51 protein-coding genes, 1 pseudogene and 1 riboswitch (1 of these 53 running past the window's edge) are annotated in these 57671 nt (G+C 69.8%); of the genes and pseudogenes, 34 read left to right on the plus strand and 18 right to left on the minus strand.

The features are described 5' to 3' along the window. Positions 1-56: 56 nt before the first annotated feature. The 8 genes from ACIQD6_RS30010 to ACIQD6_RS30045 form a co-directional block, all read right to left on the minus strand. Complete coding sequence (locus ACIQD6_RS30010; RefSeq protein WP_401888425.1) at positions 57-1883, minus strand: tetratricopeptide repeat protein; 1827 nt, start codon at positions 1881-1883, stop codon at positions 57-59. 457 nt (positions 1884-2340) lie between these two features. After that, positions 2341-3240 carry a nucleotidyl transferase AbiEii/AbiGii toxin family protein gene (locus ACIQD6_RS30015; protein ID WP_401888428.1) on the minus strand — a complete coding sequence of 300 codons (900 nt, stop codon included), beginning with the start codon at positions 3238-3240 and terminating at the stop codon, positions 2341-2343. Then, a complete protein-coding gene (locus tag ACIQD6_RS30020; protein WP_401888431.1) occupies positions 3240-3854 on the minus strand; it encodes a type IV toxin-antitoxin system AbiEi family antitoxin domain-containing protein in 615 nt (204 codons plus the stop codon). The genes ACIQD6_RS30015 and ACIQD6_RS30020 overlap by 1 nt, the downstream gene beginning before the upstream one ends. A 242-nt stretch (positions 3855-4096) precedes the next feature. Further along, positions 4097-5479, minus strand: a complete 1383-nt coding sequence (locus ACIQD6_RS30025; RefSeq protein ID WP_401888433.1) for an L-serine ammonia-lyase — start codon at positions 5477-5479, stop codon at positions 4097-4099. Positions 5480-5636: 157 nt separating this feature from the next. Further along, positions 5637-6905, minus strand: a complete 1269-nt coding sequence (gene glyA / locus ACIQD6_RS30030) for a serine hydroxymethyltransferase (RefSeq protein ID WP_401888435.1) — start codon at positions 6903-6905, stop codon at positions 5637-5639. A gap of 49 nt (positions 6906-6954) precedes the next feature. Then, positions 6955-7332, minus strand: coding sequence for a glycine cleavage system protein GcvH (gene gcvH / locus ACIQD6_RS30035; RefSeq protein ID WP_401888438.1), 378 nt, complete (start codon positions 7330-7332; stop codon positions 6955-6957). A 166-nt stretch (positions 7333-7498) separates the two neighbouring features. Beyond that, positions 7499-8668: a glycine cleavage system aminomethyltransferase GcvT gene (gcvT, locus tag ACIQD6_RS30040; RefSeq protein ID WP_401888440.1), complete on the minus strand. Its 1170-nt coding sequence runs from the start codon at positions 8666-8668 to the stop codon at positions 7499-7501. 147 nt (positions 8669-8815) lie between these two features. Continuing rightward, positions 8816-8913, minus strand: a riboswitch (glycine riboswitch). Positions 8914-9047: 134 nt separating this feature from the next. Then, a complete protein-coding gene (locus ACIQD6_RS30045) occupies positions 9048-9221 on the minus strand; it encodes a hypothetical protein (RefSeq protein WP_401888442.1) in 174 nt (57 codons plus the stop codon). A gap of 22 nt (positions 9222-9243) precedes the next feature. On the opposite strand from ACIQD6_RS30045, the gene ACIQD6_RS30050 reads away from it, so the two are divergent. From ACIQD6_RS30050 to ACIQD6_RS30100, 11 genes are all read left to right on the plus strand, one after another. Continuing rightward, positions 9244-9891, plus strand: coding sequence for an AAA family ATPase (locus tag ACIQD6_RS30050; protein ID WP_401888444.1), 648 nt, complete (start codon positions 9244-9246; stop codon positions 9889-9891). A gap of 191 nt (positions 9892-10082) precedes the next feature. Then, complete coding sequence (locus ACIQD6_RS30055; protein WP_401888447.1) at positions 10083-10823, plus strand: enhanced serine sensitivity protein SseB; 741 nt, start codon at positions 10083-10085, stop codon at positions 10821-10823. Positions 10824-11184: 361 nt separating this feature from the next. Beyond that, positions 11185-11970, plus strand: a complete 786-nt coding sequence (locus ACIQD6_RS30060) for an enhanced serine sensitivity protein SseB C-terminal domain-containing protein (protein ID WP_401888449.1) — start codon at positions 11185-11187, stop codon at positions 11968-11970. A 582-nt stretch (positions 11971-12552) separates the two neighbouring features. Continuing rightward, complete coding sequence (locus tag ACIQD6_RS30065) at positions 12553-13551, plus strand: ABC transporter permease (RefSeq protein WP_401888451.1); 999 nt, start codon at positions 12553-12555, stop codon at positions 13549-13551. 47 nt (positions 13552-13598) lie between these two features. Then, positions 13599-15356, plus strand: a complete 1758-nt coding sequence (locus tag ACIQD6_RS30070; RefSeq protein ID WP_401888454.1) for an ABC transporter substrate-binding protein — start codon at positions 13599-13601, stop codon at positions 15354-15356. Between the two features lie 265 nt (positions 15357-15621). After that, positions 15622-16632, plus strand: coding sequence for an ABC transporter permease (locus ACIQD6_RS30075; protein WP_401888456.1), 1011 nt, complete (start codon positions 15622-15624; stop codon positions 16630-16632). Next, the gene (locus ACIQD6_RS30080; RefSeq protein WP_401888459.1) at positions 16629-17726 is read left to right on the plus strand and encodes an ABC transporter ATP-binding protein; all 1098 of its coding nucleotides are present in this window, start codon (positions 16629-16631) and stop codon (positions 17724-17726) included. The genes ACIQD6_RS30075 and ACIQD6_RS30080 overlap by 4 nt, the downstream gene beginning before the upstream one ends. Beyond that, the gene (locus ACIQD6_RS30085; protein WP_401888461.1) at positions 17723-18883 is read left to right on the plus strand and encodes an ABC transporter ATP-binding protein; all 1161 of its coding nucleotides are present in this window, start codon (positions 17723-17725) and stop codon (positions 18881-18883) included. The genes ACIQD6_RS30080 and ACIQD6_RS30085 overlap by 4 nt, the downstream gene beginning before the upstream one ends. 88 nt (positions 18884-18971) lie before the next feature. Then, positions 18972-19640 (plus strand): trimeric intracellular cation channel family protein, encoded by a 669-nt coding sequence (locus ACIQD6_RS30090; RefSeq protein WP_401888464.1) that lies wholly within the window; start codon positions 18972-18974, stop codon positions 19638-19640. A gap of 140 nt (positions 19641-19780) precedes the next feature. Beyond that, positions 19781-20659 carry a thioesterase family protein gene (locus ACIQD6_RS30095; RefSeq protein WP_401888466.1) on the plus strand — a complete coding sequence of 293 codons (879 nt, stop codon included), beginning with the start codon at positions 19781-19783 and terminating at the stop codon, positions 20657-20659. 123 nt (positions 20660-20782) lie between these two features. Beyond that, the gene (locus tag ACIQD6_RS30100; RefSeq protein ID WP_401888469.1) at positions 20783-21850 is read left to right on the plus strand and encodes a helix-turn-helix transcriptional regulator; all 1068 of its coding nucleotides are present in this window, start codon (positions 20783-20785) and stop codon (positions 21848-21850) included. Here ACIQD6_RS30100 and ACIQD6_RS30105 read toward each other — a convergent pair. After that, positions 21837-22703, minus strand: a pseudogene (locus ACIQD6_RS30105) (alpha/beta fold hydrolase); the annotation flags it as partial. The gene ACIQD6_RS30100 and the pseudogene ACIQD6_RS30105 overlap by 14 nt on opposite strands. A gap of 165 nt (positions 22704-22868) precedes the next feature. Here ACIQD6_RS30105 and ACIQD6_RS30110 point away from each other — a divergent pair. Then, complete coding sequence (locus ACIQD6_RS30110) at positions 22869-24032, plus strand: cysteine desulfurase family protein (protein WP_401888471.1); 1164 nt, start codon at positions 22869-22871, stop codon at positions 24030-24032. Between the two features lie 253 nt (positions 24033-24285). Then, positions 24286-24795: a hypothetical protein gene (locus ACIQD6_RS30115; protein ID WP_401888474.1), complete on the plus strand. Its 510-nt coding sequence runs from the start codon at positions 24286-24288 to the stop codon at positions 24793-24795. Positions 24796-24883: 88 nt separating this feature from the next. On the opposite strand, the gene ACIQD6_RS30120 is transcribed toward ACIQD6_RS30115, so the two are convergent. Beyond that, positions 24884-25543 (minus strand): N-acetylmuramoyl-L-alanine amidase, encoded by a 660-nt coding sequence (locus ACIQD6_RS30120; RefSeq protein ID WP_401888844.1) that lies wholly within the window; start codon positions 25541-25543, stop codon positions 24884-24886. 307 nt (positions 25544-25850) lie between these two features. On the opposite strand from ACIQD6_RS30120, the gene mnmA reads away from it, so the two are divergent. Then, positions 25851-26978, plus strand: a complete 1128-nt coding sequence (mnmA, locus tag ACIQD6_RS30125; protein WP_401888477.1) for a tRNA 2-thiouridine(34) synthase MnmA — start codon at positions 25851-25853, stop codon at positions 26976-26978. Between the two features lie 101 nt (positions 26979-27079). On the opposite strand, the gene ACIQD6_RS30130 is transcribed toward mnmA, so the two are convergent. The 3 genes from ACIQD6_RS30130 to ACIQD6_RS30140 form a co-directional block, all read right to left on the minus strand. Further along, positions 27080-28687 carry a M48 family metalloprotease gene (locus tag ACIQD6_RS30130; RefSeq protein ID WP_401888480.1) on the minus strand — a complete coding sequence of 536 codons (1608 nt, stop codon included), beginning with the start codon at positions 28685-28687 and terminating at the stop codon, positions 27080-27082. Then, positions 28684-29223 (minus strand): hypothetical protein, encoded by a 540-nt coding sequence (locus ACIQD6_RS30135; protein WP_401888483.1) that lies wholly within the window; start codon positions 29221-29223, stop codon positions 28684-28686. The genes ACIQD6_RS30130 and ACIQD6_RS30135 overlap by 4 nt, the downstream gene beginning before the upstream one ends. A gap of 262 nt (positions 29224-29485) precedes the next feature. Continuing rightward, on the minus strand, positions 29486-30211 hold the full coding sequence (locus ACIQD6_RS30140; RefSeq protein ID WP_401888484.1) for an alpha/beta fold hydrolase: 726 nt from the start codon (positions 30209-30211) through the stop codon (positions 29486-29488). Positions 30212-30377: 166 nt separating this feature from the next. Between ACIQD6_RS30140 and ACIQD6_RS30145 the strand changes: the two genes are divergently transcribed. After that, positions 30378-31322: a helix-turn-helix domain-containing protein gene (locus tag ACIQD6_RS30145; RefSeq protein WP_401888486.1), complete on the plus strand. Its 945-nt coding sequence runs from the start codon at positions 30378-30380 to the stop codon at positions 31320-31322. 32 nt (positions 31323-31354) lie between these two features. Here ACIQD6_RS30145 and ACIQD6_RS30150 read toward each other — a convergent pair whose 3' ends face one another. Beyond that, positions 31355-31561 carry a DUF397 domain-containing protein gene (locus tag ACIQD6_RS30150; RefSeq protein ID WP_401888489.1) on the minus strand — a complete coding sequence of 69 codons (207 nt, stop codon included), beginning with the start codon at positions 31559-31561 and terminating at the stop codon, positions 31355-31357. A gap of 6 nt (positions 31562-31567) precedes the next feature. Continuing rightward, on the minus strand, positions 31568-32422 hold the full coding sequence (locus ACIQD6_RS30155) for a helix-turn-helix domain-containing protein (protein WP_401888492.1): 855 nt from the start codon (positions 32420-32422) through the stop codon (positions 31568-31570). A gap of 297 nt (positions 32423-32719) precedes the next feature. Here ACIQD6_RS30155 and ACIQD6_RS30160 point away from each other — a divergent pair, with 297 nt between their 5' ends. Continuing rightward, entirely contained in the window at positions 32720-33262 is a 543-nt protein-coding gene (locus ACIQD6_RS30160) for an ATP-binding protein (RefSeq protein ID WP_401888494.1), read from the plus strand. A gap of 52 nt (positions 33263-33314) precedes the next feature. Here the strand turns inward: ACIQD6_RS30160 and ACIQD6_RS30165 are convergent, their stop codons facing one another. Together ACIQD6_RS30165 and ACIQD6_RS30170 are read right to left on the minus strand one after the other, a co-directional pair. Then, positions 33315-34091, minus strand: coding sequence for an alpha/beta fold hydrolase (locus ACIQD6_RS30165; RefSeq protein ID WP_401888497.1), 777 nt, complete (start codon positions 34089-34091; stop codon positions 33315-33317). Positions 34092-34156: 65 nt separating this feature from the next. Beyond that, positions 34157-34492, minus strand: a complete 336-nt coding sequence (locus ACIQD6_RS30170; protein WP_401888500.1) for a DUF427 domain-containing protein — start codon at positions 34490-34492, stop codon at positions 34157-34159. Between the two features lie 118 nt (positions 34493-34610). On the opposite strand from ACIQD6_RS30170, the gene ACIQD6_RS30175 reads away from it, so the two are divergent. The 13 genes from ACIQD6_RS30175 to ACIQD6_RS30235 all read left to right on the plus strand — a co-directional run bounded on the left by ACIQD6_RS30175 (position 34611) and on the right by ACIQD6_RS30235 (position 49280). After that, entirely contained in the window at positions 34611-35150 is a 540-nt protein-coding gene (locus ACIQD6_RS30175) for a TIGR00730 family Rossman fold protein (RefSeq protein ID WP_401888503.1), read from the plus strand. Positions 35151-35262: 112 nt separating this feature from the next. After that, a complete protein-coding gene (locus ACIQD6_RS30180) occupies positions 35263-35952 on the plus strand; it encodes an SDR family oxidoreductase (RefSeq protein WP_401888505.1) in 690 nt (229 codons plus the stop codon). A 65-nt stretch (positions 35953-36017) separates the two neighbouring features. Continuing rightward, positions 36018-37043, plus strand: coding sequence for a methionine synthase (locus tag ACIQD6_RS30185; protein WP_401888846.1), 1026 nt, complete (start codon positions 36018-36020; stop codon positions 37041-37043). Positions 37044-37096: 53 nt separating this feature from the next. After that, a complete protein-coding gene (gene ligA, locus ACIQD6_RS30190; protein ID WP_401888507.1) occupies positions 37097-39304 on the plus strand; it encodes an NAD-dependent DNA ligase LigA in 2208 nt (735 codons plus the stop codon). Positions 39305-39566: 262 nt separating this feature from the next. Then, positions 39567-41714 carry a putative bifunctional diguanylate cyclase/phosphodiesterase gene (locus ACIQD6_RS30195; protein ID WP_401888509.1) on the plus strand — a complete coding sequence of 716 codons (2148 nt, stop codon included), beginning with the start codon at positions 39567-39569 and terminating at the stop codon, positions 41712-41714. Between the two features lie 377 nt (positions 41715-42091). Next, positions 42092-42388: an Asp-tRNA(Asn)/Glu-tRNA(Gln) amidotransferase subunit GatC gene (gene gatC / locus ACIQD6_RS30200; RefSeq protein ID WP_010984178.1), complete on the plus strand. Its 297-nt coding sequence runs from the start codon at positions 42092-42094 to the stop codon at positions 42386-42388. Positions 42389-42394: 6 nt separating this feature from the next. Next, positions 42395-43906 (plus strand): Asp-tRNA(Asn)/Glu-tRNA(Gln) amidotransferase subunit GatA, encoded by a 1512-nt coding sequence (gene gatA, locus ACIQD6_RS30205; RefSeq protein WP_401888512.1) that lies wholly within the window; start codon positions 42395-42397, stop codon positions 43904-43906. Continuing rightward, the gene (locus tag ACIQD6_RS30210; RefSeq protein WP_401888515.1) at positions 43903-44145 is read left to right on the plus strand and encodes a hypothetical protein; all 243 of its coding nucleotides are present in this window, start codon (positions 43903-43905) and stop codon (positions 44143-44145) included. Before gatA ends, ACIQD6_RS30210 begins: the two co-directional genes overlap by 4 nt. Positions 44146-44232: 87 nt before the next feature. Then, the gene (locus ACIQD6_RS30215; protein WP_401888518.1) at positions 44233-45567 is read left to right on the plus strand and encodes an AAA family ATPase; all 1335 of its coding nucleotides are present in this window, start codon (positions 44233-44235) and stop codon (positions 45565-45567) included. Continuing rightward, a complete protein-coding gene (locus tag ACIQD6_RS30220) occupies positions 45564-45746 on the plus strand; it encodes a hypothetical protein (protein ID WP_401888521.1) in 183 nt (60 codons plus the stop codon). Before ACIQD6_RS30215 ends, ACIQD6_RS30220 begins: the two co-directional genes overlap by 4 nt. Further along, positions 45743-47251 carry an Asp-tRNA(Asn)/Glu-tRNA(Gln) amidotransferase subunit GatB gene (gene gatB, locus ACIQD6_RS30225; protein WP_401888524.1) on the plus strand — a complete coding sequence of 503 codons (1509 nt, stop codon included), beginning with the start codon at positions 45743-45745 and terminating at the stop codon, positions 47249-47251. The genes ACIQD6_RS30220 and gatB overlap by 4 nt, the downstream gene beginning before the upstream one ends. 209 nt (positions 47252-47460) lie before the next feature. Next, positions 47461-48717 carry an SLC13 family permease gene (locus tag ACIQD6_RS30230; protein ID WP_401888526.1) on the plus strand — a complete coding sequence of 419 codons (1257 nt, stop codon included), beginning with the start codon at positions 47461-47463 and terminating at the stop codon, positions 48715-48717. Positions 48718-48722: 5 nt separating this feature from the next. After that, the gene (locus ACIQD6_RS30235) at positions 48723-49280 is read left to right on the plus strand and encodes a universal stress protein (protein WP_401888529.1); all 558 of its coding nucleotides are present in this window, start codon (positions 48723-48725) and stop codon (positions 49278-49280) included. A gap of 76 nt (positions 49281-49356) precedes the next feature. Here ACIQD6_RS30235 and ACIQD6_RS30240 read toward each other — a convergent pair whose 3' ends face one another. Next, positions 49357-50202, minus strand: coding sequence for an oxidoreductase (locus ACIQD6_RS30240; protein ID WP_401888532.1), 846 nt, complete (start codon positions 50200-50202; stop codon positions 49357-49359). A gap of 174 nt (positions 50203-50376) precedes the next feature. On the opposite strand from ACIQD6_RS30240, the gene ACIQD6_RS30245 reads away from it, so the two are divergent. From ACIQD6_RS30245 to ACIQD6_RS30265, 5 genes are all read left to right on the plus strand, one after another. Next, on the plus strand, positions 50377-50949 hold the full coding sequence (locus tag ACIQD6_RS30245; protein ID WP_401888534.1) for a TetR family transcriptional regulator: 573 nt from the start codon (positions 50377-50379) through the stop codon (positions 50947-50949). Between the two features lie 147 nt (positions 50950-51096). Then, entirely contained in the window at positions 51097-53277 is a 2181-nt protein-coding gene (locus tag ACIQD6_RS30250) for a phosphocholine-specific phospholipase C (protein ID WP_401888537.1), read from the plus strand. 113 nt (positions 53278-53390) lie between these two features. Then, on the plus strand, positions 53391-53942 hold the full coding sequence (locus ACIQD6_RS30255; RefSeq protein ID WP_401888540.1) for a GNAT family N-acetyltransferase: 552 nt from the start codon (positions 53391-53393) through the stop codon (positions 53940-53942). A gap of 108 nt (positions 53943-54050) precedes the next feature. After that, entirely contained in the window at positions 54051-54671 is a 621-nt protein-coding gene (locus ACIQD6_RS30260) for a hypothetical protein (protein ID WP_401888543.1), read from the plus strand. Between the two features lie 457 nt (positions 54672-55128). After that, positions 55129-57671 carry the 5' portion of an AAA family ATPase gene (locus ACIQD6_RS30265; RefSeq protein WP_401888546.1) on the plus strand. Its footprint extends 556 nt past the window's final position, so the window shows 2543 of its 3099 coding nt (coding positions 1-2543); it begins with the start codon at positions 55129-55131; its stop codon lies beyond the right edge, outside the window.

The raw sequence follows: 57671 nt of genomic DNA on the forward strand, positions 1-57671 counted from the left end.
CCGCTACGACAAACGCGCTTACATCTACCTCGGAACGGTCACCGTCGCATCCCTGGTCATTTGGCTCCGCACATGATCCAGGAAACAGAACCTAGACCGTGCTGGCTGCTCAGCGTGGCAGGGTGAGTTGGTCCTAGGGATCGCTGGTGATGCGTGAGTGTGGCCTCATACAGAGAGATAGCACGACCCAAGTCGCCGGACGCATGGTAGGTGCGGGCCAGTTCCTCGCAGCTGACGAGAGTGTCGGGGTGATCGTTGCCAAGTGCGTGCCTACGCCGGGCCAACGTCTCCTCGTGGAGTGTGATGGCACGGGCCAGATCGCCGGAGTCACGGTACGAGTTGGCAAGGTTGGCGGCGACGGTGAGCGTCCCTAGATGCGAGTCGCCGAGTACCTGCGCGCACTGGTCGACCAACGGTTCGAGGATGGCGATGGACCGTTCGAAGTCCCCGGCTCCGTAGTAGGCGTCGCCCAGGTTCGAACGGACCTTCATGGTGATTTCGTGCTCGGCGCCAGCGAGCGCTTCGCAGCGGGCGAGGGCCGCCGTCAGTAGCGGAACGGCGCGGCCGTCATGGCCGAGGCCCTGGAGGTAGAGTGCAGCGCTCGCGTACCGGCCGGCGGGAAAGGTGTCAGCGTGTCCGTCAGGAGTGGTGGCCGCGAGTGCGACGAGGTGCGGAAGCAGCCGATCCCAGGTGGGGGACCGGCCAGAGTCGGGTGGTTCTCCCAGGGGGGCGACCGCAGCGCTCAGCAGCCGTTCGGCCTCCAACCTGCCGGTTGGCGCGCTGTCACCGATGGGCGACTGGTTCCGGAGTGTGGTCTGGACGAGGCGGTGGATGCTCACCGAGTCCGGAGTGAGGGAGACCATGCAGTAGACAGCAAGCACCCCTAGGGCTTCGTGAAGGTCGTCGCCGTCGTCGGCAATAGGGGTCAGCAGTCCAACTGGGATGTCATCGGGGGCTAGCCACGCCAGTGTGGACAGGACGCGGACCGCCAGGGGGTTGCGCTCCGTGAGGGTGCTAATCGTCTGGCGCCAGATCCGGGCGACCGTGCGCTCTGGGTCTACACCTTCGGGAGCCTTGTCCAACGCGCCTATCAGCCGTCGGCGGTAACGTTCAATGCTGATCGTCGGGTTCTGCGCGAGGTAGGCGCCGGCCTGCATCAGGGCGAGGGGAAGCAGCCCCAGATCGGCTGAGAGGGCCCGGGTCTCCTGTATCTGACGATGGGTCGGCGAAGTCGCGCCGAGCACCTGCCTACAGAGGAGATCACTCGCTGCAGCCAGGTCGAGTACGTCGAGGGCCAGCATTGCGATGGAGGTCGGCCAGCTAGCTGACCGTCGGCTCGTGGCGACGACGTGACCGTTAGGCGCGCTGACGTAGGGCTGCAGATCGGGCGGATCCTCAACGTTGTCGAAGACCAGCAGCCACCCCGGATGCCACTGCAGCCACAACATCGCCCAGGCGGCGCGCTCTTCGGTAGTCGCGCTGCCGGCCCACATAGGGATCAACCGCAGAGCGAGGTCGGCCAGCGATTGCTCGATGTGGTCGGGTGATGCAGCGGCAATCCACCACATCACGGTGTAGTCGCGACGGTGTCTGTGGGCGTACGCAAGGGCGAGGGTGCTTTTGCCGACTCCGCCGAGGCCTTGGACGACGGCAGTCCCGGCGGCCGGCTGCCCGAGCGTGCCGCGCAGCCAGTCCAGCTCGTTCGTGCGGCCGAAACACAGCGGGAGCGGCGGCAGGTTGGTGAGCCCGGCAGGTGCCTGAACATCGCGCGCCGAGCTCAGCAACTCGGCCGTCAGAACGTTGACCGGGCCGGTGACCGCTGTCCCGATGTGATGGGCGGCGACGGATCCGGCCCCTATTGCCTGGAAAGTGGATTCCGTCACCGCTGGACCCGCCGACTCCCGTGGCGAACGGTGACCGTCGACCTTTCTTTGCCCGACGGCCTACTGCGTGCCCTCATCTCAGTCCCCTCTGCAGGCCGACTGGGTGTCTCGCTCCCCAGCACGGCGCGCACGCTCCCATGTTGGGTCAGTATCGGCTGATAGGCGGCGAGAGTTCCATGGAATCGGGGCTTCGTTGCTGAACACAATCGTTGATGTTGAGGTCGGCCACGCGCCCCCCCCAGGAGCCAGTGGTCTCAAGACTCCTCAGTCTCAGTTGTGGTCTCAGGTGGTGGGAAATCTGGGGTGGTCCAACTTGGTCCATGGTCGTCCGACACCAGCACTGACCAGGTGTTTCGTTCTTGTGGTGGATGCCTATGGAAGCCGGTGGATCAAGTTCGGACAATTCGTCATGCGTAGGTTCCGGGGTTGCCCCGAAGGCCTGGTCGGTCGGCCTGGTTCACGACCATGTGAGGGTCGCCGCACTCCATGTGCGGGTGGCGGCATCGCCGTTGAGGAGCGTGTCTGCGAACACGGTGACCTGTCGGACGACGTCGGTGAAGCGTTCGGGGTAGCCGGTTGTGGCGGGGCCTTGTCGGCGGCGCCACGCGGTGTAGGAGGTCTGGCGACGTTCGCCGAGGTCGGTGATCGTGGAGCTGAGGGGTTTCAAGGCGATACCGCGGTGTGCGGCGGTGGCGGTCAGGGCCGTGGCGAGTTCCTGGCCGTCGAGGTCGTTGAGAGTGAGCAGGCGGTAGAGGTCGCCGTAATCACGGTCGCGGGTGTTGAGATCGCCGAGTGAGACGGCGGTGGAGAGTTTTTCGGCGATGACGGTGGCGAGTGGGTAGCCGAGGATCTGGAAGCTTTCCGTCGTGAGCTGCTGTGTGTAGTCGATGATCCGGGGGCCGGGGGTGACGGGGTCACCGAAGCTGACATCCAGTTGGAGCTTGAGCCGGGCCCGGGTGATGGAGGCGGCCATGGACAGGCGCAGGCCGTGGTATTCGTCCTCTTCGCGGATGGGGACGGTCCTGAGCGTCGCGGGATCGAATACGACTCCGTCGTCGATCTCGGTCGCGGCGATGGCCGCGATCCTGCGGACGATCTCGGTTTCGGTGCCAGGGAACGAGCGGCCGAGGATGTCGATGTCGCGGGTCATCCGGCGTGCGCCGAACTGGGCGAGGAGCAGGCCCCCCTTGAGGACGAAATGCTCCCGGCCGAAGGGTGATGCGGCCAAGCGGTAGAGGAAGCGTTCGAGGACGTACTCGACCATGATCTCATCCGTGGACCGGTTGGTGCGGCGGGCCAGGTTGCGCAGGTCGTTGTAGACGCGGCCGGCGGTGGTGTCACGCGCGGGGTTGGCCATCAGGCGAGCACCGCTTCTACGGCGGGGCGGATGATGGAGAGGGCGTCCAGTTCGCGTGCGATGTGCTGGAGTTCGCCGACCCCGCCGCGTCCGCTTCGGCGCAGGTAGCGGCCGAGTGCCGAGAGGGCGAGGGTCTCGCCGATGCGGCCGCGGTGGCGCATCGCGTCGACGACGCTGCGGGCGGCACCGTACACGGGGACGGTCTCTCCTGGGGCCGCTTCGAACCGTTCGGCGCCAAGAGGGAAGGTCTTCGGGGCGTACTGCGCCACCACGGTCGGCGGATAGGAAATCGTAGGGCGTCGTGAACCGCGCGGCACGGCGATGTGCACTGCCGTGGGGATGTCGTCGATCAACTCATGCAGGGCCAGGGCGGACTCACCGCAGACGATAGCGCGCGGAGCCCGGGTGCACACGGCCAGCAGGTCTGCGTGTGCGGTCTCCGGGGCATCCGTCCGCCGGTACACCCCACGGGACAGTTCGTCCAGCTCTCCCCTCGCCACCAAGGACGCCAGATCACGGGCGGAGAGCAGGGCCTGACGTGCCTGCGCCGTCGTGAATGTAGGGGGGAGACCGGTCAGCCGCAGCTGCAAGCGGGAGTTTTCCGCATCACTCATGTATCGAATGGTACCCCTGTGTCGATTTCCAGGGATCGATTTGATACATCTCGATGGCGACTGACCGACGGGACGGTGTCACGAATCCCCAGGTCAGGAGTCCCATGCCGTGGGATTTCGCACGGACTCTTCAGGGACTCTCACGTCTGTCCCAGGGAGGTCGCCAGGATTTTCCACCGCGTAAGCAGGGAAGGCCCTGGCAGCGCCGAAAGATACGAACACGCTGCTCAGGGCCTACTTCCTCAGCACTCGATGATGTTCACCGCGAGCCCGCCCCGCGCCGTCTCCTTGTACTTCACCGACATGTCCGCGCCCGTGTCCCGCATCGTCTTGATGACCTTGTCCAGCGAGACCTTGTGGTTGCCGTCGCCGCGCAGCGCCATCTTCGCCGCCGTGACCGCCTTCACCGCCGCCATGCCGTTGCGTTCGATGCACGGGATCTGTACGAGGCCGCCGACCGGGTCGCAGGTCAGGCCCAGGTTGTGTTCCATGCCGATCTCGGCGGCGTTCTCGACCTGTTCCGTGCTGCCGCCCAGGACCTCCGCGAGGGCGCCCGCCGCCATGGAGCAGGCCGAGCCGACCTCGCCCTGGCAGCCGACCTCGGCGCCGGAGATGGAGGCGTTCTCCTTGAAGAGCATGCCGATGGCGCCGGCTGCCAGGAGGAAGCGGACTACGCCGTCCTCCTTCTCCGTCTCGGTGGCGCCGCCTGCCGCGAAGTTCATGTAGTAGTGCAGGACCGCCGGGATGATGCCCGCCGCGCCGTTGGTGGGGGCGGTGACCACGCGGCCGCCTGCCGCGTTCTCCTCGTTCACGGCCATCGCGTAGAGCGTGATCCACTCCATGGCGTGGGTCGCCGGGTCGCCCTCGGCGCGGAGTTGGCGGGCCGACTGGGCGGCGCGGCGGCGGACCTTGAGGCCGCCGGGGAGGAGGCCTTCGCGGGCCATTCCGCGGGAGACGCAGGCCTGCATGACGCGCCAGATCTCCAGCAGTCCGGCCCGGATCTCGTCCTCCGTGCGCCAGGCCTTCTCGTTCTCCATCATCAGGGCGGAGATCGACAGGCCGGTCTCGCCGGACAGCCGCAGCAGTTCGTCGCCGGTGCGGAAGGGGTGCTTCAGGACGGTGTCGTCCAGCTTGATGCGGTCCTCGCCGACCGCGTCCTCGTCCACGACGAAGCCGCCGCCCACCGAGTAGTACGTCTTCTCCAGGAGCAGGTCGCCGTTGGTGTCGTACGCGAAGACCGTCATGCCGTTGGCGTGGTACGGCAGCGTCTTGCGGCGGTGCAGGACCAGGTCCTTGTCGACGTCGAAGGCGATCTCGTGCATGTCCAGCAGCTGGAGCCGGCCGCTCGTACGGATACGTTCCGCCTGATCGTCGGCGCTCTCCACGTCGACGGTGCGCGGGGAGTTGCCCTCCAGGCCCAGGAGGACCGCCTTGGGGGTGCCGTGGCCGTGGCCCGTCGCGCCGAGCGAGCCGTACAACTCGGCCCGTACGGACGTGGTGTGGGCGATCAGGCCCTCGTTCTTGAGGCGGCGCGCGAACATGCCCGCCGCGCGCATCGGGCCGACCGTGTGGGAACTGGACGGGCCGATTCCGATCGAGAACAGGTCGAAGACCGAGATGGCCACGGTGATGACTCCTTGCTGGGTGGCTGAGGTGACGCCGTTGTCCGCGGGGGTGGTGCGGTGGGGACGGCGTACATGGAGCGGGGCACCGCGCCGCACGGTCCAGTGTGCGCGGTGCCCCGTGGCTCAGGCCGTGGATGGCAGGCCGTACGGATGACTGCTACAGGCCCGGGTACAGCGGGTGCTTGTCCGCCAGCGCCGTGACCCGGCCCGCCAGCGCCTCGCGGTCGAACTCCGGCTTCAGCGCCGCCGCGATGATGTCCGCGACCTCGGTGAAGTCCTCGGCCGTGAAGCCGCGGGTGGCGAGCGCCGGGGTGCCGATCCGCAGGCCCGAGGTGACCATCGGGGGGCGCGGGTCGTTCGGGACGGCGTTCCGGTTGACCGTGATGCCGACCTCGTGCAGCCGGTCCTCGGCCTGCTGGCCGTCCAGCTCGGAGTTCCGCAGGTCGACCAGGACCAGGTGGACGTCCGTACCGCCGGACAGGACGGAGACGCCCACCTCGGTCACGTCCGGCTGCACCAGACGCTCGGCGAGGATCCGTGCGCCGTCCAGGGTGCGCTGCTGGCGCTCCTTGAAGTCGTCCGTGGCCGCCACCTTGAAGGAGACCGCCTTGCCCGCGATGACGTGCTCCAGCGGGCCGCCCTGCTGGCCCGGGAAGACCGCGGAGTTGATCTTCTTCGCCAGTTCCTTGGTAGAGAGGATCACGCCGCCGCGCGGGCCGCCGAGGGTCTTGTGCGTGGTCGTCGTGACGACATGCGCGTGCGGCACCGGGTTGGGGTGCAGGCCCGCGGCGACCAGACCGGCGAAGTGCGCCATGTCGACCATCAGGTACGCGCCGACCTCGTCCGCGATCCTGCGGAAGGCGGCGAAGTCCAGCTGGCGGGGGTACGCCGACCAGCCGGCCACGATCAGCTTCGGACGGGACTCCTTGGCCAGGCGCTCGACCTCGGCCATGTCGACCGTGCCGGTCTCGTCGTCGACGTGGTACGCGACGACGTTGTAGAGCTTGCCGGAGAAGTTGATCTTCATGCCGTGGGTCAGGTGCCCGCCGTGGGCGAGGTTCAGACCCATGATCGTGTCGCCGGGGGAGAGCAGCGCGAACATCGCGGCCGCGTTCGCCTGGGCGCCCGAGTGCGGCTGCACGTTCGCGGCCTCGGCGCCGAACAGCGCCTTCACACGGTCGATGGCGATCTGCTCGATCACGTCGACGTGCTCACAGCCGCCGTAGTAGCGGCGGCCGGGGTAGCCCTCGGCGTACTTGTTGGTCAGTACGGAGCCCTGCGCCTCCATGACCGCGACCGGCGCGAAGTTCTCCGACGCGATCATTTCGAGGGTGGACTGCTGGCGGTGGAGCTCGGCGTCGACGGCGGCGGCGACATCCGGGTCGAGCTCATGGAGCGAGGTGTTGAGAAGCGACTTCGAAGACATCACAGTCCCTGGGGTCTCTTGGTGCTGGGGCACGTCTTGGCGGGGCACGTCAGTTGCCGGAGAACTCCGTGTACTCGTCGGCGGAGAGCAGGTCCTTCGGCTCCTCCGTGACGCGCACCTTGAACAGCCAGCCGCCCTCGAAGGGGGCGGAATTCACCAGCGAGGGGTCGTCCACGACGTCCTGGTTCGTCTCGGTGACCTCACCGGTCACCGGGGCGTACAGGTCGCTGACGGACTTGGTGGACTCCAGCTCTCCACAGGTCTCGCCGGCCGTCACCGTGTCACCGACCTCGGGGAGCTGGGCGTACACGACATCGCCGAGGGCGTTGGCCGCGTACTCCGTGATGCCGACCGTCGACACGCCGTCCTCGGCGGTCGTCAGCCACTCGTGCTCCTTGCTGTAGCGCAGCTGCTGGGGGTTGCTCATGACCTGAATTCTCCTGTACGCGGGGGTGTGGTGGGGAACAGCTGTCTTGCGGATCGAGACGGGGGCCGAGACGCGCCCGGTCCGGGTCGAGACCCGGGCCGGGACATGGACCTGGACGCGGACCTGGACAGCGATACCGGGATGCCGGTGCCGGAAGACGTACGTATCACTTCTGGCGCTTGTAGAAGGGCAGTGCGACGACCTGGTACGGCTCGTGGGAGCCGCGGATGTCGACCCCGACGCCGGTGGTGCCGGGCTTGGCATGGGCGGCGTCCACGTACGCCATGGCGATCGGCTTGCCCAGCGTGGGGGAGGGGGCGCCGGAGGTGACCTCGCCCACCACCGCGTCGCCCGCGACCACCTGGTAGCCGGAGCGCGGGACGCGGCGGCCCTCGGCGACCAGGCCGACCAGCTTGCGCGGCGGGGAGGCGGCGGCGAGCTCGGCCGCGGTGGCCAGCGCCGCCCGGCCGACGAAGTCGCCGCCGTTCGACGTCTTCTCGAACTTCACGACCCGCCCGAGGCCCGCGTCGAACGGGGTGAGGGCCGGGGACAGCTCGTTCCCGTACAGCGGCATCCCGGCTTCCAGCCGGAGCGTGTCGCGGCAGGACAGCCCGCAGGGCACCAGACCGACGCCCTCGCCGGCCTCGGTCAGCGCCTGCCACAGCTGCTCGGCGTACCGGGGCTCGACGAACAGTTCGAAGCCGTCCTCGCCGGTGTAGCCGGTGCGCGCGATCAGCGCGGGGACCCCGGCGACGGTGCCGGGCAGGCCCGCGTAGTACTTGAGCCCGTCCAGGTCGGCATCGGTGAGCGACTTCAGGATGCCGGGGGACTCGGGGCCCTGGACGGCCAGCAGCGCGTACGCGTCACGGTCGTCGCGTACGTCGGCGTCGAAGCCCTCGGAGCGGGCGGACAGCGCGTCCAGCACGGTCCGGGCGTTGGAGGCGTTGGCGACGATCATGTACTCGGCGTCGCCCAGGCGGTAGACGATCAGGTCGTCCAGGATCCCGCCGTCCTCCTGGCAGATCATGGTGTAGCGGGCACGGCCCACGGCCACGGCGCCGATATTGCCGACCAGCGCGTAGTCCAGGAGCGTGGCGGCCGCCGGGCCGGAGACGGTGATCTCGCCCATGTGGGAGAGGTCGAACAGGCCGGCCTTCGTACGGACGGCGTTGTGTTCGTCGCGCTCGCTGCCGTACCGCAGCGGCATGTCCCAGCCCGCGAAGTCGGTCATGGTGGCGCCCAGCGCGCGGTGCACGGAGTCGAGCGCGGTGAGGCGAGGGGCAGCGGGGGCCTCGGCGGAGGCGCTGGAGGTGCTGCTCGGGGGGACATGACTCATCGGTGTGGCTCCCAGGGCATGACGGCGAGGACGGTCCTCCCCATCTGTCATCGGAACCTGAGAGGTTCATCACGACCACTCGTACCGAGGGTCATGACTTGCACCTTGGGTGGAGCCGCAGAGCTGCGGCACGCTTTTCAGATCTGCCTCATCCGCGCGGTACGGGGCCTGAGAGATTCAAGGGAGGAACTTGCTCCTTCGGCGCCCGGCACACTCGGTGACCGGGACTCTCCCGCGCGGATTCAAACGGCCGGTATGCAGTTGGCGGGCACATCATCGCACGGGCCGTGGTCGAGTGGGGCGGCCCGGTCCATAACGCGCCTCACACCACGAAAAGCTTGTGAGGCATTGCCATTTCTTTACACTTTATGGGCAGGGTTCATTGGACCAGGCCCGGCTGAGCTGACAGGGGGACGGCGATGATGTCGCAGAGGTCCAGCGCATACGTGACCACCGCGGGCAGTACGGCGAGCGCCACCGCCGGGAGTGCGACGGCGAGCGCCGCCGGGAGCACGAGGAAACCGGCTGTGGCCGGGAAACCGGGCCCACCCACGCAACAGGACCCGCCCGCGAACATGGACCCGCCCGTGTCCGTGAAACCGGGCCCGCCCGCGCCGGGGGCCGTGACGCGTGGAGTGCCGGTCGTCCGGGATCTGCGGGCGCGCGGCGGCCGGGTGCCCAGACGGCTGGCCTTCGCGGCCGGGGACGTGGTGGTGGTCTCCGGGCTGCCGGGCAGCGGCAAGTCCACTCTCATCCGGCGGGCCGCCGAGGGCGGCGGCATCGACTCGCAGGACACCAGGGACCGCTGGGAGCGGCGGCTGCCCGGCGGACTGCCGTACGGCGTCTACCGCCCGCTTGTCCGGATCGCGCACTACGCGGGGCTGTGGCGCGCGCTGCGGTCGGGCGCGAGCGTCGTCGTCCACGACTGCGGTACGCAGGCCTGGGTACGGCGCTGGCTGGCCCGCGAGGCCCGTGCCCGCGGCCGGCTGCTCCATATCGTCCTGCTGGACGTCCCGGCCGAGGTGGCCCGCGCGGGCCAGCGCGAGCGCGGCCGGGGAGTCTCCGGCTACGCCTTCGCACGCCACCTCCGCGCGGTCGGCCACCTCCTCACCGGCGCCGAATCGGGCCGGCTTCCGGAGGGCTGCGCCTCGGCGGTGCTCCTGGACAGGGACGCGGCGGGGGCGCTGGACCGGATCGCCTTTCCGGTGACGCGGGGGGAGTGAGGGACGGCTTCCCGGAACTTGGCCGCGGACCCGCCCTCCCGGGCCCGTATCCCTGCGGAACCCGCACCTCCGCGGAGCCGGGGCCGCCCTCCGGGACCCGCCCGCCCCACCGTTCTCGTCACCTGCCCGGCGCAGGGTCCGGCCTGCGGAGTTAGGGTGCTGCGGCAGGGTCGAGGGTGGAGGGAAAGACAGTGAATACAGCATGGCCGGGCAACGAGCTCGAAGAGGTGCTCGCCGCCTCGCTCGGCGTCGACGGGGCGGGCGCGCGGCTCGTCGAAGTACTGGCACGCAGCGAGGTCTGGGTTCCGCTGCCCAACGGGGGCGGCCCCGACAGCCCCAATCTCGATCTGCCGACGGTGGAGATCGAGGGATCCGCGTACGTCCCGGTATTCAGCTCCGAGCAGCAGTACCTCCAGTGCGTCGGCGCCCATATGCCGTTCACCGTCGCCCCGGCCCGTGAGTTCGCCCGGGGGCTGCCGCCGCAGCTCGGGATCGCGGTCAATCCGGGCGGCATGGTCGGGATGCCGCTGCCGCCCGCAGCCGTCGCCGAGCTGTGCCGGGTGGGCCGTACGCCGCTCGACGGTCCGGCGAGTGGCGGACGTGTCCGGCTCTTCGAGCCGGACTGGCAGGAGGAGCCGGTCGATTTTCTCGCCGCCGCCGCGGGGGAGTTCGAGGAGTCCGGCGTGGTGCTCTCCGCCCGGCGCGCGCTCGCCAGCGTGGAGGGCGAGTCCCCGGTTCTCTTCGTCGGGGTCCAGCTCTCCTCCTGGGAGGGAGCGGACCGTAATGCCCCGATGGACGCGCTCGGCCGTGCCCTGCACCGGGCGCAGGTCGGCTGGCCGGTCAATCTCGTCCTGCTGGACATGGCACAGGACCCGGTCGGCGATTGGCTGTTGGCGAAGGTGCGGCCGTTCTACGAGCGCCGTTACGCGTAGAAATCGGTGGTGGCCGGTGCCTGTGGCCGACAGTCGTCGGTATCGGTACGGGTACGGACGCGCGCCCGGGGTACGTCTCCTGGGGTACGTCCGGAAAGGGACCGGCTCCGCTCGCCTACGCGGAGGGCACACCGGTCGTCAAGTCTGTGTCAGAGCGGCCGCCTAAGCTGGTTTGATGGCAGGGGCGCCGCGGTCGTGCGGTGTTTCCGGCCAGAGGCATGGTGGCTGCCGTCGGCCGTGGGTTTTCCGTAGGTTCCCGTGGCCGCCGCACCGTGTGTCCCGAGGTCCCTCCACCGTGGGCCGGCGGGGGACATCGGGGGAGCTGGTCGAATGGTGGATCGAACGAGGGGCGGGACCCAGAGTGAGCGCGTCAGGCACCGCGGCGGCCGGGCAGGTCGAGAACATGCTGCGCCAGGTGACCCCAGGGCGCTATGACGCGTACGAGGCACTGCTGCACTCCATCGCCGACGGCAGCGTCTGGATGCTGCTCTGGCACGGCCAGGCCGGTTCGCCCGACGCCCAGTACGGCAACATGGAGATCGACGGCCTGGGCTACGCCCCCTGCGTCACCTCCGCGCAGGAGCTGGCCGTGAGCGGCTGGACCCGTGCGCACGAAGTGGTCACCGGCCACGACATCGCGCACGCCCTCTATCCCGACCGCTGGGGAATCTGGCTCAATCCGCACGCTCCCGGCGGCGGTGTCGGTATCCCGTGGCTCGATCTGCGCCGGATCGCCACCGGCCTCGACCGGATGCCGGCCGGACCGCTGCGGCTCTCCGAACCGGCCATCGCGCTGCCGCAGTTCTACGCGATGCTCACGCAGAACGCGCACCGCACCCCCGCGGTCCGCTCGCTGCGCCGCGCGTGGGTGCAGCCGGCGCTCGGCGCCCCGTACCTGGCGATCGGCCTCGACCTGTACGACACGAGCGGGCCCTCCGTCGACTCGGTGCGCACGATGATGCGTCAGTCGGTCACGGCCGTCCCCGACGGGCTCCCGGTGTCCACCGTCGCGATGTCCGACGAGTACGACCCGGTGGCGATGTGGCTTCAGGTCAACTCGCGGCCGTTCTACGACCGTGAGGCGCACGTGGCTCCCGCGCCGGCGGGTGGTTACGGCTACCCGCCGCCGGCCTCCCGCGCGTACTGATCCAGTCTCCCTCCCGCGCGTACTGACCGGTCTCCGCGCGCGTACCGACTAGTCTCCCTCCCGCGCGTACTGACCGGTCTCCGCGCGCGTCCTGACCGGACCTCACGCGCGACTGCCCCCGCGTTTTTTGAGCCGTCGCGTGGCGCGCGTGGCGTGTCCGTGCCAAGCCGGGGCCTCCGGCGTGCATAGGGCACCCACGGTTCCGGAGTGCTGACCAGGTGTCACATCGCGACCCTTCGCGCGCCCGGATGTGCCCCTGTTTCCACCCGCATGGCGCCAGTTGGGCGCGATGTCGGATGTGGAGGAATAGTGGATGAGTTGGTCCGCTGACGTGATCCCCACGTCCGCATAACGGTAATCCTTTGATCGCATCACGGTTGAGCAACCATTCCCCAAGAGGGCTGGCGGGTGATCGTGAAGTAGCAGAAGACTCCGTGCAGCAAGTTGTCTAGGCCTGTGTGCGGCGCGCTGACAGAAGCAGCTCCCGTCGCGGCACGGCTACTTGCGACATGTGATCTGAACGAGCCGCTACAGCGGCGGTCATGGGCCGGCCACCGTCGGCCGAGAGGGGTCTCCAGCGCAATGACGGCACCTATCGAGACCACCGGTTCGGCGGCGCAAGCACCGCCCGAAGCGGTGCTGAAGGGCGCCGGGGGCAAGCAGATCGAGGGCCGTTCGCTCGGCCGGATCGCGTGGACGCGCTTCAAACGCGACAAGGTCGCCATGGCCGGCGGCGTCGTCGTGATCCTGCTGGTTCTTGTCGCCGTACTGTCCAAACCGATCCAGTCCGTCTTCGGGCTCGACCCCAACGCCTTCAACCAGGACCTGGTCGATCCCACTCTGCTCGCCCCGAAGGGCAGCTTCGGCGGCATGAGTTGGGACCACCCGCTCGGTGTCGAGCCGCAGACGGGGCGCGACATCCTGGCCCGCATCATCGAGGGCTCCTGGGTCTCCCTCGTGGTCGCCGCCGGATCCACCATCCTGTCGGTCGTCATCGGCGTCGTGATGGGCGTCGTGGCCGGCTTCTACGGCGGCTGGGTCGACAGCGCCATCAGCCGGATGATGGACACCTTCCTGGCGTTCCCGCTGCTGCTCTTCGCGATCTCCATCTCGGCATCGCTCCAGGGCAACGCGTTCGGCCTCGAAGGGCTTCCGCTGCGTATCGCGGTCCTGGTCTTCGTCATCGGCTTCTTCAACTGGCCGTACATCGGCCGGATCGTGCGTGCGCAGACACTCAGCCTGCGCGAGCGCGAGTTCGTGGAGGCGGCGAGGTCGCTGGGCGCGCGTGGGCCGTTCATCCTCTTCCGTGAGCTGCTGCCCAACCTGATCGCACCGATCCTCGTCTACTCGACGCTGCTCATCCCCACGAACATCCTCTTCGAGGCGTCCCTGAGCTTCCTCGGCGTCGGTATCGCCCCGCCGCAGTCCTCGTGGGGCGGCATGTTGTCCACCGCGGTCGATCTCTACCAGGTCGACCCGATGTTCATGATCATTCCCGGCATGGCGATCTTCATCACCGTGCTGGCCTTCAATCTGCTGGGGGACGGGCTGCGCGACGCACTCGACCCTCGTGGCAAGTAATCGCGGGCTCTCACCGCACCGGTCGATCGAGGGGGCTTTTCCTCAGCATGAACAGCAGAAAGACGGCATCAGCGATTGCTGTGACGCTCGCGGTGGCACTGGGTGCTACCGCCTGCGGTGGCGGCGGCAACAACAGTGACGGCAACGGTGGCGGCGACGCGAAGGCCGACGCCGGTCTGAGCAGCATCGTCAACAAGAGCGACAAGAAGGGGGGAACGGTCACCTACGAGCACGCCAGTGGCCCCGACTCCCTGGACCCGGGCAACACGTACTACGGCTGGGTGCAGAACTTCGCCCGCCTCTACGCGCGTTCCCTGGTCACCTTCAAGCCGGCGGCCGGGAAGGAAGGCCTCCAGATCGTCCCCGACCTGGCGACCTCGCTCGGCAAGGCCAGCCCGGACGCCAAGACCTGGACCTACACGCTCCGCAAGGGCGTGAAGTACGAGGACGGCACCGAGATCACGGCCCAGGACGTCAAGTACGCCGTCGAGCGCAGCAACTTCGCGCCCGAGGCCCTGTCCAACGGCCCGACGTACTTCAAGGCGTACCTCGACGGCGGCGACAAGTACAAGGGTCCGTACAAGGACAAGTCCGCCGAGGGACTCAAGTCCATCGAGACGCCGGACAAGTACACGATCGTCTTCAAGCTCAACAAGCCGTTCGCGGACATGGACTACCTGGCGGCCTTCTCGCAGACCGCTCCGGTGCCGCAGAAGGCCGACAAGGGCGCCGAGTACGTCAAGAAGATGGTCTCCTCGGGCCCGTACAAGTTCGACTCGTACAGCGAGAGCAGCGGCGCGACGCTCTCCCGGAACCCTCAGTGGGACGCGAAGACGGACCCGGTCCGCAAGGCGCTGCCCGACAAGATCGAGCTGAAGTTCAACGTCAACGCCCAGACCATTGACGATCACCTGCTGACCGACGCGATCACCGCGGACATCGCGGGTACCGGTCTTCAGTCCAAGACGCAGCCGAAGGTGCTCCCCAAGCCGGCGGAGAAGGCCAAGACGGACAACCCGTACGCGGGCGTCACCCAGTACCTGGCGTTGAACGCCAACGTGGAGCCGTTCGACAAGCCCGACTGCCGCAAGGCCGTGCAGTACGCGGTCGACAAGGTCGGCATGGTCAACTCCATCGGCGGCTCCGTCAAGGGCGACCCGGCCACCACGCTGATCCCGCCGTCGGTGAGCGGTTACAAGAAGTTCGACCTGTACCCGTCGGCGGACAACAAGGGTGACGCGGCCAAGGCCAAGGAACTCCTCACCAAGTGCGGCAAGCCGAACGGCTTCAAGACCACGCTGACCGCGCGCGCCGACCGTCCCGACGAGGTCCAGGCCGCGACGCAGCTCCAGGAGAGCCTGAAGAAGGTCGGCATCACCGCCGAGATCAAGACGTTCCCCGCGGACAAGTACTTCACCGACTTCGTGGGCGTTCCGGAATGGGTTCACAAGAACAAGGCCGGAATGATGATGATGGCGTGGGGTGCTGACTGGCCCACCGGCTTCGGCTTCCTCGACCAGATCGTCAACGGTTCGGCGATCAAGCCGTCCGGTGGTCAGAACCTGATGGAGCTGGACGACCCGAAGATCAACAAGGCGCTGACCGACGGCATCGGCATCGTCGACGACGCGGCCCGCCAGGCGAAGTGGGGCGAGGTCGACAAGCTCGTCCTGGAGAACGCCTCGGTCGTCCCGCTCTTCTACAAGAAGAACCTGCTCTACCGGCCCGAGTCCGCGACGAACGTCACGGTCGCCGAGTCCTACCTGGGCATGTACGACTACGTGCTCATGGGTTCGAGCAAGTAGCCAAGTAGGCCACGTAGGCAAGCAGTACGAGCAAGTCGTACGAGCAGGTAGCACGAGCAAGTCGTACGAGTAAGCAGTACGAGCAAGTCGTACGAGCACCACCTGGTCCGACCTGGTCGCGTCCGCCGCGTTCACCGCGCGGGCGCGGCCGGGGCCAGTAGGACCCCTCACACCTGTACATCAACAAGCACCCCCCTCGAAAGGCAGGTGAAGGTGTCAGGCCGGCCGGGCGCATCCCGTCCGCACGGCCCGGCGCCGCACGGCTGTGGCTGCGTACATCATCCGACGCGTCTTCGCCGCGGTGTTGCTGCTGCTGGTGGTCAGCGCAGTCACGTTCGCGATCTTCTTCCTGGTGCCCCGCCTCGGCGGGCAGACGACCGACTCGATTGCCGCCCAGTACGTCGGCAAGAGCCCGGACCCTGACGTCATCGCCGCCGTCAAGAAGAACCTGGGGCTCGATCAGCCCCTCTATCTTCAGTACTGGAACTTCATCAAGGCCATCGTGGTCGGCGCCGAATACAACTTCGGCCCCAACCCCTCGGTGTGCAACGCGCCGTGCTTCGGCTACTCGTTCAAGACGCACGTCGAGGTCTGGCCCGAGATCGTCCAGCGCATTCCAGTGACCTTCTCGCTCGCCATCGGCGCGGCCGTCATCTGGGTCGTCACCGGTGTCGCCATCGGTGTGCTCTCCGCGCTCAAGCGGGGATCGATCTTCGACCGGCTGACCATGGGCATCGCTCTGGCCGGTGTCTCGCTGCCGATGTTCTTCACCGGTCTGGCGTCCCTCGCGCTGTTCAGCTTCAACTGGCCGATCTGGGAGAACCTCCAGTTCGTACCGTTCGAGGAGAACCCCGCCGAATGGGCCTGGAACCTGGTTCTGCCCTGGTGCACGCTGGCCTTCCTCTACTCGGCTCTCTACGCGCGCCTCACCCGTGCGGGCATGCTGGAGACCATGGGTGAGGACTACATCAGAACCGCGCGGGCGAAGGGACTCAAGGAGCGCAAGGTGGTCGTCAAGCACGGCCTGCGCGCCGCGCTCACCCCGCTCATCACCATCTTCGGCATGGACTTCGCGCTTCTCCTGGGAGGCGCCGTCATCACGGAGCGCGTCTTCTCCTTCCAAGGAATGGGCGCGTATGCCATCCAGGGCGTGACCCGAAGTGACCTGCCCATCGTGATGGGTGTGACACTGGTCGCCGCCTTCTTCATCGTTCTCTGCAATCTGCTGGTGGACCTCGTGTACGCCGCGATCGACCCCCGGGTGAGGCTCTCATGAGCGACGTGCGCAAGACGGACACGGACGCGGGCGAGGGCGTGGCCGCCAAGACGGCGAGTACGACGGCCTCCGCCGAGAAGTTCCTGTCCGTACGGGACCTCCGCATCCACTTCGACACCGACGACGGTCTGGTCAAGTCCGTCGACGGCGTCAGCTTCGACCTCAAGGCCGGCCAGACCCTGGGCATCGTCGGCGAGTCCGGCTCCGGGAAGTCCGTGACCTCGCTGGGCATCATGGGGCTGCACACCTCCGAGCGGGCCCGTATCTCCGGCGAGATCTGGCTGGACGGCGAGGAGCTGATCGGCGCGGGACCCGAGCGGGTACGCAAGCTGCGCGGCCAGAAGATGGCGATGATCTTCCAGGACCCGCTGTCGGCGCTGCACCCGTACTACAGCATCGGCTCGCAGATCGTGGAGGCCTACCGCGTCCACAACTCCGTCGACAAGAAGACCGCCAAGAAGCGGGCCGTCGACATGCTCGACCGGGTCGGGATCCCCGAGCCGGCCCGGCGCTACAACGACTATCCGCATCAGTTCTCGGGCGGCATGCGCCAGCGCGCGATGATCGCGATGGCCCTGGTCAACAACCCCGAGCTGCTGATCGCGGACGAGCCGACGACAGCGCTGGACGTGACCGTCCAGGCGCAGATCCTCGACCTCATCCGGGATCTCCAGAAGGAGTTCCACTCGGCGGTCGTCATCATCACCCACGACCTGGGCGTCGTCGCCGAGATCGCGGACGAGCTGCTGGTGATGTACGCGGGGCGTTGCATCGAGCGCGGAACCTCCGAGAAGGTCTTCTACCAGCCCCAGCACCCGTACACCTGGGGCCTGCTGGGATCGATGCCCCGCATCGACCGGGACCAGACCGACCGGCTCGTGCCGGTCAAGGGAACCCCGCCCAGCCTCATCAACGTCCCGTCCGGCTGCGCCTTCCACCCGCGCTGCCCGTACGCGGACGTGCCCAAGGACAACATCACCCGCACCGAGCGTCCGGAGCTGCGGCAGATCACCGACGGGCACTTCTCCGCCTGCCACATGTCGCCCGCGGAGCGGGAACAGATCTGGACCGAAGAGATTGCGCCGAAGCTGTGACTGAGCCGAACACGAAGATTCCGCAGCAGGGGTCGGAGCAGGGGGCACCCGAACCGCTCCTCAAGGTCACCGGCCTGGTCAAACACTTCCCGATCACCAAAGGCGTACTGAAACGCAAGGTCGGCGCGGTCCAGGCGGTCGACGGACTCACCTTCGACGTGCGCCCCGGCGAGACCCTGGGTGTCGTCGGCGAGTCCGGCTGCGGCAAGTCGACCATGGGCCGGCTGATCACGCGGCTGCTCGAACCGACCGGTGGAAAGGTCGAGTTCGAGGGCCGGGACATCACGCATCTGTCCGCCGGCGCCATGCGGCCCATGCGCCGCGACGTACAGATGATCTTCCAGGACCCGTTCGGTTCGCTGAACCCGCGCCACACCGTCGGCGGGATCATCAGCACCCCCTTCAAGCTCCAGGGCATCAAGCCCGAGGGCGGTCTGAAGAAGGAGGTCCAGCGGCTGCTGGAGCTGGTGGGCCTGAGCCCTGAGCACTACAACCGCTACCCGCACGAGTTCTCCGGCGGTCAGCGGCAGCGCATCGGTATCGCCCGCGCCCTCGCGCTCAATCCGAAGCTGGTCGTCGCCGACGAGCCGGTCTCGGCGCTGGACGTGTCGATCCAGGCGCAGGTGGTGAACCTGCTGGACGACCTCCAGGACGAGCTGGGTCTGACGTACGTGATCATCGCGCACGACCTCTCGGTCATCCGCCATGTGTCGGACCGGATCGCGGTGATGTACCTCGGCAAGATGGTCGAGCTGGCGGACCGCAAGTCGCTGTACGAGTCGCCGATGCACCCGTACACCAAGGCGCTGCTGTCTGCCGTGCCGGTGCCGGACCCGAGCAGGCGCGGCGGGAAGAGCGACCGGATCCTGCTCAAGGGCGACGTGCCGTCGCCGATCTCGCCGCCGAGCGGCTGCCGGTTCCACACCCGGTGCTGGAAGGCGACGGAGGTCTGCAAGACGACCGAGCCGCCGCTGATCGAGCTGGCGCCGGGCCACCAGGCGGCGTGCCACCACCCGGAGAACGCTCCGGACCAGCGTCCGCAGGACACGGTGTCGGTGGCGGACCGGGAGACGGTCGAGCTGGCGGAGGCGCCGGCGAAGACGCTGTCGGCGGAGGCTTCCGGCTCGAAGGACCAGGGAGCCGTCACCAAGGAGTAGGGCCGTCACCAAGGAGTAGGCGGGCACGCCTGCCTGTCAGATCACCGCCCGCCCGGGACCCGTTCCGGGCGGGCGGCACAATGTCCGGGTGTTCCACGACTTTTTCACGCCCTCCGTCCAGCACGCGCTCGACCTCGCCGGAATCTTCGTCTTCGCGATCTCCGGCGCCCTGCTCGCCGTACGCAAGAACTTCGACGTCTTCGGCATGGCGGTGGTGGCCGAGAGCACCGCGCTGGGCGGAGGGCTGATCCGTGACCTGATCATCGGGGCCGTCCCGCCGGCCGCCTTCACCGACCTCGGCTATTTCTCCATGCCGCTGGTCGCGACCGCCCTGGTGTTCTTCCTGCATCCGCAGGTGGAACGGATCCAGGGCGCGGTCAATGTCTTCGACGCGGCGGGGCTCGGGCTGTTCTGCGTCACCGGCACCACCAAGGCGTACGAGTACGGCCTCGGCCTCACCTCCTCGGCGGTGCTCGGTCTGACCACGGCGGTCGGTGGCGGTGTGCTGCGGGACGTACTCGCCAACGAGGTTCCCTCGCTGCTGCGTTGGGACCGCGATCTGTACGCCGTCCCGGCCATCGTCGGCGCCACGATGGTGGCGCTCTGTATCCGCTTCGACGCGCTCAACGGGCTGACCAGCGGATTCGCCGTACTGGCCGCCTTCGTCCTACGGCTGTTCGCGATGCGCTTCCACTGGCGGGCACCGCGCGCCTGGAACCGGCGCTCCGACGCGGCGGAGGAGAGTCCGTCTGCTTGAGTCAGTCCGCCGATGGTCCTCGCGTTGGGCCGCTTGAGGGCCGGGCCACCGTGTGTGTGGGGCCATCGTCTGAGGGAGGGGCGTTACGGAGATATTACTAAGCTACCGCTCAGTAAAGCCTTGTTGTACGGTTGGGCCGCATGGCAGCAGAGGCAACCAGCACGCACGTGTCCACCGGGAACGCGCAAGTGTCCATCGGCAACAGTGAGTTCGACCGGGGCACCGCCGTCACCCGTCGAGGTCGTGAAGAAGGCGCCTACGACGCGCTGCTCGCCCCAGGCTGGACGGTCATGAATGTCCTCAACGGCGGCTATCTGCTGGCGGTGATCGCCCGCGCGCTCGGTGACGCGCTGCCGCACTCCGACCCGTTCGCGGTCTCGGCGCACTACCTCGCGCCGTCGGCGCCGGGCCCCGCCGTGGTGCGTACGGAGACGGTGCGGACCGGCCGTACGCTCACCACCGGCCAGGCCTCCCTGTACCAGGCGGCGGCGGACGGCGGGGAGGTCGAGCGGATCCGGGTCGTCGCCTCGTACGGCGATCTGGACGCGCTGTCCGACGACGTACGGACGGCGGCGAAGCCACCCGGGATCCCGCCCCTGGAGCGCTGCGTCAACACCGTCGAAGCACCCCGGCCCCCGGGCGACTTCGCGCTGACCGACCGGCTTGCCCTGAAGCTCGATCCGGCCACGGTCGGCTGGGCGGTCGGCGCGCCCTCCGGGCGGGGCGAGATGCGCGGCTGGTTCGAGTTCGCGGACGGCCGCGACGCCGATCCGCTCTCGCTGCTGCTCGCGGTGGACGCGCTGCCGCCGACGTCGTTCGAGCTCGGTCTCCAGGGCTGGACGCCGACCGTCGAGCTGACGGCCCACGTCCGCTGCCGCCCGGCGCCGGGCCCGCTCCGGGTCTCCCTCACCACCCGCAACCTCGCGGGTGGCTTCCTGGAGGAGGACGCGGAGATCTGGGACAGCGCGGACCGGCTGGTGGCCCAGTCCCGTCAGCTGGCCCGCGCGCCACGCGGCTGAGCGGGGAGCGGCTCGCGAGGTAGCCGTAGCCGTAGCCGTAGCCGTTGGTGTGGGTGTGGGTGGGGGTGTGGGTGCGCCGGGGCGCCCGAGCTTCCCCGTACGGAATCCTGGAATCCTGGGCGGGTGAAGTCCGACCGCCTTCTGTCGATCCTGCTGCTGCTCCAGACCCGTGGCCTCGTCCCGGCCACGGAACTCGCCGAGCGTCTCGAAGTGTCCGTACGGACCATCTACCGCGATGTCGAGTCGCTCTCCGCCTCCGGCGTCCCCGTCTACGCGGAGCGCGGCCGGCACGGCGGGATCGCGCTGCTGCCCGGGTTCCGTACCGATGTCACGGGCCTGACCGCCGACGAGTCCCGCGCCCTGTTCGTCCTCGCCGCCCAGGGTGCTCACTCCGCGCTCGGGCTCGACCAGGCGCTCGGCTCCGCCCTGCGCAAGGTGATGGCCGCGCTGCCCGAACCGCATCGCCCGGCCGCCGAGTTGACCAGCCGGCGGATCCTGGTCGACCCGGAGCGCTGGATGCGCGCGCCGAGGCCGCCCGTCGATCTGGACCAGTTGAGCACGGCGGTCTTCGCGGACCGGCGGCTGCGGCTGTGCTACCGGCACAGCGGCACGACCGAACCGCGTGCGTACACCGTCGATCCGTACGGTCTCGTCGTCAAGGCGGGCGTCTGGTACCTCGTCGCCGACCACCGGGGCGCGCCGCGTCTCTTCCGTGCGGACCGTGTCCAGAAGGCCGCCGTGTCCGAGTCGCCCGTGCGGCGCCGGGAGGGGGTGGAACTGGCGGACGTCTGGGCGGTACTGCGCCGGGACGTGGAGGTACGGCCCGCCGATGTGCGCGTCCAGGCCCGCGTGCGGGTCTCGCGCCTGGACATGTTCCTGCGCATCCAGGGCGTGCAGCTCACCGAGGAACCCGTGACCGAGGCGGACGGGGAGTGGGCACGGGTGCGGCTCGCCTATCCCCTCCTGGGAGGCGTGCGCTCACTGCTCGCCTTCGGCGAGAACGTGGAGGTGCTGTCGCCACCGGAGGCCCGGGAGGAGATGACCCGGGCGGCGGCCGCCGTCATGGCGTTGTACGGGGCGGGGCCGCCCGGGGCGGAGTCGCGGACGAATCCGGAGTCACGGACGAATCCGGAGTCACGGAAGGGACCGGGGGCGTCGCCCGCGGGCGGTCGACGCCCAGGAAACGGCTGACGGCCACGGTGAGTTCCGCCGGGGCGTCCTCCTGGACGAGATGGCCGGCACTCGCCAACAGCCGCAGCTCGGCGCCCGGAACCAGCCCGGCGAGTTCCCGGCCCCTGTCCGGCGGGATCCAACTGTCCTCGGCGCCCCAGCAGATCAGGACCGGCAGGTCCAACTCTCCGTAACGGCCCTGGATCTCGTCCGTGAACCGCTGGTCGTTCTGCTCGATCTGCCGGTAGAAGGCGGACTGTCCGTCGTCCCCGCACCACGGTTCGACCAGCCGGTCCAGAACGTCGGGCCGCAGGCCCTGATGGCTCGCGGAGGAGACGTACTCCCGTACCAGCGCCCGGTGAAGGGCGGGCGGCAGTTGCTCGAAGACCTCGCGGTGGCCGCCGAGCAGCCGGTAGGTCGGCGAACCCCATGGCGCCAGCGCCACCGGGTCGACGAGCGCCAGACGTTCGTAGCGGGCACCGTGCAGGAGGTGGGCGCGGAGCGCGACACAGCCGCCGAAGTCATGGGCGACAACGGCGGGCCGCTTCGGATCCCGGCCCCGGCCCCCGCCCTCGCCCCCGTCTCCGTCCCCGCCCAGGCCCCAGTGGGCGAGCAGCTCCGTGAAGACCCGGGCCTGCGCGGCCAGTGACACATCCTGCCCCGCGCTCTTCTGCGAGACGCCGTAGCCGGGCATGTCCCAGACGAAGACCTGGTGATCCTGCGCGAGGGCCCGTGCGACGGCACGCCAGACGTACGAGGAGAAGGGCGTCCCGTGCAGCAGCACGACCGGTGGCAGGCCGGGTGAACCGAGCGTGGCCCACCGCACCTCGCCGGATGAGCTGCTGAACGTACGATCGAGAAGCCAGTCTGTCATGACCGTAAAGCTATACACTCCTGTCGCTGTCAGGGAAGGATGCCGAGTATCCGCCCCGATACGGACCGAATCCGGACCGAATCCGGAACGAATGCCCCGCGATCGCGAACCAGCTGCGCACCGGCTAACCGGAGCCCGCGTCCGGCTCGTAGAATCGACCGCACCATGGCTTACCTCGACCACGCCGCGACCACTCCGATGCTGCCGGAGGCGATCGAGGCGATGACCGCCCAGTTCGCCCTCGCCGGCAATGCCTCCTCGCTCCATGCCGCCGGGCGCCGGGCCCGCCGTACCGTCGAGGAGGCCCGCGAAACGCTCGCGGAGGCCCTCGGCGCACGGCCCAGCGAGGTGGTCTTCACCTCGGGCGGTACGGAAGCCGACAACCTCGCCGTGAAGGGCCTGTACTGGTCCCGCCGCGACGCCGACCCCGCCAGGACCAGAGTGCTGGCCAGCCCCGTGGAGCACCACGCCGTCCTCGACGCCGTCGAGTGGCTCGGCGAACACGAGGGCGCGACCGTCGAGTATCTGCCGGTCGACGCCTACGGCCGGGTCCTTCCCGGGACACTGCGCGAGGCCGTCGAACGCAACCCGGACGATGTCGCCCTCGCCACCGTCATGTGGGCCAACAACGAGATCGGCACGATCCTGCCGGTCCGTGAACTGGCCGACGTAGCAGCGGAATTCGGCATCCCGCTGCACTCCGACGCCGTCCAGGCCTTCGGTCAGACGGAGCTGGAATTCGGCACCTCGGGACTCGCCGCGATGACCGTTTCCGGCCACAAGATCGGCGGCCCGTACGGTATCGGCGCGCTGCTGCTCGGCCGGGAGTACACCCCCGTACCCGTACTGCACGGCGGCGGCCAGGAGCGCCATGTGCGCTCCGGCACTCTCGACGTCCCCGCGATCGCCGCCTTCGCCGTCGCGGGCCGGCTCGCCGCGCGACGGCGCGAGGAATTCGCCCGCGAGATCGGCGCCCTGCGCGACGAACTGATCGACGCCGTACGCGCGGCGGTCCCCGACGCGGTCCTCGGCGGCGACCCGGACAACCGTCTCCCCGCCAACGCGCACTTCAGCTTCCCGGGCTGTGAGGGCGACTCGCTGCTCCTGCTCCTCGACGCCCAGGGCATCGAGTGTTCGACGGGATCGGCCTGTACGGCGGGAGTCGCCCAGCCCAGCCACGTCCTCCTGGCCACCGGCAGCGACCCCGACCTGGCCAGGGGCACCCTGCGCTTCTCCCTCGGCCACACCACCACCAGGGCGGATGTCGAGGCGGTCGCCAAGGTCATCGGCCCCGCGGTGGACCGCGCGAGGAACGCGGGACTCAGTTAGGGCCTGTCCGGGACCCGTACGTCCGTGCGTCAACAGCGCGCCGCGAAGGGCCGGATTTCTGTCGCTCTTCCGGGGGATGGGCGGTCGGCCCGGGGCGTTGCCACAATTTTCAGCGGGTCGGGGGGAAGCCGAACGCCGAGATCGCGGAGACCGTGCGTCTGTACGGTCGTGCGGCCGTGTCGCTGCGGGGGCCTGCGTGTGTGCGTTCCTTCCCGTCTCCCGGACCGTGGTCGACGAGACTCAGGAGCGCGCATTGAAGAAGACCGGACGGCTGTCCACCCTCGGCGTGATTGCGGCGATCGGCTCCGTACTGCTCACAGCGGGCATGGCGGACGCGGCACCGGCGAAGTGGGCCAAGCACGATCAGGCGGCGGCTCAGTTCAGGAAGGCGGGCATCACGTCCTCCTCCAGCGGAGGCTGTTCCGACTGGAACAAGAAGACCTGTACGTCGTTCACGAACATCAACAAGGCGACGGTCTCCGGCGCGATCGCGTTCAAGAAGGTGAGCCGCTGCAAGGTCGTCATCACCGGCGGTACCGAAAGGGGACACGCGGCGGGGACGTACAGCCACCGGAACGGCTACAAGGTCGACATGAGTGTGACCACCTGCCTCAACAAGTACATCACCGGTAAGGCCGGCAAGTTCACGTACGCCGGCAAGCGCAAGGGCGACGGGGCCAAGATGTACAAGTCCCCGGCGGGGAACGTCTACGCCCGCGAGGGTAGCCACTGGGACGTCACGTACTACAACAGCAAGGCGTAAGGGTCACCGGTGTGCCGACCGCCCGGCCGGACGGTCGGCCCACACCGCGCCCGCACGGTCCGCGCACCTCGCCCGCGCCCGGACCGGCTCAGGTGGCGGCCTTCTTCTCCTTGGCCTTCCGGGTGTCCAGTCCCGCGCGCGCCTCGCCCACGAGCTTCAGGTACCGGTCCCAGTCCCAGTGCGGCCCCGGGTCCGTGTGGTCGGTGCCCGGCACCTGCGCATGGGTGACGATGTGCTCGCGGTCCACGGGTATCCCGTACCGCGCGCAGATCCCCGCGGTCAGCCGCGCCGAGGAGCGGTACATCGCGTCCGTGAAGGATTCGGGCTTGTCCACCCAGCCCTCGTGCTCGATGCCGACCGACCGCTCGTTGTAGGAGCGGTTCCCCGCGTGGTACGCCACGTCCAGCTCGCGGATCATCTGCGCCACCTGGCCCTTCTTGCCGACCACATAGTGTGTGGCCGCGCCATGGGCCGGATTGCGGAAGACCTTGAGCGCCACGTCGTAGCTGCCCTGGACGACATGGATCACCACGCGGTCGATGGTGAAGTCCTCCGGGCGGTCCGCCCGCCGGTAGTTCGCGGGGGAGGCCGCGACCCAGGTGGCGCCGGCGTGATCCAGTTCACCCTCCTTGCGGGGCTTCTCGACGCCCGGCACCTGCCACCAGAGCCTGCCGATCTCGTCCCGCGCGGCCAGACCGCCGCCGAGCACCGCGGCGGCACCGCCGATCAGTACGACCCGCCGCCCGATACGGCGGCCACCTGTCCGGTCGTCCGTTCCGCGAGCCTTCGCGCGATTCCTTCTGCCGCTGCCGCTGCCGCTGCCGTCGGCCGGTCGGGTCCGGCTGTGCGATCCGCCTTCCGTCCGGCTGCCAGGCCCGCCCTCCGCCCGGCCGTCCGGCCCGCTGTCCGTCGGGTCGTCGGGTCGGGTGTCCGTGGGAACGCGCCGGCGCCGGCCCCCGCCGCTGCCCGCCGTGTCCCGCGTTTTTTCGTCCATATGATCGTCAACGCCAACTCGCGCGACTCTGGTTCCCACCGGGCCGTACTCTGGTGGAGCTATGACTCAGAATTCCCAGCGCCCCCTCCGCGTGCTCGCCGCCATGTCCGGCGGCGTGGACTCCGCCGTCGCCGCCGCCCGAGCCGCGGAGGCGGGCCACGACGTGACCGGAGTGCACCTCGCGCTCTCCGCGAACCCGCAGTCCTTCCGTACGGGTGCGCGCGGTTGCTGCACCATCGAGGACTCCCGCGACGCGCGCCGTGCCGCCGATGTCATCGGCATCCCGTTCTACGTATGGGATCTCGCGGAACGTTTCCGCGAGGACGTGGTCGACGACTTCGTCGCGGAGTACGAGGCCGGCCGCACCCCGAACCCCTGCCTGCGCTGCAACGAGAAGATCAAGTTCGCCGCGCTGCTCGACAAGGCGCTCGCGCTCGGCTTCGACGCGGTCTGCACGGGCCATTACGCGACGGTCGTCACCGGCCGGGACGGCTCCCGCGAGCTGCACCGGGCGAGCGACATGGCCAAGGACCAGTCGTACGTCCTCGGAGTCCTGGACGAGCGCCAGCTCGCCCACGCCATGTTCCCGCTCGGTGACACCCTCACCACCAAGGACGAGATCCGCGCCGAGGCGGAGCGCCGGGGCCTGGCCGTGGCGAAGAAGCCCGACAGCCACGACATCTGCTTCATCGCGGACGGCGACACCCAGGGCTTCCTGGCCGACCGCCTCGGCCGGGCCGAGGGTGACATCGTCGACGAGTCCGGTACGAAGGTGGGCAGCCACGACGGCGCGTTCGGCTTCACCATCGGGCAGCGCAAGGGCCTGCGCATCGGCCACCCGGCCGCCGACGGCAAGCCGCGCTACGTCCTGGACATCTCGCCCGTCGACAACACCGTGACGGTCGGCCCGGCCGCCGCGCTGGACGTCACGGCCCTGACCGCAATCAAGCCCCGCTGGTGCGGCACCGCGCCCACCGGCCCCGGCGACTACACCGCCCAGCTGCGCGCCCATGGCGGCGAGACGACGGTGACGGCTGAGCTGACGGACGGCACGCTCCACGTCCGCTTCGACGAGCCGGTCCGTGGCGTGGCCCCGGGCCAGGCGATCGTGCTGTACGACGGCCCGCGCGTGGTCGGCTCGGCGACGATCGCGACGACGGAGCGGCGTACGGGAGCGCTCGCGCGCTGAGCCTGTCCGCCTGCCGTACTCGCCGAGCCCGCCTGCTGGATCCGCCGAGCTGACGGGCCGAGTTCGGCGTGTGCGTGCGTGCGGGCGGGTCGGCGGCGCCGTCAGAACCCCGGCACGACGTCCGGCCGCCCGGCCAGCGACCGGGCCAGCAACGGGGCGCCGACGGCCACCACGGCGACGAGTACGAGCACCGGCCCCGGCCCGAACGTCTCGAACACCCCGGCGGCGATGTCCCGCTCCGGAGTGGGGGACATACAGATCGCGACGCTCCTGTTCTCCTCCGCCGCGCATCCGAGCCGAACGCCTTGCAGGCGCGCCGCCCACGTCCACAGCAGCGCGAAGACCCATCCGCCCACCACGCACACCGAGGGCACGGCCAGCGCCAGGAACCGGGGCATGCGCTGCGCGCGAGGGTCGCGCCGGTACCAGACCGCTCCGAGCGCGGCGATCCAGCCGCAGAGCAGCAGCGTGCCGCAGAACAGCGCGGCCAGGAGCGACGGGGCGAGAGGAGCCCCGGCCTCGCTGAAGAGTGAGACCTCCGTGTAGAGCGCGATACGGGTGCCCGCCACCACGCCCACGGACAGGACGGCCGCGCTCACGGCGAGACGGACGGGGCCGGTCCCGCCCGCGTACCAGTGCTGGCGCCACACCCCGAAGGCCAGGAACAGCGTGAGCGCCGTCCCCACGACCACCCCGCAGAGGATGGGCGTGGCCCGCTGACTCTCCCCGTCGGTCATACGCCGCAGCATGTCCTGGAGCGTCTCGAACAGCACACCGGCGACCGTCGCCCCGAGGAACAGCCGCCCCGGCGAGGACGCCAGAATCCGGCCCGGCGCCTGCGCCACCCCCAGCCGCTCCGCGCCCAGCGGATGATGCCGCAGCCAGGCCCCGAGGCGCCCGCTGGCCGCGCCTGCCGTCCCCGCGCGCATCGCGGCGATCAGCGCGTCCCGGTCGGCTGTCCCGCCTCGCAGGTCGGCGTGGTGTTCGCGCAGGCGCAGGAAGGCGCGGGCGATCAACTCACCGAGCGTCATGAGAAGGAGAACCCGCAGTACGACGAGGAGGAGCGCGGTTCGCGAGATGAAGCCGTTGCCCAGGTCGAGCGTCAGGGCGAAGACCATGAAGAGGCCGGCGTACACGTTCGACCAGCGAAGCAGCGTCATCAGGAAGTACAGCGAGATGTCCTTGGCCTGGAGATGCGCGATCTCGTGCCGCACCACCACCTCGAACATCCTGCGCGATTCCCCGCCCTTGTCGTGGAGCGCCAGCAGTTCGGGTCCCAGTACGAGGCTGGGCCGCGCGGGCGGGCCCGCGACGTGGGCCCCCGACCGCAGCCGCCGCCCCACCAGCAGCTTCGGCGCGGGGCGCAGTCCCGCCCGGCCGACCAACTGCTGTACGGTCCGATGCGCTTCGTGGAACGGGGTTTCGTCCAGCGGTACGCACCGCCGGATCCGGAGCCGGGAGACGAGCGCGAACGCGACGAGGCCCGGGGCCACCACCTGGTTCAGGTTCGACAGGGTGCCGAAGACCTCACCGGTCCCGGCCGGGGTCCCGAGGCTCGCGAGCCAGTAGGCGAAGAAGAAGTCGTTGGTCAACACGCTCGCCGCCAGCAGGGCCAGCAGCAGCGAGAGTTCGGACGGGAAGGCGCGTACGTCGACGGGCGCGGTGCCCCTCCCGCTCGCCGCGTGCTCGCGCATGCCGCTCTCGCTCATGACCGTGGAGGCTCCCGTTCCTGTTCCTGCTGTTCCTGCTCCTCCTGTTGTTCCTGGGCGCCGCTCAGCAGAGCCAGTTCGCCGATGACGGCGTCCGCGAGTACCCCGGCCTGCTCGGGGGAAAGATTCAGGGCCAACGCCTTGGCCCTCACCGAGGCTCGCACGGTGGCGAGTTGATCGGCGTCCGGTGCCGTGACGACGGTCGCCCGGACGCCGCCGGACCTCCTGCGGAACCGGTTCAGGACGGCGCCGGTGAGTCTCGTACCCCTGCTGCTCAGCTCCGCCGCCGCGCCCTGCGCGAGCGCCGTGATCGCCCAGCCGCTGACCACCACGACCGTCGGGGTGAGCGCCCCGGCCAGGTCGAGGCCCGACGCCAGCGGCCCGCCCCAACTCGGCGCGGGCCTCTCCCCGTGGGTGGCATCGGCCAGATACGGCTGGGCGATGAGGTCGAACGACGCCGCTTCGTCAGGAGCGAGCCGGGCCACGACCCGGCGGGCCAACTGGTCGTGCGAGATGACGACCGGTTCGTCACTCATCGGCAACTCCTGGGAAGCGGCGGGGCGGTTGGAGCGCCCGGCGGACGCGGGAGGCGTAGGGCTCGGATCGTAGTGACGGAAGAGCTTGGCAGGTCCGGCTATCCGGTTACTTGCCCCAATTCGGCGATTCCTGACCGTCCGTGAGCGATCCTGATGCTCGCGAGGCGGCCCAGGCCGGAGGCTCACCGGCTCACCGGCTCACCGGCTCACCGGCTCACCGGCTCACCGGGTCAGCGGGTCAGCGGGTCAGCGGGTCAGCGGGTCAGCCGAGCTTGAGCAGGAGTTCGGTGAGCTCGACCGGCATGGTGACCATGCAATCGTGGCCGGTCGCCAGTTCCCACACCTGTGAGGGGGTTCCATTGGGCTGTATCGCGGGGACGGGGCGCCGGACAAAGCCTTCCGGCCGACCGACAACACATTCGATGTGCGTCCTGGGGATCGTGACCACGGCCGGGTTGTCCAGCCGGACCGGTTGCTGGAGGCAGCGCACCGACTGATCCGACAGCATCGTGCGCAGCCAGGCGACGTCCGCCGGGTCGGTCACCCCGAACAGCCCGACGGGCGGTGGCATTTCGGGCAGCGGCGGAACCCGCCAGCCGGTCTCGGACTTCGCGGCGCGGTCGATCAGGACCTGGGCTGTGGACATGACATCCGCCGCGCTCTCGCCGTCCTCCGGGACCATCGCGTCGAGGTAGACCAAATGTGCGATCCGATCCGGGACCTGGTTGGCCGCGGACGAGATGACGAGCCCGGCGTAGCTGTGTCCCACGAGTACGACTTCGGTGAGGTCTTCCTCCATGATCAGCCTGACGATGTCGTCGACGTGCGTGTCGAGCCCCACCTCGCGGCTGAGCAGATGTGCCTTGTCGCCGTGGCCGGTCAGTGACGGCGCGAGCACCCGATGCCCGGCCGACGCCAGCAACGGGACCACCCGCTCCCAGGCCTGTCCGCTGTGCCAGGCGCCGTGTACCAGTAGATATGTCGACATTGCTTTGCTCCTTGCTGCGCGTGTCCTGCTGTGCTTTCCGCGCTGACGGGAAGGTTGGGGGCCACCGGCCACGCTGGCGCGCGGGCTCCGCCCCAGCCAGGGCCCCCGCGATCCTGGGGGTGACAGGACCAGGCACGCGCGCGGCGGCGCTCATTACAGTCGAGAGATGACCGACCAACCGAACCTGCTGGGCGATTACGTTCGCGCCCGCCGCGAACTCGTCACCCCTGAGCAGGTCGGTATCCCCGTTCTGGGGGTACGGCGCGTGCCGGGTCTGCGCCGGGAGGAGGTCGCGATGCTCGCCGGCATCAGCGCCGACTACTACCTGCGCCTGGAACAAGGCCGCGACCGCAACCCCTCCGTGCAGGTCCTCGAATCTCTCGCCCGCGTGCTGCGGCTCGACGACGACGCGACGGCATATCTGCTGCGCCTCGGCGCCGGCGAACCCCGGCGGCGCCGGCGCCGGCCCAGGAAGGAGACCGTCCCTCCGGGCATCGCCAAGCTCGTCGCCACGCTCCCCCTCCCCGCGTGGGTCGAGGGCCGCTACTTGGACATCCTGGCCGCGAACGCCTTGGCGACCGCTCTGTCACCCCGCCTCGCGGTGGGGGCCAACCGTTTGCGGGACGCGTTCCTCGACCCCGCCGAGCGGGCCCTCCATCCGGACTGGGAGGACTCCATCGTGGGCCTGGTCGCCGGCTTCCGCGAGTCCGTCGGCACCGACACGGACGACCCGCGATTCATCGAGCTCGTCGGCGAACTCTCCCTCGCCAGCCCCCGCTTCAGCCAACTCTGGGCCCGCCACGACGTAGCTGCGTGCGAAGGCGAACCCAAGGACATCGACCACCCCCAGGTCGGTGACCTGCGGCTGAACTGGGAGAGGCTGGCCATCGGCGGCACGGCGGGCCAGATGCTCGTCATCTATCACCCGGACGCGGGCACGGACAACGCCGACAAGCTGGCACTCCTCGCCTCCGTCACGCAGACTCCGGTCGCCTCCGCCATGCAGACACCACCGGCCGCGCCTCAAGTCACAACAGCCGACGAACAGGTACGTGTGGATGCCAGTCGCGGTGAGTCCGCCCGCTGGCCGGTGGCCGACGGCGATCGATAGTCACATCGAGGAGAGGGCTACCTGCCAGGGCATCATGCGGGCGGAGGCGCGAACTCTCCCGACTTGAGGCCGTGTATGAGCGCCCGGAACATGGTCCGATTCGTGGCCACAACTCGATCCGGGCGCATGCTGTCGCGGAGTGCCACGGAATCGGCTCCGTTCGCCGCCACCTCAACGCAGTTGTTGCCGCCCCCTCCGCAAGCCGAAGCGCGCTGCCAGATGCCATCGGTCATATTCATTCCCTCTCACAAATCCTGTGCGATGGACCTGATGAGCTTCTGTGACTCGTCAGGCGAAAGTGCCGAACTTTCCATAAGGTCAAGCAGTGAACGATAGTTCGCCAGCGGCGTTGGAGCGTCCACGAAGTCGCCGCCGAGAGCCGTATCCAGTTGGACGGTATCCAACTGCGGAACTATTCCCTCGGTGTACAGAATCGATTGTCCGGCGCCGTGAAATGCGCCAGCGCTGAAGGGAATGACCAGTAGCGTCACATGAGGCCGGTCGGCTGCCTCGATCAAGTGGTGCAGCTGCTGACGGGCGACGTTGCGGCCTCCGAACTCCAAACGCAGCGCGGCCTCATGGATGATCCCGGTGTAGGGAGTCGGGGCATCTCCGTCCAGAATGGATTGACGGCCCATACGGTGCGCGACGCGCAGCTCCACTTCCAGACGTGGCAGCTTCGGGACGGCGAGGTCGAAGAGAGCCCGCGCGTGCTCCTCGGTTTGGAACAGACCGGGTAAATGCACCGTCTGTGCTGTTCTGATACGCGTGGCGTGGTACTCGATGTCCGAGATGTCGAGGAATCCGTTGGGTAGCTTGCCTCGATACTCAGCCCACCAGTGGTGGGTTCGGCGGTCTGCTGTCATGTCGGCCAGCGCATCGACGAGAGCGAGGTCCGGACACTTGTAGTAGCAGGCGATCTGGCGAACACGGTCCTCGCTCAGCCCCGTACGGCCAGCCTCGATATTGGAGATCATCGATCGGTCCGCGCCCAGCATGGCGGCCGCGCCTTGGATCGAAACCCCTGCCTGCTCGCGCAGACGGCGCATTTCGCTAGCCAGGCGTCGCTGGCGACCTGTGGGGGCGCTTCGTTGAGTCATCTGTCCTCATCTCCTGCGTGAACAGTCTGACAGCGACGACATCTCCGATCTAGTGAGTGAGAATAACGTTCACTCGTTCGTGAATCTGGGCTCATATGTGAGCTGTGATGCTCTAACTTATGAACCGTTCCATTCTCTGCTGCGTCAGCGGAAGCGCACCGGTTGCCCCTGCCCGCCCGGGGCGGCAGGACCGCCACCGGCACTGCCACCACCGACGTCATCCCGAGTGCGCACCACCAAGTGGTCAACTCCACCCGCCCACACCACGTCACGCACACGCACCCCAGGAGGTGCCTCGTGAGCACAACGCCCCAACCGAATCCCGCCGTTATCCCCGATCTCGCTCCCGACGTGAACGCGCACCCCGCCCCCACCCCGTTCACGGACCCGTGGCAGTACGAACTCCACTTCCCGCGCGCCCCTCGCGTCGCCCGCACCACCCTGCGGGCCGTCCTCGCCGCACACGGGCAGGCCGAACTCGCCTACCGAGCCGAGCTGTTGGCGTCCGAGCTGACGACCAACTCCGTACGCCACACCAAGGGGCCGGCCTCCATCCGGCTTCACTGGCTGTTCCCCGTACTCCGCGTCAGCGTCTGGGACATGAGCCCCGATCTGCCCGAGCCCCGCCATCTCCGGCAGATGCGTCAGGACGCCGACTCCGGGCGCGGGCTGGTGATCCTCGATCTCGGCGCCGACCGGTGGGGCGGTTGCGCCATAGGGGAGGGGCCGTACGGACCGGGCGGCAAGACCATCTGGTTCGAACTCGCCCTGGGCGGAGGGCCGCCGTCCGGTGACGGTTCCGGCTCCGGGCCCGGCGCGGCGTCCGCGCTCGCCGCCTGACCCGTACCCGGCCGTCGCTCGCCGCCCGACCCCGCCCCCTCGGACCTCGGACTCACGCCGCGAAGAACTCCTCCAGCACCGGCGCCAGCACCTGCGGCGTCACCTCGTGCGTCTGGCCCGTCAACGTGCGGTGGCGGCCGCGTGGGAGGGCCGTGGCCACCGCCTTCGCCGCCTTCCTCAGCGGCGCGGGGCTGCAACCGCCCTCCGTGATCATCGCCCTCGCCCTTATCGTCGCCAGCCGCTCCGTGGGGACCAGGCCCGATCCCATGACCGCGTTGTCGTACGCGAGCGTGTGGGCCAGCGCCGCCAGGCCCGGCCACGTCGGCGCCCGTCGCATCCCCGCGATCGACTCGGGCGGCGTCTCCGACACCGACAGGTACAGCTCGACCGCGTCGTCCCGCCGCCCCCGCGCCAGCAGGTAGGTCAGCCGCTCCGTGTATTCCGCGCTCTCCGGGAGGACCGCCGGATCGGTGACGTACGGGGGCTCGTACAGGGCGAGTTGAGTGATCGGCAGCCCGGCGGTCGCCGCCTCCAGCACCAGGGCCGCGCCCGACGAGATGCCGTAGAGGGAGGCGCTGCCGCCCACTTCCGCGATCAGGGCCGCCAGGTCCTCGACCTCTCGTCGCACCAGGTACGGGGCGGTGTCACCGCTGGCGCCGCGCCCGCGCCGGTCGTAGGTGATCACTTCGAAGCGCGGCGCGAGTAACTCTGCCAGCGGAGCCTCCGACTCCGCCGTGCTGAACGCGCCGCCCACCAGAATCACCGGGCGTCCGTTCCCCGACCGCCGGTAGGCGATCGGGGTGCCGTCGGCGGAATTCACTTTGCACACGTTGTCCATGCTGAGGTAGACCGGCGCCTTCGCCGCAACTCATCGCTCTCCGGCGGAAGTTTTTCTCAGTCGCCGACGACCTCCGTGTCGTAGAAGCAGAAGTGCCCCTTGACCTGGCCGACTTCGGATTTGGGCTCGGGGTAGGCCCAGACCAGATCCGGGGCGTCGGGCAGCGACCAGTAGGAAGCGTCCCCCTTGAACGGGCAGTGGGTGCTGCTCTCGGAGGGTGTCAGCAGATCGGTGCGTACGTCCTCGGGCGGCAGGTAGTAGCGGACGGGACAGCCCGTCTCGCGCAGCAGAAGCGGGGTGCGGCTGTCCGCCAGGACCTGCCCGTCGCGTACGACGCGTACATGCTCCGTGCCCTGCTCGACCGTGATGCGGTGTCCGGTGGCCATGGTCACTCGTCCTTTCGGAAGTCTCTTCTCGCGTACGTCATCACGTACTCAAGTGCCCTATACCGTTCAGCACCGATCCGCCACGCCGTCTTCCCGCTTCCGCTCCCGCCCGTACCGTTGACCCATGGATATCTGCGTCTTCCTCTCCGCCGCCGACCTCGACGAGCGCTACACCCGCCCCGCCCGCGAATTCGCGGAGCTGCTCGGCAAGGGCGGCCACACCCTCGTGTGGGGCGGGTCCGACAGCGGGCTGATGAAGGTCGTCGCCGACGGCGTGCAGCAGGCCGGCGGGCGGCTGGTCGGGGTCTCGGTGGAATTCCTCGGCGCCGTGGCCCGGCCGAACGCCGACGAGATGGTGGTCGCCAAGGACCTCGCCGAGCGCAAGGCGCTGCTGCTCGCCAAGTCCGACGCCGTCGTGATCATGGTCGGTGGTACGGGGACGCTGGACGAGGCCACCGAGATCCTGGAGCTCAAGAAGCACGCCCTGCACGCCAAGCCCGTGGTGCTGCTGAACACGGCGGGTTTCTACGACGGGCTGAAGCAGCAGTTCCAGCGGATGGAGAGCGAGGGCTTCCTGCCGCTGCCGCTCACCGACCTGGTCTTCTTCGCGGAGGACGGCGTGGGCGCCCTCGCCTACCTGGAGGAGTCCGTGGGCGCGCGGTGATCAGTGCACGGTGATCACCGCGCGACCGCACGTGCGGTGACCGGCATGCGGTGAAGCGATGCCCGGTGACCGGTGTGCGGTCGCCGCTCTGCGGTGATGCGACCATGACCGCATGGCTACCCATCTGATCACCGGTGCCGGCTCCGGCATCGGCGCCGCTGTCGCGCGCCGGCTGCACGAACGCGGCGACGACCTGCTGCTCTTCGCCCGCGACGCCGGCCGCGCCAAGGAGCTCGGCGCCGGCTTTCCCGGCGCCCGTACTCTCGTCGGCGACCTCGGCAACCCCGACCGGCTGTCCTGGGCGCTGTCCCACCAGTCCCTCCCGGACCGGCTCGACTCCGTCCTGCACATCGCGGGCGTGGTCGACCTGGGGCTGATCGGGGAGCTGACTCCCAAGGCCTGGCACAGCCAGCTCAATGTGAACCTGATCGCCCCGGCCGAACTGACCCGGCTCGTCCTGCCCCAACTGCGCGTCGCCGGCGGGCAAGTGATCTTCGTCAACTCGGGCGCCGGGCTCAACGCCAATGCCCAGTGGGGCGCGTACGCCGCGTCCAAGCACGGCCTCAAGGCCCTGGCCGACGCGCTGCGCCAGGAGGAGAAGCCCAATGGCGTCCGGGTGACCTCCGTCTATCCGGGCCGTACGGCGAGCCCCATGCAGGTCAAGGTGCACCAGCAGGAGGGCAAGGAGTACGACGCGTCCCGCTGGATCGATCCCGAGTCGGTGGCGACGGCGATCCTCACGGCGCTCGACCTGCCCCGCGACGCGCAGATCGACGACATGACCGTACGGCCGGGCCGATGAGCGACGACCGGACCGGGGACGACGACCGGACCAGCGACCACGGGACCGAGGACGGCGGCCGGGCCATGCACGAGGACCTGACCAGGGACAACGGCAGCGCGCGCCCCGTCTGGGGCCCCGCCACCGGCGTCGGCTCCATGCCCGGCGGCGACGCCCGTGAGACCGCACGTGCCGTTACCGGGACCTTCGAGGACTTCCCGTATCTGCCGGAACTGCCCGCGCGTGGCCCCGGCGCCGACATGATCGGCCGGACCGCCGGGCTGCTGGTCGAGGTCTACGCGCGCGTGGAGCCCAGCGGCTGGCGGATCGGTGACCGTCCCGGACGCGACACCAAGCGGGCCCGGTCCTGGCTGGGGGAGGACCTCGACGCGCTGGAGGAGTTCACCCAGGGGTACGAGGGCCCGCTCAAGATCCAGGCCGTCGGGCCGTGGACCCTGGCCGCCGCGCTGGAGCTGCGCAACGGCGAGTCGGCGCTGAGTGATCCCGGAGCCTGCCGGGATCTGACCGCGTCGCTGGTGGAGGGGCTGACCGCGCACCTCGCGGAGGTACGGCGCCGGGTGCCCGGCGCCGTACCGGTCCTCCAGCTCGACGAGCCGTCCCTCACCGCCGTACTGCGCGGACACATCAAGTCGGCCAGCGGCTACCGCACGCACCGCGCGGTGGACCGACAGGTCGTGGAGAGCGCGCTGCGGGACGTGACCGCGCTGAGCGAGGGGACGGCGGTCGTGCACTCCTGCGCGCCCGACGTGCCGTTCGCGCTGCTGAGGCGGGCGGGCGCGGCAGCGATTTCGTTCGATTTCGGTCTGCTCACCGAGCGTGACGAGGAGACGATCGGCGAGGCGGTGGAGGGCGGTACGAAACTGTTCGCCGGAATCGTGCCGGGCACTGACGGCCCATTGTCAGACCCTGCCGGTAGCGTCATGGGTGTCAGGACGCTGTGGCGCAGGCTGGGGCTCAATCCGGGGACTCTGGCCGAGTCCTTGGTGCTCACGCCGTCGTGCGGGCTCGCGGGTGCTTCACCCGCCTACGCGCACGCCGCACTGGCGCACTGCGTCAGGGCCGCGAGATCCCTCGCGGACAACCCTGAGTGACGATCCCGGGTTCCGGGTCGGCGACGAGTCGGATGAGGGGCCGGTGACGGGTCATGGTGAATCGGGAGGACGTAACGGTGGCTGGTGAACAGCGGACGGTGGTGCCCGCGGAGGCGCGGGAGCGGCACGCCCAACTCGCCGAGCGGATCGAGGAGCACCGCTTCAGGTATTACGTGAAGGACCAGCCCGTCGTCAGTGACGCCGAGTTCGACACGCTGCTGCGGTCGCTGGAGGCGCTGGAGGAGGAGTATTCGGAGCTGCGTACGCCCGATTCGCCGACCCAGAAGGTCGCGGGGGCATACGAGACGGAGTTCACGGCGGTCCAGCACCGCGAGCGGATGCTGTCTCTGGACAACGCGTTCGACGACGAGGAGCTGGCCTCCTGGGCCGACCGCGTCGCCAAGGAGGTGGGAGCCCCCGGCTATCACTTCCTGTGCGAGCTGAAGGTCGACGGACTCGCCGTCAATCTCACCTACGCGCATGGCAGGCTGACCCGCGCGGCCACCCGCGGCGACGGCCGTACGGGCGAGGACATCACGCCCAACGTCCGTACGATCGCCGAGATCCCGCACCGGCTGGAGGGGGAGCACATCCCCGACCTGGTGGAGATCCGCGGTGAGGTCTACTTCCCGATGGAGGCCTTCCAGGAGCTGAACGCACGTCTGGTGGAAGCCGGTGACAAGCCGTTCGCCAACCCGCGCAACGCGGCGGCGGGTTCACTGCGCCAGAAGGATCCCAAGATCACCGCGACCCGCCCGCTGCACATGGTGGTGCACGGCATCGGGGCCCGTGAGGGCTTCGACATCGACTGCCTCTCGCACGCGTACGACCTGCTGCGCGCCTGGGGCCTGCCGACCGCCCAGCACAACAAGGTGGTCGAAGGCATCGAGGGCGTCCGGGAGTTCATCGCGTACTTCGGCGAGAACCGCCACTCGGTGGAGCACGAGATCGACGGCGTGGTCGTCAAGCTCGACGAGATCCCGCTCCAGGGCCGGCTGGGCTCGACCTCGCGCGCCCCGCGCTGGGCCATCGCCTGGAAGTACGCGCCGGAGGAGGTCAACTCCAAGCTGGTGAACATCCGGGTGGGCGTCGGCCGTACCGGGCGCGTCACGCCGTACGCGCAGGTCGAGCCCGTCACGGTCGCCGGATCCGAGGTGGAGTTCGCCACGCTGCACAACCAGGACGTGGTGAAGGCCAAGGGCGTGTGGATCGGTGACACGGTCGTGCTGCGCAAGGCCGGTGACGTCATCCCGGAGATCCTCGGCCCGGTGGTGGACCTGCGGCCCGAGGACGCGTACGAATTCGAGATGCCGGCCGCGTGTCCCGAGTGCGGTACGGCGCTGCGGGCCATGAAGGAGGGCGACATCGACCTCCGCTGCCCCAACGCCCGCACCTGCCCGGCACAGTTGAGAGAGAGACTCTTCTATCTCGCGGGCCGCAAATGCCTGGACATCGAGAACTTCGGCTATGTGGCCGCCGCCGCGCTCACCAAGCCGCTGGAGCCGGACACGCCTCCGCTGCTGGACGAGGGCGATCTCTTCGATCTGACGATGGAGCAGCTGCTGCCCATCAGGGCGTATGTCCTCGACTCGGACAGCGGGCTGCCCAAGCGGGATCCCGAGACCGGCGAGGAGAAGATCGCCACGGTCTTCGCCAACCAGGAGGGTGAGCCGAGGAAGAACGCGCTGGCGATGCTGGAGCACATCGCGGCGGCCAAGGAGCGCCCGCTGGCCCGGATCATCGCCGGGCTCTCCATCCGCCATGTGGGGCCGGTCGCGTCCGAGGCGCTGGCCAGGGAGTTCCGCTCGATCGAGCGGATCGAGCAGGCCACGGAGGGGGAGCTGGCGGCCGTCGAGGGCGTCGGGCCGATCATCGCCGCCTCCCTCACCCGGTGGTTCGAGGTGGACTGGCACCGCGAGATCCTGCGCAAGTGGCGCGCGGCCGGAGTCCGGATGGAAGAGGAGGGCGCCGGCGAGGACGAAGGGCCGCGTCCGCTGGCGGGTCTCACGGTCGTGGTCACCGGAACGCTGGAGCGGCACACGCGAGATGGCGCGAAAGAGGCGCTCCAGACCCTCGGTGCGAAGGTGGCCGGCTCGGTCTCGAAGAAGACCGCGTTCGTGGTGGTCGGTGAGAACCCGGGTTCGAAGTACGACAAGGCGATGCAGCTGAAGGTGCCCGTCCTGGACGAACAGGGCTTCACCGTCCTGCTGGAGCAGGGTCCTGACGCGGCGAAGGACGTCGCGCTCACTCCTGAGGAGTAGCGGAGAAGCGGCGCGACGCGCCATGCCCACAGCGTCGAATTCGGGCCGCAAACATCACCCGTTCGGCGCATACCAGATCGTTACGGACGGGCAGGTCGCATTCGGGCAACAGCTGTAGAGCGCTGCCCGTCTGGGCGTTCGGCAGCCTACTGTTGGGATGTACGCCTGTCGTGCACGGCTGCGGGGTGCGATTCCGGCCGTGATGACGTGGGCGACGTGCCATCGCGTGGCATCGGCTCCGCCGGCTGTGAGAGGGACGGGAATGAAACCGACCGAGAGCGCCGCCCCGGTCTCACCCCCGCGCGGATTCGCGGGGATCGCGGGCATGGCGGCCAGAACACCCGCTCTTGTGGTGGGACTCGCTGTGGCCCTGCTGGTGACCGGACTCGTCCGTACGGTTCAGGAAGGCCGTGCGCTCTTCCCCGGTGGTACGGCCGGCTGGGCCCTGGCCGTACTGACCGGCATCATCGTGGGCCATCTGGTGGCGCTCGGCCGCGACCGCTGGTGGGGCGGTACGGGCTCGGGCGCGTCCCTCACCCTGGCCGTCCTGCTGCTGTACGGCTGGGTGGCGGCAGGACTGGTCAGCCTGGCCGTCGTGGTGCTGGTCGGAGTGGCCCGCAAGCACCGCTGGCGACAGGGCGTCCTGCACGGCGCGGCGGACATGCTGGGCATCGGCGCCGCCGCGCTCGTCCTCGCCGTGTGCGGTGTGGTCCCCACCGTCGAGCGGCCCTGGAACCCTCTCGAATGGGGGGTCGTCAGCACCTCGGAGATCGTGCTGGCGGCCACCGCGCATCTCGTCGTCGCGCGCCTGCTGCTGTGGTACGCGCTGAATCCGCAGGGCGGTGCGCTGCCGACCGTCGCGCGTACGGGGCTCTACCGGCATGGTCTGGTCGCGGTAGCTTTACTCGGAATCGCCCCGCTGATCTGTGTGGTCGCGATGTCGGTGCCGCTCGTCCTGCCGCTCTTCGCCATCCCGCTGATCGCCTTGGACTCCACGCTCTGGATAGCTCGGGCGCGGGCCGAGGAGCAACTGCGCGATCCACTGACCAAACTGCCCAACCGGCAATGGCTGTTGGAGCGCACCTGGGCGGCGCTGGAGCACGCGGAGGGCCTGGGCGCCCGGTCCGGTCTGGTCCTGATCGACCTCGACCGCTTCCGTTCCGTCAATGACACGCTCGGTCATCTCGCGGGTGACCGGCTGCTGTTGCAGATAGCCGACCGGCTCAAGCTGGCCCTGCCGCGAGGCGCGGAGGCGGCGCGGCTCGGCGGCGACGAGTTCGCGGTGCTGCTCCCGACCTGCGACTCCACGACCAGCGCCCAGCGCGTCGCCCGGCACCTGGTGGCCGAGCTGTCCTCGCCGCTGGACCTCGACGGTCTCACGCTCGTCCTGGAGGCGAGCGCCGGTGTCGCCGTCTATCCGGAGCACGCGACGGACGCGGAGGGGCTGCTGCGGCGCGCGGACGTCGCCATGTACCAGGCCAAGCGCGACCGTACGGGAGTGGAGGTCTACGAGTCCAAGCGGGACTCCAACACCCCTGACCGGCTCGGCCTGCTGGGAGATCTGCGCCGCGCGCTGGACGCCGGCGACGTGGAGCTGCACTACCAGCCCAAGGTCCGCTTCGACGGCCAGGTCGCCGGCCTGGAGGCGCTCGTGCGCTGGGTGCACCCCGAGCGCGGCAGGGTCCCCCCGGACGAGTTCATCGCGATCGCCGAATCCTCGGGCCTGATGCCTCATCTCACCGAATACGTACTGGAAACGGCTCTCGCCCAGGTCGCCCGCTGGCGGGCCCAGGGGCTGATGGTGCCGGTGGCGGTCAATGTCTCGCCGCGCGACGTCCACACCCCCGGCTTCGCGGGCGCGGTCGCGGCCCGGCTGGCCCGTCACGGCGTCCCCGCCGGGTCCCTTCAGCTGGAAATAACGGAACACGTCCTGCTGGAGGACCCCCAGCGGGCGGCCGACACCCTCGCCGGCCTGACCGGACACGGCGTGAAGATGTCCCTCGACGACTTCGGTACGGGCTACTCCTCGCTGGTGCATCTGCGGCGGCTGCCGGTCAGCGAGCTGAAGATCGACCGCTCGTTCGTCGCGCGGCTGGCGGTCGACACCGAGGACGCGGAGATCGTCCGCTGCACCGTCGACCTGGCGCACTCGCTGGGCCTGCTGGTCGTCGCGGAGGGCGTCGAGGACGACGAGACCTGGGAACGGCTGCGTGACCTGGGCTGCGACGCGGTCCAGGGCTGGCTGGTGGCCGCGGCGATGCCGCCCCACGAGGCGACGGCCTGGCTGCGGGCCAGGGGCGAGCGCGGCTGGCAGCGCCCGGCGGAGCTGGAGGCCGCGCGCCTCGCCCGCGAGCGCGAGCAGCGTGAGCAGCAAGAGAAGCAGGAGCAGTCGGGCCGGGTCGTCCAGTAGGGCGGCGTACGGCAGGCAGTAGGGCGGGCGTACGTACAGCGCGAGCGTATGACCGGGTGGCCGGCCGGTCGACCACCCGGGACCCTCAGGACCGGGAAACCTCTCGGGACCGGGGGAACGCCTCAGGACCGCGCAGGGGCTCCCCCGGCGGCGGACGTGAGCCCCCACCACGGCGGAGACGACGGCGCCCTCGGCGACGGGCGTGAGTTCCCGCGGAGGCAAGGGAGACAGCTCCCTCGGCGACGGGCGCGGGCTCCCTCAACTGCGGGCGGAGGCTCCCTCTGCGGTGGGCGGAGCCGAACCGTTTCGTGGGCACGGGTCCCGGCCCCATAGGATTGGGCCACATCCCAATCACACTCACCCCTGAGGATCGCCGCATGCCTGGCATCACGCGCGAGGAGGTCGCCCACCTCGCACGGCTGGCACGTCTGGAGCTGAAGGCCGAAGAGCTGGATCACTTCGCCGGTCAGCTCGACGACATCATCGGCGCGGTCGCCCGCGTATCCGAGGTCGCCGACCAAGACGTTCCGCCGACCTCCCACCCGCTGCCGCTGACCAATGTCATGCGCGCGGACGAGGTCCGTCCTTCGCTCACCCCGGAGCAGGCGCTCTCCGGCGCCCCTGCCCAGGAGCAGCAGCGTTTCAAGGTGCCGCAGATCCTGGGGGAGGACTAAACAGTCATGACGGCCACGAACAAGAACGAGAGCTGCATCAGGCTCACCGCCGCCGAGATCGCCGGGAAGATCGCTTCCGGCGAGCTCACGGCGGTCGAGGTCACCGAGGCCCATCTCGCCCGTATCGAGGCGGTGGACGAGAAGGTCCACGCCTTCCTGCACGTCGACCGCGAGGGTGCGCTGGCCCAGGCCCGCGCCGTGGACGAGAAGCGCGCGGCGGGCGAGAAGCTCGGGCCGCTGGCCGGTGTCCCGCTCGCGCTCAAGGACATCTTCACCACCGAGGGGATCCCGACCACCGTCGGTTCCAAGATCCTCGAAGGCTGGCTGCCGCCCTACGACGCGACCCTCACCAAGAAGCTGAAGGCCGCGGACGTCGTCATCCTGGGCAAGACCAACATGGACGAGTTCGCCATGGGGTCCTCCACGGAGAACAGCGCGTACGGCCCCACCGGCAACCCCTGGGACCTGACCAGGATCCCCGGCGGTTCCGGCGGTGGCTCGGCCGCCTCGCTCGCCGCGTACCAGGCGCCCCTGGCCATCGGCACGGACACCGGCGGTTCCATCCGCCAGCCCGCCGCCGTCACCGGCACGGTCGGCGTCAAGCCCACGTACGGCGCGGTCTCCCGCTACGGCATGGTGGCCTTCTCGTCCTCCCTCGACCAGGGCGGGCCCTGCGCCCGTACGGTCCTGGACACGGCCCTGCTGCACGAGGCGATCGCCGGGCACGACCCGCTCGACTCGACATCCATCGACGCCCCGGTCCCGCCGGTCGTCGAGGCGGCCCGCAACGGTTCGGTCGCCGGGATGCGCGTCGGCGTCGTCAAGCAGTTCCGCGGCGAGGGCTACCAGGCAGGTGTCCTCCAGCGCTTCGACGAGTCGGTGGAGCTGCTCAAGGGCCTCGGTGCCGAGGTGGTCGAGCTGGACTGCCCGTCCTTCGACCTGGCGCTCGCCGCGTACTACCTGATCGCGCCGTCCGAGTGCTCCTCGAACCTCGCGCGCTTCGACGCCATGCGTTACGGCCTGCGGGTCGGCGACGACGGTACGAAGTCGGCGGAGGACGTCACGGCGCTGACCCGTGAGGCGGGCTTCGGCGACGAGGTCAAGCGCCGCATCATCCTCGGTACGTACGCGCTCAGCTCCGGCTACTACGACGCGTACTACGGCTCGGCGCAGAAGGTCCGCACCCTCATCACCCAGGACTTCGAGAAGGCGTTCGAGCAGGTCGACGTGATCGTCTCCCCGACGACCCCGACCACCGCCTTCCCGATCGGCGAGCGTGCCGACGACCCGATCGCGATGTACCTCGCGGACCTGTGCACCATCCCGACCAACCTGGCGGGCAACGCCGCCATGTCGCTGCCCTGCGGCCTCGCGCCGGAGGACGGCCTGCCGGTCGGCCTGCAGATCATCGCCCCCGCCATGAAGGACGACCGGCTGTACAAGGTCGGTGCCGCTGTCGAAGCGGCCTTCGTGGAAAAGTGGGGGCATCCGCTGTTGGAGGAGGCACCGTCACTATGAGTAGTGCAGTGAGCAAGGCGAAGGGCTTCAAGAAGTCCAGGGCCGGTACGTATCTGTCGATAGGGAGCACCGCGCTCGGAGCGGTCGGCGTCGTCAAGCAGGCCAAGCTGGCCCGCAAGGAGAACGACACGCTCCGGCTGGTCGACGCCGCGGTCTCCGCCGTGGCCATCGTCACCGGCCTGGCGATCCTGTACCGCGAGCTGAAGCGGCTGGGCGACGACGACGTCCTGCTGGGCTGACCGGACCGCCGGGAGGCCGCCCGCCCGTTCCGGGGCGGACTCCCGGCGACCACCGTGCCGGACCGTGCCACGGAAGGAGGTGACACAGTGATCACCCGCATCGAGATCGACGGCTTCAAGTCGTTCGTGGGCTTCGGCCTGGACGTACGGCCGCGCACCGTACTGATGGGCGCCAACGGGGCGGGAAAGTCCAACCTGTTGGACGCTCTGGACTTCGTCAGGCGCACGGTCGCTGTGGGCCCCCCGCGGGTCTTCGACGGCGACAATCCCAGGCTCGCCGTACGGGACCTCTTCCACCATGCCGACGGCTCCGAGGGCTCCGACGGGTCCATTGGCGCCGAGGGCTCCGGTGGCGCGTACACGGCACCCCAACTGACCATCAAGATCGGCATGATCGTGCCCAGCCTGCACGGTCCGCTTCCCCTGGTCGTACGGCTGGGAGCCGCGCGCCACGGCACGCCGGACGGCCCGGTGAAAGCCACGCTGCGCTCCGGGCGGGTGTGGGTCAGCAGCCTCATGCGTACGGAGTGGATGGACCGGCTGGAGATCCCCGCGCACCTGCGGGGCGCGCTGGCCGCCGCGAGGGAGTCGTTCGTGGCGAGCTACGGGACCGACTGGGCGCCGCTGCGCGGGAGCGGACACGGCCTCGGCGACCGCGCGTCCGAGGGCGCACGGGCGCTGCTCCGGCACGTCGCCCGCGAGAGCGAGAACTGGGAGCGGATAGCGCTCGACCCCGCTGCCATGCGCAGGCCGTTCGGCGGCAGCGACGAGATGACACTCCGCCCCGACGGAAGCAATGTGGCGGCCGTCCTCCACCGGCTCGGTGCCCAGGAACTCCGCGGCCTGGAAGCGGATCTGACCGCGCTGATCCCGGACTCGTCCGGCGTCAGGCCGGTGTTCGACGACCAGAGCGGTGAGTACGGCTTCGACGTACGGTGCCGGCACACGGGCTGGACGTCCCCGCCCATGCTGTCCGACGGCACGATGCGCGTCCTCGCGCTGCTGGCCGCCCGCTACGACGACCGGCGGGCCGGCCTGCTGGCCGTCGAGGAGATAGAGAACGGGCTGCACCCCACCCTCGTCGCCGAGTTGGTACGGCGGCTGAGCGGGGACGTGGACGACTTCCCGGACCTCGTGGACCGGGCGCGGCTGGTGTCCGGCTTCCGCCAGCTGATGGTGACCACGCATTCCCCCGTACTCCTCTCCGCCCTTCGTGACGACTCCGCCCTCCGCGACGACACGACGGGAAGCCTGGTCTTCCTGGATCAGGCGTCCCCTCCCGACCCGGCACGCGCGGGGATCCCGGCCGTGACCAGAGCACGCTCCGTCCGTGCGCCCCTGGCGGACGGGGAACCGGGCGACACGGTCACGGCCGAGCAGGTGAAGTACCTGCTGGAGCCCATGGGGCAGGTGATCGCGTGAACCCCGCGGTACGGCTCAAGGCCTGGCGGCCCGGCCCCGGCGATTCCTTCGCCCCACTCGCCGGTTCTTTCACCGTCTTCGCCGACGAAGCGGATCTCCCCGTACTCGGAAAGCTGTCGTCTTACCAGCGCAGGCTGGCCGACACCGATGAAGCACTGAAGAGGAAGACATACCTGTGACCGTCACTGAACTGGTGTCGTACGAGGACGCGCTGACGACCTACGACCCCGTCATGGGCCTTGAGGTCCATGTCGAGCTGGGCACCAAGACCAAGATGTTCTGCGGCTGCTCGACCGAGCTGGGTGCCGCGCCCAACTCGCAGACCTGCCCGACCTGTCTCGGCATGCCCGGCTCGCTCCCGGTCGTCAACGCGATCGGTGTCGAGTCGGCCATCAAGATCGGTCTCGCGCTCAACTGTGAGATCGCCGAGTGGTGCCGCTTCGCGCGGAAGAACTACTTCTATCCGGACATGCCGAAGAACTTCCAGACCTCCCAGTACGACGAGCCGATCGCCTTCGACGGCCATCTGGACGTCCAGCTGGAGGACGGCGAGATCTTCCGCGTGCAGATCGAGCGCGCCCACATGGAGGAGGACACCGGCAAGTCGACGCACGTCGGCGGCGCCACCGGCCGTATCCACGGCGCGTCCCACTCCCTGCTCGACTACAACCGCGCCGGTATCCCGCTCATCGAGATCGTCACCAAGCCCATCGAGGGCGCCGGTGAGCGCGCTCCCGAGGTCGCCAAGGCGTACGTCGCCGAACTGCGTGAGCTGATCAAGGCGCTGGGCGTCTCCGAGGCCCGGATGGAGATGGGCCAGATGCGGTGCGACGTGAACCTCTCGCTGCGGCCGCACGGCCGGGAGGAGTTCGGTACGCGCTCCGAGACGAAGAACGTCAACTCGCTGCGCAGCGTCGAGCGCGCCGCCCGGTTCGAGATCCAGCGTCATGCCGCGGTGCTGAACTCCGGTGGCACGATCCTTCAGGAGACCCGTCACTTCCACGAGGAGGACGGCTCCACCACGTCGGGCCGTATCAAGGACAATGCCGAGGACTACCGGTACTTCCCGGAGCCCGACCTGGTGCCCGTCGCCCCGGCCCGCGCGTGGGTCGAGGAGCTGCGGGGCGGACTGCCCGAGCTGCCGCGGGTGCGCCGCAACCGGCTGCGCGCGGAGTGGGGTGTCTCCGAGCACGATATGCAGTCGATCCTCAACGCGGGCGCGATCGCTCCGATCGTCGCCACGATCGACGCGGGCGCCCCGGCCGACCAGGCACGCAAGTGGTGGATGGGTGAACTGGCCCGGCACGCCAACGAGTCGGGCCGCGCGCTGGACGAACTGCCCATCACGCCCGAGCAGGTCGCCCGGGTCGCCGCGCTCGTCGCGGCCGGTGATCTCAATGACAAGCTGGCCCGCCAGGTGATCGAGGGCGTGCTCGCGGGCGAGGGCGACCCGGACGCCGTCGTGGAGAAGCGCGGTCTCAAGGTCGTCTCCGACGACAGCGCGCTCGGCGCGGCCGTGGACGAGGCGATCGCGGGCAACGCCGCCATCGCCGACAAGATCCGCGCCGGCAAGGTCGCCGCGGCGGGCGCGCTGGTCGGCGCGGTCATGAAGGCCACACGCGGCCAGGCCGACGCGGCGCGGGTGCGCGAGCTGATCCTGGAGAAGCTGGGCGTCGAGGGCTGACCTCGGGGCGTGCGGGGCGTACGCGTCGTACGGGCCGCACGCGCTCTCCGGGGCGTACGTAGGGTGTGAGGGGCGGCGTGCCTGCGGGCGCGCCGCCCCTGACGGATCCGGGCACCCCCGGATCCGGTCCGGTCCCGCTCTCCGGTCCCGGTCCGGTCTCCGGCTCTGGCCCGTCCCGCTCCCGAACCGTAAGCGCGAGGCACATCGCAGTGAACACCGTCGCCGCCGAGGTCGTCTCCGTCGGCCTGCTGCTCGCCGTGCTGGCGTTCGCCGTCATGCGCCCCCGTGGCTGGCCCGAGGCGGTCGCGGCCGTACCCGCGGCGCTGCTGGTCGTCGCCCTCGGCGCGGTCTCGCCCCAGGAGGCGTGGCAGCAGACACAGAGCCTGCTGCCGGTGGTCGCCTTTCTCGCGGCGGTGCTGGTACTGGCCCAACTCTGTGACGAGGAGGGGCTGTTCGCCGCCGCCGGTGATCTGGTGGCACGAGTCTGCGGCGGGCAGCCGCGCCGACTGCTCGGCGGGGTGTTCGGCGTCGCCGCCGTGATCACCGCCGTACTCAGCCTGGACGCCACGGTCGTCCTGCTCACGCCGGTGGTCTTCGCGACCGCCGCCCGGGTGGGCGCCCGCCCCCGGCCACACGTCTACGCCTGTACGCATCTGGCGAACTCGGCGTCCCTGCTGCTGCCGGTCTCCAACCTGACCAATCTGCTGGCGTTCACCGCGAGCGGGCTCTCCTTCACCCGGTTCGCCGCGCTGATGGCTCTGCCGTGGCTGGCCGCGATCGCCGTCGAGTACGTCGTCTTCCGCCGCTGGTTCGCCGCCGACCTGGCCGCCGGGGCGCACCCCCCGAAGACGGACGAGCGGCGCGAGATGCCGGTGTTCACGCTGGTCGTGCTCGGCCTGACGCTGGCCGGCTTCGTGGTCACCTCGTTCGTCGGGGTCGAACCGGTGTGGGCGGCCCTCGCCGGTACGGTCGTGCTCGCCGCCCGCGCCCTGCGGCAGCGGCGGACGACGGTAACGGGGCTGGTCCGCGCCGCGTCACCGCTGTTCTGCCTGTTCGTCCTCGCGCTCGGTGTGGTCGTCAAGGCGGTCGTCGACAACGGCCTGGACATCGGCATCAGCCGGCTGCTGCCGAGCGGCTCGTCGCTGCTCTCGCTGCTGGCGATCGCCGCGATCGCCGCCGTCCTCGCCAATGTGATCAACAATCTTCCGGCGATCCTGGCGCTGCTGCCGGTCGTCGCGCCCGCCGGGCCCGGACCGGTGCTCGCCGCGCTGATCGGCGTCAACCTCGGGCCGAACCTGACGTACGTCGGCTCGCTCGCCACCCTGCTGTGGCGGCGCATCCTGCACGAGCACGACACCGAGCCGAAGCTGGGCCACTTCACCCTGCTCGGTCTGCTGACCGTGCCCGCCACGCTGGTCGCTTCTACCGTGGCGCTGTGGGGCACGCTGCAAGTGATCGGAGGCTGATCCTGATGACCGTACCGCCGTCGCCGTCACACCCGTCCTCGCAGTCGTCCTCGCCGTCACCGTCGCCCTCAGGCGTCCCGGCGTCCGGACCGCCCGCCGCGCCGTCGACGGTCCTCGTCTGGATCACCGAATCCACCTGGCCCGCCTGTGTGGACGCGGCCCGCGAACGCGCCGGGCACGACCAGGTGGTGCTGCTCCACGTCGGCGACGACGAGGTGGCCGCCGCCGCGCACCACGCGTACGCGGGGCTGCTCGGCCGGGGACACCGGACGGACCGTGACCCCGGCACCCGCCTCGAAGCGCTCTCGGGCTCGGTGGGCGCCGATCTGCTGGAGGCCGCCGCGCACCGGCTGGGGCGGCCGTGCGAACTCCTCGACCGGCACGGCCGCGTGGAGCACGAGGTCGTACGGGCGGCGGCCGATGTGGATCTGCTGATCTGCGCGCGGGACGGCGACCGCGAACGGCCGGGCCCGCACAGCCTGGGCCCGGCGACACGCTTCGTCGTGGACCACGCGCAGTGCCCGGTGCTGCTGGTGTGGCCGCTGGGCGAGACGGGTCCGTAGGAGACACGTCCGCCGGGAAACACGGCCCTTACGAGGCGCGGCCGTTACGACGCACGGTCCTTAAGAGGCGCGGTCCTCAGGAGGCGGAGGCCTCGGTGTCGTAGTCGATCGACTCGGTGAGCTGCCGCCACTTCACGTCGGATTCCATACGGGCGCGGTCGGATTCGGTCACGTACCGGTACGCGTCACTGCCCAGCAGGAGATGCAGCGGGGGCTCGTCCAGCTGAGGCAGACCGAGGATGACCTGCGCGGCCTTGGCCGGATCGCCGGTCTGCCGGCCGTCCATGCCCCGTACCAACTCCGCGTGCGCGCCGGCCGTCTCCCTGTACGGCTCGCTGATCGGCGGGATCGTCATCGACGCCCCGGCCCAGTCGGTGCGCAGACCGCCCGGTTCGATGACGGTGACCCGTACGCCGAGCGGGGCGAGTTCGCGGGACAGTACCTCCGAGAATCCGGCGACCGCCCACTTGGCGCTCTGGTAGGCGCCGAGACCGGGCGTGCCCAGCCGGCCGCCGCTCGACGAGATCTGGATGATGTGCCCGGATCCCTGCTCGCGCAGGATCGGAACGGCGGCCTTCGTGACGTGGTAGACGCCGTAGAAATTGGTGTCGATCTGGGCGCGGAAATCGGCGTCGGACACATCCTCGATGGCGGCGATATCGCCGTATCCGGCGTTGTTGACGACCACGTCCAGCCGTCCGAAGACGTCGACCGCGCTCCGTACGGCCGCGCGTGCGGCGGCGGCGTCGGTGACATCGAGCGGGACGGTGTGCAGTCGCGTTCCGTACGTACGGACGAGATCGTCGAGCTGGGCGGGTTTGCGTGCCGTGGCCACGACCCGGTGGCCGGCCGCGAGAGCCGCCTCGGTGAGGGCGCGGCCCAGGCCGCGTGAACTGCCGGTGATGAACCAGACCTCGGACATGGTGGATTCCTAGGGGAGAGGGCGCCGGCTGAGCGAGTCGGCCAGGCTTCGAGCGTGGTAACTGACTATTCAGTTACTTCCTTTTTCACTGTAGGCCCAAGGTCCTGGGGTCGCAAGTGGTGAGATGAGTGACTGGTTGGTCACCCGGTTGCCATCGCTGACTACCATGGGGAGGTGGCCAGAGATTCCCGAACGACCAGGACGAGCCTGCTGCGCGCGGCGACCGACGAGTTCGCCGCGCACGGCATCGCGGGCGCGCGCGTCGATCGCATCGCCGCGGCCGCCGGGTACAACAAGAACCTGATCTATGTGCACTTCGGGAGCAAGGAACAGCTCTTCGACGCCGTCTACGAGGCCGCCGTCGAGGAGATCCTCGACGCCGCGCCGTTCGACGCCGACGACCTGCCCGGTTACGCGGGCGCGCTCTTCGACTTCCACCTCTCGCACCCGCATCTGATGCGGCTGGTGCGCTGGCAGAGCCTGGAACGGCGGGCCGAGGTGCTGCCGGTCGCGGAGAAGGCCCACGTGGCGAAGCTCCGCGCGCTCGCCGCGGCCCAGGGCGCGGGCACGGTGGACGCGGGCCTGCCGCCGCACCTGCTGCTGGCTCAGATCGTGGCGCTCTCCAGCGCGTGGAGCGAGGGCAGCCCCGAGGCCGTGAGCGACACGACGAGCCCCGCCGAGATCGCGGCCAGGCGGCACGCGGTGGTGGTGTCGGTGGGGAAGCTGACGCGGCCGTCGCTCCCGTGACGGTCGCCGCCCTCCCCGCCGAGTGGGAGGCGGGCGAGGCCGGGCGGGAGACGGCCGGGCGAGCGGCGGAATGAATGGGCGGCCCGTTCACTTCTCGGACGTCCCGGAGCCTTTCCGCTGCCATTCGCTCTCACTAGCGTCCCCGGCATGTCAACGGAGATATCGCGCAGAAGAATGCTCGCCCTCGGCACGGGAGCCCTGGGCGCGGCGGCCGCCGGGTCCGTACTGCCGCCGTCCCTGAGGGCGGCGCTGGCGGCCGAGCCCGCCGACGGCGGGATGCGGGCGATCAAGCACGTGGTCGTGCTCATGCAGGAGAACCGCTCCTTCGACCACTACTTCGGCACGCTGCGCGGCGTGCGGGGCTTCGAGGACCGCAACGCGGTCGAGCTTCCCTCCGGGAAGTCCGTCTTCGAGCAGCCGTCGGCGACCGGCGGTACCGTCCTGCCCTTCCCCGTACGGGACGCGGCCGAGACGCAGAAGAGGGATCTCCAGTACATCGGGGCTCTCGACCACTCCTGGGACGGCGGCGCCGCGGCCTGGAACAACGGGTGGATGGACGGCTGGGTCTCCGCCAAGACCGCCGCCACCATGGCGTACTACGACCGGCGAGACATCCCGCTGCACTACGAGCTGGCTGACACGTTCACGGTCTGCGACGCGTACCACTCGTCCGTCCATACGTCGACGAGCCCCAACCGCAACCATCTGTGGAGCGGCTGGACCGGGTACGAGGCCGACGGGCAGCGGGCCGTCGGCAATGACGCGTACGACGAGGGCACCCACCCCGGCTATCCCTGGCCGACGTACGCCGAGCGGCTGGAGCGGGCGGGCCGGAGCTGGCAGACGTACACGGAGTGGGAGAACTTCACCGACAACAACATCGAGTTCTTCACCACCTTCAAGAACATCGCCCACAAGGCGCTCGCGAAGGCACGCGCGCTGCCCGGCCGGCCCGGAGCCGACGGCTTCACGTACATGGAGGCCTTCTACGCCGCCGTACGCGACACCCGGGACGCCGCCGAGCGCGAGCGGCTGCTCGGGGCGCTGGAGGACGGCGTCGCCACGCTGACCAAGCGGGAGCGGTCGCTCTTCGAGCGCGGGCTGCGGCGCGTCGAGACCGGCACCCTGGCCGAGCGGTTCCGGGTCGATGTGGCGGCGGGGACGCTGCCCGAGGTGTCGTATCTGGTGCCGTCCGCGGCCGACTCCGAGCACCCCGGCTCCTCGTCACCGGTCGCCAGCGCCACGCTCGTCTACCAGGTGCTGGACGCGCTCGGCGCGCATCCCGATGTCTGGCGGCACACCGTCGTACTGATCAACTACGACGAGAACGACGGCTTCTTCGACCATGTGCCGCCGCCCGTACCGCCCGCCGACGGCCCCACCGGGTCCGCCGAACGCTGGCAGGGACGGCCGACCGGGCTCGGGATCCGGGTGCCGCTGCTGGTCGTCTCGCCCTGGACCGTCGGCGGTTACGTCTGCTCGCAGGTCTTCGACCACACCTCGGTCATCCGCTTCCTGGAGAAGTGGACGGGAGTGGACGAGCCCAACATCACCGCGTGGCGGCGCACCGTGACGGGCGATCTGACCTCCGCCTTCGACTTCCGGAGCAGCCGCTCGCGACCCGAGGTCGAACAGCCGGGCCCCGTCCCGCCGTTCAGCGGCCGCTGGCAGCCGGAGCCGCCCGCCGAGCAGCACATGCCCGTACAGGAGAAGGGCACGCGCCCGGCCAGGCCGCTGCCGTACCAGACGGACGCGTACGGCCGGACCGACGCCGACGGCAAGGCCTTCAAGGTCACGCTCAGCAATACGGGACGGGCGAGCGCGCACTTCGCGCTCTATCCGTACGCAGGTGAGTTCGAGATCCCGCAGCACCGCGATGTAAGGGGCTCGGCACAGTGGACGGTGCCCCTTACCGGGCTGACCGGCGACGGGTACCGCTTCACGGTCACCGGACCGAACGGCTTCCGGCGTGAGTTCGCCGGTCCGGTGACCGCTGGGGGCGCCGAGGTCAGCTCCTCCGTCGACCACCACGACCGCGATCTGCACCTCACCCTCAGCAACAAGGGCGACCGGCCGGTCACCTTCACGGTGCGGCCTCTCGGCTATGTGGACGAGGACGACCTCGACGACTGGACCCGGCAGATCACGGTGAAGCCGGGCCGCAGCCGGGCCATCGTGCACTCGGCGGCCGACGCGCACGGCTGGTACGACATCGAGATCACCACGGCCGACGGCACCGATACCGATACCGACACTGCCGCCGGTGTCCGCTTCCGCCGTCGCCTGATGGGGCACATCGAGAACGGCCGGGTGAGCGTCTCCGGCTGATCCGTGCGAACGCGTGAACGCGTGAACATCTGAATCCGCGAACGTGTGACCGTGCGAGTGCGCGCATGTGTGAGGATTTCGCGCACCGCACGATCGCCGCTCGGAGGAGCCAGATGTTCGCCACACCGCTGGACGACGGGGCCGAGCTGCGCCCCCTGGAGCCATGGCGGGCCGAGGAGTTCCTCGCCCACATGGACCGCGCCAGGGATCTGGTCGACGCGCACATCCAGCTGGCCCGGAGTGCCACCGATCTCGATTCGGCACGGGCGCTGCTCACCTCGTACGCGCGTCAGCAGGCGGCCGACACCGGACGGCTCTACGGGATCTGGCTCGACTCCACCCTGGTCGGCGGGGTGCTCTTCCGCGTCTTCGACGCGGACGCCGGGAACTGCGAGGTCGGCTGCTGGCTGGAGCCCGCGGCGACGGGCCGCGGGCTGGTCACGCGCGCCGCGGAGGTGCTGATCGACTGGGCGGTCGAGGAGCGCGGGATGCACCGGGTGGAGTGGCAGGTGTCGTCCGCCAACACCCCGAGCGTCCGGGTCGCCCAGCGGCTCGGCATGACGCGGGACGGGGTCCTGCGGGAGAGCTATCCGTACCGAGGAGTGCGGCACGACATCGAGATCTGGTCGGTGCTGGCACCCGAGTGGCGCAAGCGCCGACGGTGACCTCACGGGGGAACGCGCGGGCGGCTCACCGGCCGTACTACGTACGGCTGTACGCCTGTGCGCCGCGTTCTCAGAAAGTTTTCATACGCGGCCCCTAGCGTGCGCCGTATGAACCCCACTCCCAAGACCCAGACCACCGAGCCGGAGACCACCGAGGCCACGGCCGACACGAAGGTGGCCGAGACCGAGGCGACCGACCGCAAGGCCGGGTCCGCCGAGGAGCGCGACGCGGCACCCGCCGCGACGAAGGACGTCAAGGACGCCGCCGAGCCGGCCGACCAGGACGACGCCCTGGACGACGACGAGAAGCAGGACGGCGACGACGCCGCCACGGAGCCCCGTCCGGCCGGTCTCGGCGCCGCGGCCGCGGCCGTCGTCTCGGTCTGCCTCGGGATCGTCGCCCTCACCGGCACCTGGACCAGCCGGATCATCGGCGAGCGCGCGACGCTCGTGGGACAGATCAAGACCGGCCAGACCGCCACCCCCGAGCAGCAGATCTCGGCGCTCTACGGCGACGCCTGGCACGCCACCGCGGCGGTCAACGGCATCGTGGCCGTCGTCGCGCTGCTCGTCGGCGTGATCGTGCTGACGCTGCCGCAGCGCGTGGGCCGCGCGGCCTGGGTGCGTCCCGTCGCCGTCGCCGGAGCCGTCCTCGGCCTCCTGGGGCTGCTGGTCTCCTTCGGTATGTACTTCGACCTCTTCGTGGCCCTGCCGAGCGCCGCTGCCTGAGTTCGTCCGTTCCGGCCGTAGCCGGTTCAGAACCCACCAGGGCCTAAGGTCTTACGGGCTTCACGCCCGGGCCTTAGGCCTTACGTATGTCCCGTCGGTTCTTTCCAAGGCCTTTCTAAGGCCCCCGGCGCCCGTCAAGATGCGGCACTTTCCCGATGTGGCGGCGCCCCCTGGGAGACGAAGGTTGAGGCATCACCAGACGCCACAACACTTCGCACCAGGGGGACCCGATGTTCGCGTACGAACTCCACAAGATCCGCGCTGCCGAGCTGATTCGGCAGGCCGACCACCACCGGCTCGTACGAGAGATCCGTGAAGTCGGCCGGCGGACGGAACGGGCCGAACGGACTGAACGGATCGAACGGACCGAACGCTCACGATCCCGCCACCGCCCCGGCTCCCGCTCGCGCTTCCGCTCCGGACGATGACGAGTGCCGCGCTGTCAGACCCCTGTGCGATGCTCAGGCCTGTGGAAACCAGGTCCGTCAGCCCGGTGTTCGTCGGTCGGACCGGCGAACTCACCGCGCTCACCGAAGCGCTCGCCCGCGCCACCGCCGGAGGCACCTCGCCGTCCGCCGGTGGCGCGGGCGAGCCGCAGGCGTTCCTCATCGGCGGTGAGGCCGGGGTCGGCAAGAGCCGGCTCATCGAGGAGCTGTGTGAGCTGGCCCGCGTGGAACGGACCGTCGTCGCGAGATTCGGATGCGTCGAAATCGGCGCGGACAGACTCCCGTTCGCGCCCCTCTCCACCGTTCTGCACTCCCTGCGCCGCCAGTTGCCCGACGAGCTGATCGCGTCGGCCGAGGGCCAGCAGAACGAACTGGCCGGGATCCTGCCCGAGTTGGGGCAGGCGGACGGAGGCGCGCTCGGTGAGTACGGCACCGCGCGGCTCTTCGAGCTCACCGCCCGGCTCCTGGAGCGGCTCGCGGCGGACCGTACGGTCGTCCTCGTCCTGGAGGATCTCCACTGGGCGGACGCCTCCACCCGGCACCTCCTCGCCTACCTCTTCCGTGCGTTGCGCCGCGGCCGGATCGTCGTGATCGCCACCTACCGCTCCGACGACATCCACCGCCGCCACCCACTGCGCCCGCTCCTCGCCGAGCTGGACCGGCTGCGGTCCGTCCGGCGGATCGAGCTGGCCCGTTTCACCCGCGCCGAGGTGGGGCGTCAGCTCACCGGCATCCTCGCGGCGGAGCCGGATCCCGGCCTGCTGGACGAGATCTTCGAACGTTCCGACGGCAACGCGTTCTTCGTCGAGGAGCTGGCCTGGTCCATCGAGGCGGGCTGCCGCACCGGACTGAGCGACTCCCTGCGCGATCTGCTGCTCGTACGGGTCGAGGGGCTGCCCGAGGACGCCCAGCGGGTCGCCAGGATCGTCGCCGAAGGCGGCACCACCGTCGAATACCCGCTGCTGCGCGCCGTCGCGCGGCTTGAGGAGGACGACCTGATCGAGGCGCTGCGGGCGGCCGTCGGCGCCAACATCCTGCTGCCCACGGCGGACGGCGACGGCTACCGCTTCCGGCACTCCCTGGTGCGCGAGGCGGTCGGCGACGACCTGCTCCCCGGCGAGCGCTCCCGGCTCAACCGCCGCTACGCGGAGGTGCTGGAGGCCGACCCCTCGCTCGTACGGGCCGATGAGCGCACCACCCGCCTCGCCAGCCACTGGTACCACGCGCACGACGCCGCGAAGGCCCTTCCCACGGTCCTGCACGCCGCCGTCGAGGCGCGGCGGCGCTATGCCTACTCCGAGCAACTGGGGCTGCTCGAAAGGGCCATGGAGCTGTGGGACGAAGCCCCCGAGGACGTACGGGGCACCCTGCGCCCGCCGGACGACGTCGAGGTCTATCCGCCCTGCGGGGGCGACCAGGAGTCCGCTCCGCTGACGTATCTGGACCTGATGGCGGAGGCGACGGTCGCCGCCCGCTTCGGCGGTGACCGCGAGCGGGCCCTGGCGATCGCCAAGAAGGCCGTGCGGGTGCTGGAGGGGGAGGACGGGGGGAAGGACCCGTTGCGGGCCGCCTGGTTCTGGATCCAGCGCTCCCGGCTGGTTCAGGACCTCACCAGGGGCGACGGCTGGCAGGAACTGGCCACCGCCGAGGAGCTGGTGCGCGGGCTCCAGCCGTCCGCCGTGCACGCGGAGGTCCTCGCGTTCGTGGCCGCCTGGGGCGCCCTGCACCAGCCGGGCCCCGACAGCCTGACGGCCGCCAACCGCGCCGTGGAGTACGCGCGGCTGGTCGGCGCGGAACGCACCGAGCTGCACGCCCGCCTCACCCGCGGCTGGCTCACCGCCGACGCGGGAGACATGGAGACGGGCATCGCCGAGACCTACGAGGCGCGCGACCGGGCCGTGGAGCTGGGCGCGGTCGGGGTCCTGGGGCGTGCCAGTGTCAATCTGCCGTCCACGCTGGAGAGCATGGGCCGCTCCGAGGAAGCGGTGACCGCCGCCGAGCAGGGCATCACCTTCGCCCACCGGTACGGTCTCGCCGACACGGAGGCCTGGATCCGTACGAACCAGGCCCAGTCCCTCTACTCGCTCGGCCGCTGGTCCGAGGCGGACGCCGTCCTTGATGCCGCCTCGGGCCTCGCCCAGTCCCGCAAGGCGCGCGGCCTCGTCGCCGTACGCCGTGCCGAACTGGCCCTCACCCGGGGTGACTTCGACGAGACCGGGCGCCAGGTGGAGGTGCACCGCAGCTCGATGGGCAGCTATGACTTCCAGCCGCAGCACTTCATCACTCCGGCCCGGCTGACGATGACCCTCGCGGCACGGCGGGGCGCACTGGCCGACGCGAGGGCCGAGTTCGAGCGGATCCTCGCGCTGGGCTTCCCCCTGGGCACGCACCGGTACGCGCTGCCGCTGCTGTGCGCGGCGGCGGTCATCGAGGCGGACGCGAGGGGCCTCCAGGGCGCGGACGCCGGACGGACGGACATCCTCGCCGCCGTACGCGCGCACGCCAAGCGGCTGCCCACGCTGGTGCCGGTCTGGCGGGCGTTCGGCCTGATGCT

It is taken from the genome of Streptomyces sp. NPDC088400, assembly GCF_044753355.1.
Lineage (GTDB): Bacteria > Actinomycetota > Actinomycetes > Streptomycetales > Streptomycetaceae > Streptomyces.

What these genes read in the sequence shown, in the direction of transcription:
- ACIQD6_RS30015 (WP_401888428.1), bottom strand. Translation starts at nt 3,240, where the DNA reads ATGGCCAACCCCGCGCGTGACACCACCGCCGGCCGCGTCTACAACGAC.
- ACIQD6_RS30020 (WP_401888431.1), bottom strand. Translation starts at nt 3,854, where the DNA reads ATGAGTGATGCGGAAAACTCCCGCTTGCAGCTGCGGCTGACCGGTCTC.
- glyA (WP_401888435.1), bottom strand. Translation starts at nt 6,905, where the DNA reads ATGTCTTCGAAGTCGCTTCTCAACACCTCGCTCCATGAGCTCGACCCG.
- gcvH (WP_401888438.1), bottom strand. Translation starts at nt 7,332, where the DNA reads ATGAGCAACCCCCAGCAGCTGCGCTACAGCAAGGAGCACGAGTGGCTG.
- gcvT (WP_401888440.1), bottom strand. Translation starts at nt 8,668, where the DNA reads ATGAGTCATGTCCCCCCGAGCAGCACCTCCAGCGCCTCCGCCGAGGCC.
- ACIQD6_RS30050 (WP_401888444.1), top strand. Translation starts at nt 9,244, where the DNA reads ATGGACCCGCCCGTGTCCGTGAAACCGGGCCCGCCCGCGCCGGGGGCC.
- ACIQD6_RS30065 (WP_401888451.1), top strand. Translation starts at nt 12,553, where the DNA reads ATGACGGCACCTATCGAGACCACCGGTTCGGCGGCGCAAGCACCGCCC.
- ACIQD6_RS30070 (WP_401888454.1), top strand. Translation starts at nt 13,599, where the DNA reads ATGAACAGCAGAAAGACGGCATCAGCGATTGCTGTGACGCTCGCGGTG.
- ACIQD6_RS30080 (WP_401888459.1), top strand. Translation starts at nt 16,629, where the DNA reads ATGAGCGACGTGCGCAAGACGGACACGGACGCGGGCGAGGGCGTGGCC.
- ACIQD6_RS30095 (WP_401888466.1), top strand. Translation starts at nt 19,781, where the DNA reads ATGGCAGCAGAGGCAACCAGCACGCACGTGTCCACCGGGAACGCGCAA.
- ACIQD6_RS30110 (WP_401888471.1), top strand. Translation starts at nt 22,869, where the DNA reads ATGGCTTACCTCGACCACGCCGCGACCACTCCGATGCTGCCGGAGGCG.
- mnmA (WP_401888477.1), top strand. Translation starts at nt 25,851, where the DNA reads ATGACTCAGAATTCCCAGCGCCCCCTCCGCGTGCTCGCCGCCATGTCC.
- ACIQD6_RS30130 (WP_401888480.1), bottom strand. Translation starts at nt 28,687, where the DNA reads ATGAGCGAGAGCGGCATGCGCGAGCACGCGGCGAGCGGGAGGGGCACC.
- ACIQD6_RS30135 (WP_401888483.1), bottom strand. Translation starts at nt 29,223, where the DNA reads ATGAGTGACGAACCGGTCGTCATCTCGCACGACCAGTTGGCCCGCCGG.
- ACIQD6_RS30140 (WP_401888484.1), bottom strand. Translation starts at nt 30,211, where the DNA reads ATGTCGACATATCTACTGGTACACGGCGCCTGGCACAGCGGACAGGCC.
- ACIQD6_RS30145 (WP_401888486.1), top strand. Translation starts at nt 30,378, where the DNA reads ATGACCGACCAACCGAACCTGCTGGGCGATTACGTTCGCGCCCGCCGC.
- ACIQD6_RS30150 (WP_401888489.1), bottom strand. Translation starts at nt 31,561, where the DNA reads ATGAATATGACCGATGGCATCTGGCAGCGCGCTTCGGCTTGCGGAGGG.
- ACIQD6_RS30155 (WP_401888492.1), bottom strand. Translation starts at nt 32,422, where the DNA reads ATGACTCAACGAAGCGCCCCCACAGGTCGCCAGCGACGCCTGGCTAGC.
- ACIQD6_RS30175 (WP_401888503.1), top strand. Translation starts at nt 34,611, where the DNA reads ATGGATATCTGCGTCTTCCTCTCCGCCGCCGACCTCGACGAGCGCTAC.
- ACIQD6_RS30180 (WP_401888505.1), top strand. Translation starts at nt 35,263, where the DNA reads ATGGCTACCCATCTGATCACCGGTGCCGGCTCCGGCATCGGCGCCGCT.
- ACIQD6_RS30185 (WP_401888846.1), top strand. Translation starts at nt 36,018, where the DNA reads ATGCACGAGGACCTGACCAGGGACAACGGCAGCGCGCGCCCCGTCTGG.
- ligA (WP_401888507.1), top strand. Translation starts at nt 37,097, where the DNA reads ATGGTGAATCGGGAGGACGTAACGGTGGCTGGTGAACAGCGGACGGTG.
- ACIQD6_RS30195 (WP_401888509.1), top strand. Translation starts at nt 39,567, where the DNA reads ATGAAACCGACCGAGAGCGCCGCCCCGGTCTCACCCCCGCGCGGATTC.
- gatC (WP_010984178.1), top strand. Translation starts at nt 42,092, where the DNA reads ATGCCTGGCATCACGCGCGAGGAGGTCGCCCACCTCGCACGGCTGGCA.
- gatA (WP_401888512.1), top strand. Translation starts at nt 42,395, where the DNA reads ATGACGGCCACGAACAAGAACGAGAGCTGCATCAGGCTCACCGCCGCC.
- ACIQD6_RS30210 (WP_401888515.1), top strand. Translation starts at nt 43,903, where the DNA reads ATGAGTAGTGCAGTGAGCAAGGCGAAGGGCTTCAAGAAGTCCAGGGCC.
- ACIQD6_RS30235 (WP_401888529.1), top strand. Translation starts at nt 48,723, where the DNA reads ATGACCGTACCGCCGTCGCCGTCACACCCGTCCTCGCAGTCGTCCTCG.
- ACIQD6_RS30240 (WP_401888532.1), bottom strand. Translation starts at nt 50,202, where the DNA reads ATGTCCGAGGTCTGGTTCATCACCGGCAGTTCACGCGGCCTGGGCCGC.
- ACIQD6_RS30250 (WP_401888537.1), top strand. Translation starts at nt 51,097, where the DNA reads ATGTCAACGGAGATATCGCGCAGAAGAATGCTCGCCCTCGGCACGGGA.
- ACIQD6_RS30255 (WP_401888540.1), top strand. Translation starts at nt 53,391, where the DNA reads ATGTTCGCCACACCGCTGGACGACGGGGCCGAGCTGCGCCCCCTGGAG.
- ACIQD6_RS30260 (WP_401888543.1), top strand. Translation starts at nt 54,051, where the DNA reads ATGAACCCCACTCCCAAGACCCAGACCACCGAGCCGGAGACCACCGAG.